This window comes from Streptomyces sp. NPDC094032 (assembly GCF_040303965.1).
In the GTDB taxonomy this organism is placed as follows: domain Bacteria; phylum Actinomycetota; class Actinomycetes; order Streptomycetales; family Streptomycetaceae; genus Streptomyces.
In genome coordinates this window covers 224121-279906 of record NZ_JBEOUE010000008.1, presented here as the reverse complement: position 1 = coordinate 279906, position 55786 = coordinate 224121, and the positions used below count along the sequence as shown (strand labels likewise).

The 55786-nt window shown below is 72.8% G+C and carries 50 protein-coding genes (2 of these 50 only partly in view); 28 read left to right on the top strand and 22 right to left on the bottom strand.

All coding sequences use genetic code 11. The features are described 5' to 3' along the window. Positions 1-294, top strand: the 3' portion of a protein-coding gene (locus ABTZ54_RS15065; protein ID WP_351662348.1) for a LysM peptidoglycan-binding domain-containing protein. Its footprint begins 222 nt before the window's first position; 294 of the gene's 516 nt are visible here — the last part of the coding sequence; its start codon lies off the left edge, out of view; it ends in the stop codon at positions 292-294. Here ABTZ54_RS15065 and ABTZ54_RS15060 read toward each other — a convergent pair. The 5 genes from ABTZ54_RS15060 to ABTZ54_RS15040 all read right to left on the bottom strand — a co-directional run bounded on the left by ABTZ54_RS15060 (position 291) and on the right by ABTZ54_RS15040 (position 6220). Next, positions 291-878 (bottom strand): TetR/AcrR family transcriptional regulator, encoded by a 588-nt coding sequence (locus tag ABTZ54_RS15060; protein ID WP_351662345.1) that lies wholly within the window; start codon positions 876-878, stop codon positions 291-293. The two genes, ABTZ54_RS15065 and ABTZ54_RS15060, sit on opposite strands and share 4 nt — an antisense overlap. 98 nt (positions 879-976) lie before the next feature. Then, positions 977-2491, bottom strand: a complete 1515-nt coding sequence (locus ABTZ54_RS15055) for an MFS transporter (protein WP_351662343.1) — start codon at positions 2489-2491, stop codon at positions 977-979. Positions 2492-2559: 68 nt separating this feature from the next. Then, positions 2560-3237 carry an ATP-binding cassette domain-containing protein gene (locus tag ABTZ54_RS15050; protein ID WP_351662340.1) on the bottom strand — a complete coding sequence of 226 codons (678 nt, stop codon included), beginning with the start codon at positions 3235-3237 and terminating at the stop codon, positions 2560-2562. Next, positions 3234-5801, bottom strand: a complete 2568-nt coding sequence (locus ABTZ54_RS15045) for an ABC transporter permease subunit (protein ID WP_351662337.1) — start codon at positions 5799-5801, stop codon at positions 3234-3236. Before ABTZ54_RS15045 ends, ABTZ54_RS15050 begins: the two co-directional genes overlap by 4 nt. Beyond that, positions 5789-6220 carry a hypothetical protein gene (locus ABTZ54_RS15040; protein ID WP_351662334.1) on the bottom strand — a complete coding sequence of 144 codons (432 nt, stop codon included), beginning with the start codon at positions 6218-6220 and terminating at the stop codon, positions 5789-5791. The genes ABTZ54_RS15045 and ABTZ54_RS15040 overlap by 13 nt, the downstream gene beginning before the upstream one ends. Before the next feature lie 101 nt (positions 6221-6321). On the opposite strand from ABTZ54_RS15040, the gene ABTZ54_RS15035 reads away from it, so the two are divergent. From ABTZ54_RS15035 to ABTZ54_RS15025, 3 genes are all read left to right on the top strand, one after another. After that, positions 6322-6807: an MTB12 C-terminal domain-containing protein gene (locus tag ABTZ54_RS15035; RefSeq protein ID WP_351662331.1), complete on the top strand. Its 486-nt coding sequence runs from the start codon at positions 6322-6324 to the stop codon at positions 6805-6807. Next, entirely contained in the window at positions 6785-8131 is a 1347-nt protein-coding gene (locus ABTZ54_RS15030; RefSeq protein ID WP_351662328.1) for an ABC transporter substrate-binding protein, read from the top strand. Before ABTZ54_RS15035 ends, ABTZ54_RS15030 begins: the two co-directional genes overlap by 23 nt. A gap of 71 nt (positions 8132-8202) precedes the next feature. Next, positions 8203-9486: a glycosyltransferase gene (locus ABTZ54_RS15025; RefSeq protein ID WP_351662325.1), complete on the top strand. Its 1284-nt coding sequence runs from the start codon at positions 8203-8205 to the stop codon at positions 9484-9486. Between the two features lie 25 nt (positions 9487-9511). On the opposite strand, the gene ctaD is transcribed toward ABTZ54_RS15025, so the two are convergent. Further along, positions 9512-11224 carry an aa3-type cytochrome oxidase subunit I gene (gene ctaD / locus ABTZ54_RS15020; RefSeq protein WP_351662322.1) on the bottom strand — a complete coding sequence of 571 codons (1713 nt, stop codon included), beginning with the start codon at positions 11222-11224 and terminating at the stop codon, positions 9512-9514. A gap of 286 nt (positions 11225-11510) precedes the next feature. On the opposite strand from ctaD, the gene ABTZ54_RS15015 reads away from it, so the two are divergent. Further along, positions 11511-11702: an I78 family peptidase inhibitor gene (locus ABTZ54_RS15015; RefSeq protein ID WP_351662319.1), complete on the top strand. Its 192-nt coding sequence runs from the start codon at positions 11511-11513 to the stop codon at positions 11700-11702. Between the two features lie 89 nt (positions 11703-11791). Here the strand turns inward: ABTZ54_RS15015 and ABTZ54_RS15010 are convergent, their stop codons facing one another. Next, entirely contained in the window at positions 11792-12796 is a 1005-nt protein-coding gene (locus ABTZ54_RS15010) for a phosphatase PAP2 family protein (protein WP_351662316.1), read from the bottom strand. A gap of 414 nt (positions 12797-13210) precedes the next feature. Here ABTZ54_RS15010 and ABTZ54_RS15005 point away from each other — a divergent pair, with 414 nt between their 5' ends. Beyond that, positions 13211-14908 (top strand): MFS transporter, encoded by a 1698-nt coding sequence (locus ABTZ54_RS15005; RefSeq protein ID WP_351662313.1) that lies wholly within the window; start codon positions 13211-13213, stop codon positions 14906-14908. 39 nt (positions 14909-14947) lie between these two features. On the opposite strand, the gene ABTZ54_RS15000 is transcribed toward ABTZ54_RS15005, so the two are convergent. Continuing rightward, entirely contained in the window at positions 14948-15385 is a 438-nt protein-coding gene (locus tag ABTZ54_RS15000) for a cell division protein SepF (RefSeq protein ID WP_351662311.1), read from the bottom strand. 287 nt (positions 15386-15672) lie between these two features. Between ABTZ54_RS15000 and ABTZ54_RS14995 the strand changes: the two genes are divergently transcribed. After that, positions 15673-16914, top strand: coding sequence for a DUF5685 family protein (locus tag ABTZ54_RS14995; RefSeq protein WP_351662308.1), 1242 nt, complete (start codon positions 15673-15675; stop codon positions 16912-16914). Between the two features lie 42 nt (positions 16915-16956). Here the strand turns inward: ABTZ54_RS14995 and ABTZ54_RS14990 are convergent, their stop codons facing one another. Together ABTZ54_RS14990 and ABTZ54_RS14985 are read right to left on the bottom strand one after the other, a co-directional pair. Beyond that, a complete protein-coding gene (locus ABTZ54_RS14990; RefSeq protein WP_351662306.1) occupies positions 16957-17940 on the bottom strand; it encodes an ABC transporter substrate-binding protein in 984 nt (327 codons plus the stop codon). Beyond that, positions 17937-18416, bottom strand: coding sequence for a GNAT family N-acetyltransferase (locus ABTZ54_RS14985; protein ID WP_351662303.1), 480 nt, complete (start codon positions 18414-18416; stop codon positions 17937-17939). The genes ABTZ54_RS14990 and ABTZ54_RS14985 overlap by 4 nt, the downstream gene beginning before the upstream one ends. Before the next feature lie 429 nt (positions 18417-18845). Between ABTZ54_RS14985 and ABTZ54_RS14980 the strand changes: the two genes are divergently transcribed. The 8 genes from ABTZ54_RS14980 to ABTZ54_RS14945 all read left to right on the top strand — a co-directional run bounded on the left by ABTZ54_RS14980 (position 18846) and on the right by ABTZ54_RS14945 (position 27356). Beyond that, a complete protein-coding gene (locus tag ABTZ54_RS14980; protein WP_351662300.1) occupies positions 18846-19694 on the top strand; it encodes an amino acid ABC transporter permease in 849 nt (282 codons plus the stop codon). Continuing rightward, positions 19691-21565: an FAD/NAD(P)-binding protein gene (locus ABTZ54_RS14975; protein ID WP_351662298.1), complete on the top strand. Its 1875-nt coding sequence runs from the start codon at positions 19691-19693 to the stop codon at positions 21563-21565. Before ABTZ54_RS14980 ends, ABTZ54_RS14975 begins: the two co-directional genes overlap by 4 nt. Before the next feature lie 74 nt (positions 21566-21639). After that, positions 21640-22536: an amino acid ABC transporter permease gene (locus tag ABTZ54_RS14970; protein WP_351662295.1), complete on the top strand. Its 897-nt coding sequence runs from the start codon at positions 21640-21642 to the stop codon at positions 22534-22536. Next, a complete protein-coding gene (locus ABTZ54_RS14965) occupies positions 22533-23318 on the top strand; it encodes an amino acid ABC transporter ATP-binding protein (RefSeq protein WP_351662292.1) in 786 nt (261 codons plus the stop codon). The genes ABTZ54_RS14970 and ABTZ54_RS14965 overlap by 4 nt, the downstream gene beginning before the upstream one ends. A gap of 48 nt (positions 23319-23366) precedes the next feature. Beyond that, a complete protein-coding gene (locus ABTZ54_RS14960; RefSeq protein WP_351662289.1) occupies positions 23367-24350 on the top strand; it encodes an ABC transporter substrate-binding protein in 984 nt (327 codons plus the stop codon). 24 nt (positions 24351-24374) lie between these two features. Then, positions 24375-25181 carry a DUF1684 domain-containing protein gene (locus ABTZ54_RS14955; RefSeq protein WP_351662287.1) on the top strand — a complete coding sequence of 269 codons (807 nt, stop codon included), beginning with the start codon at positions 24375-24377 and terminating at the stop codon, positions 25179-25181. A gap of 212 nt (positions 25182-25393) precedes the next feature. Continuing rightward, on the top strand, positions 25394-26260 hold the full coding sequence (locus tag ABTZ54_RS14950) for a S1 family peptidase (RefSeq protein WP_351662284.1): 867 nt from the start codon (positions 25394-25396) through the stop codon (positions 26258-26260). Positions 26261-26456: 196 nt separating this feature from the next. Beyond that, entirely contained in the window at positions 26457-27356 is a 900-nt protein-coding gene (locus ABTZ54_RS14945; RefSeq protein ID WP_351662281.1) for a S1 family peptidase, read from the top strand. Here ABTZ54_RS14945 and ABTZ54_RS14940 read toward each other — a convergent pair. Further along, positions 27343-27597 carry a histone H3 family protein gene (locus ABTZ54_RS14940; RefSeq protein WP_351662278.1) on the bottom strand — a complete coding sequence of 85 codons (255 nt, stop codon included), beginning with the start codon at positions 27595-27597 and terminating at the stop codon, positions 27343-27345. The genes ABTZ54_RS14945 and ABTZ54_RS14940 overlap by 14 nt on opposite strands. A 226-nt stretch (positions 27598-27823) precedes the next feature. Between ABTZ54_RS14940 and adhE the strand changes: the two genes are divergently transcribed. Further along, positions 27824-30418 carry a bifunctional acetaldehyde-CoA/alcohol dehydrogenase gene (gene adhE / locus ABTZ54_RS14935; protein WP_351662275.1) on the top strand — a complete coding sequence of 865 codons (2595 nt, stop codon included), beginning with the start codon at positions 27824-27826 and terminating at the stop codon, positions 30416-30418. A 71-nt stretch (positions 30419-30489) separates the two neighbouring features. Here adhE and ABTZ54_RS14930 read toward each other — a convergent pair whose 3' ends face one another. Continuing rightward, positions 30490-31527 (bottom strand): ABC-2 transporter permease, encoded by a 1038-nt coding sequence (locus ABTZ54_RS14930; protein WP_351662272.1) that lies wholly within the window; start codon positions 31525-31527, stop codon positions 30490-30492. A 141-nt stretch (positions 31528-31668) separates the two neighbouring features. Between ABTZ54_RS14930 and ABTZ54_RS14925 the strand changes: the two genes are divergently transcribed. Both ABTZ54_RS14925 and ABTZ54_RS14920 read left to right on the top strand, forming a co-directional pair. Beyond that, positions 31669-35121 carry a DNA polymerase III subunit alpha gene (locus ABTZ54_RS14925; protein WP_351662269.1) on the top strand — a complete coding sequence of 1151 codons (3453 nt, stop codon included), beginning with the start codon at positions 31669-31671 and terminating at the stop codon, positions 35119-35121. Continuing rightward, positions 35118-36077 carry a DNA polymerase Y family protein gene (locus tag ABTZ54_RS14920; protein ID WP_351662266.1) on the top strand — a complete coding sequence of 320 codons (960 nt, stop codon included), beginning with the start codon at positions 35118-35120 and terminating at the stop codon, positions 36075-36077. Before ABTZ54_RS14925 ends, ABTZ54_RS14920 begins: the two co-directional genes overlap by 4 nt. A gap of 25 nt (positions 36078-36102) precedes the next feature. Here ABTZ54_RS14920 and ABTZ54_RS14915 read toward each other — a convergent pair whose 3' ends face one another. Together ABTZ54_RS14915 and ABTZ54_RS14910 are read right to left on the bottom strand one after the other, a co-directional pair. Continuing rightward, a complete protein-coding gene (locus ABTZ54_RS14915) occupies positions 36103-38544 on the bottom strand; it encodes a proprotein convertase P-domain-containing protein (RefSeq protein WP_351662263.1) in 2442 nt (813 codons plus the stop codon). A 90-nt stretch (positions 38545-38634) separates the two neighbouring features. Further along, positions 38635-40242, bottom strand: a complete 1608-nt coding sequence (locus ABTZ54_RS14910) for a phospholipase A2 (RefSeq protein ID WP_351662260.1) — start codon at positions 40240-40242, stop codon at positions 38635-38637. A 292-nt stretch (positions 40243-40534) separates the two neighbouring features. On the opposite strand from ABTZ54_RS14910, the gene ABTZ54_RS14905 reads away from it, so the two are divergent. Together ABTZ54_RS14905 and ABTZ54_RS14900 are read left to right on the top strand one after the other, a co-directional pair. Beyond that, positions 40535-41101: a hypothetical protein gene (locus ABTZ54_RS14905; protein ID WP_351662257.1), complete on the top strand. Its 567-nt coding sequence runs from the start codon at positions 40535-40537 to the stop codon at positions 41099-41101. 256 nt (positions 41102-41357) lie between these two features. Continuing rightward, on the top strand, positions 41358-42254 hold the full coding sequence (locus ABTZ54_RS14900) for an esterase/lipase family protein (protein ID WP_351662254.1): 897 nt from the start codon (positions 41358-41360) through the stop codon (positions 42252-42254). Here ABTZ54_RS14900 and ABTZ54_RS14895 read toward each other — a convergent pair. Together ABTZ54_RS14895 and ABTZ54_RS14890 are read right to left on the bottom strand one after the other, a co-directional pair. Next, the gene (locus tag ABTZ54_RS14895) at positions 42251-43225 is read right to left on the bottom strand and encodes a lytic polysaccharide monooxygenase auxiliary activity family 9 protein (protein ID WP_351662251.1); all 975 of its coding nucleotides are present in this window, start codon (positions 43223-43225) and stop codon (positions 42251-42253) included. The two genes, ABTZ54_RS14900 and ABTZ54_RS14895, sit on opposite strands and share 4 nt — an antisense overlap. 149 nt (positions 43226-43374) lie before the next feature. Then, a complete protein-coding gene (locus ABTZ54_RS14890) occupies positions 43375-44049 on the bottom strand; it encodes a response regulator (protein WP_351662248.1) in 675 nt (224 codons plus the stop codon). A gap of 146 nt (positions 44050-44195) precedes the next feature. On the opposite strand from ABTZ54_RS14890, the gene ABTZ54_RS14885 reads away from it, so the two are divergent. The 5 genes from ABTZ54_RS14885 (at position 44196) to ABTZ54_RS14865 (ending at position 48241) form a co-directional block, all read left to right on the top strand. Then, entirely contained in the window at positions 44196-45179 is a 984-nt protein-coding gene (locus ABTZ54_RS14885; RefSeq protein ID WP_351662245.1) for a Bug family tripartite tricarboxylate transporter substrate binding protein, read from the top strand. Further along, entirely contained in the window at positions 45176-45715 is a 540-nt protein-coding gene (locus ABTZ54_RS14880) for a tripartite tricarboxylate transporter TctB family protein (protein WP_351662242.1), read from the top strand. Before ABTZ54_RS14885 ends, ABTZ54_RS14880 begins: the two co-directional genes overlap by 4 nt. Positions 45716-45718: 3 nt before the next feature. After that, complete coding sequence (locus tag ABTZ54_RS14875) at positions 45719-47215, top strand: tripartite tricarboxylate transporter permease (RefSeq protein ID WP_351662199.1); 1497 nt, start codon at positions 45719-45721, stop codon at positions 47213-47215. A 41-nt stretch (positions 47216-47256) separates the two neighbouring features. Next, positions 47257-47739 (top strand): GNAT family N-acetyltransferase, encoded by a 483-nt coding sequence (locus ABTZ54_RS14870; RefSeq protein ID WP_351662383.1) that lies wholly within the window; start codon positions 47257-47259, stop codon positions 47737-47739. Between the two features lie 91 nt (positions 47740-47830). Then, the gene (locus ABTZ54_RS14865) at positions 47831-48241 is read left to right on the top strand and encodes a DUF6299 family protein (RefSeq protein WP_351662196.1); all 411 of its coding nucleotides are present in this window, start codon (positions 47831-47833) and stop codon (positions 48239-48241) included. Between the two features lie 23 nt (positions 48242-48264). Here ABTZ54_RS14865 and ABTZ54_RS14860 read toward each other — a convergent pair whose 3' ends face one another. Together ABTZ54_RS14860 and ABTZ54_RS14855 are read right to left on the bottom strand one after the other, a co-directional pair. Continuing rightward, positions 48265-48759 (bottom strand): ribonuclease FAU-1 family protein, encoded by a 495-nt coding sequence (locus tag ABTZ54_RS14860; protein ID WP_351662193.1) that lies wholly within the window; start codon positions 48757-48759, stop codon positions 48265-48267. Further along, positions 48740-49669, bottom strand: a complete 930-nt coding sequence (locus tag ABTZ54_RS14855; RefSeq protein ID WP_351662190.1) for a GNAT family N-acetyltransferase — start codon at positions 49667-49669, stop codon at positions 48740-48742. Before ABTZ54_RS14855 ends, ABTZ54_RS14860 begins: the two co-directional genes overlap by 20 nt. A gap of 74 nt (positions 49670-49743) precedes the next feature. Here ABTZ54_RS14855 and ABTZ54_RS14850 point away from each other — a divergent pair, with 74 nt between their 5' ends. Further along, positions 49744-50118 carry a GntR family transcriptional regulator gene (locus ABTZ54_RS14850; RefSeq protein WP_351662182.1) on the top strand — a complete coding sequence of 125 codons (375 nt, stop codon included), beginning with the start codon at positions 49744-49746 and terminating at the stop codon, positions 50116-50118. A 120-nt stretch (positions 50119-50238) separates the two neighbouring features. Here ABTZ54_RS14850 and ABTZ54_RS14845 read toward each other — a convergent pair whose 3' ends face one another. Further along, on the bottom strand, positions 50239-51396 hold the full coding sequence (locus ABTZ54_RS14845) for a DUF5925 domain-containing protein (protein ID WP_502997249.1): 1158 nt from the start codon (positions 51394-51396) through the stop codon (positions 50239-50241). Between the two features lie 199 nt (positions 51397-51595). Between ABTZ54_RS14845 and ABTZ54_RS14840 the strand changes: the two genes are divergently transcribed. Further along, entirely contained in the window at positions 51596-52405 is an 810-nt protein-coding gene (locus ABTZ54_RS14840; RefSeq protein ID WP_351662178.1) for an SGNH/GDSL hydrolase family protein, read from the top strand. Here the strand turns inward: ABTZ54_RS14840 and ABTZ54_RS14835 are convergent. Beyond that, positions 52389-54050 (bottom strand): serine/threonine-protein kinase, encoded by a 1662-nt coding sequence (locus ABTZ54_RS14835; protein WP_351662176.1) that lies wholly within the window; start codon positions 54048-54050, stop codon positions 52389-52391. The genes ABTZ54_RS14840 and ABTZ54_RS14835 overlap by 17 nt on opposite strands. A 276-nt stretch (positions 54051-54326) precedes the next feature. Between ABTZ54_RS14835 and ABTZ54_RS14830 the strand changes: the two genes are divergently transcribed. Beyond that, positions 54327-54593, top strand: a complete 267-nt coding sequence (locus ABTZ54_RS14830; protein WP_351662174.1) for a hypothetical protein — start codon at positions 54327-54329, stop codon at positions 54591-54593. Positions 54594-54773: 180 nt separating this feature from the next. Here the strand turns inward: ABTZ54_RS14830 and ABTZ54_RS14825 are convergent, their stop codons facing one another. Both ABTZ54_RS14825 and ABTZ54_RS14820 read right to left on the bottom strand, forming a co-directional pair. Next, positions 54774-55550, bottom strand: a complete 777-nt coding sequence (locus ABTZ54_RS14825; protein ID WP_351662171.1) for an ABC transporter permease — start codon at positions 55548-55550, stop codon at positions 54774-54776. Then, a protein-coding gene (locus ABTZ54_RS14820) for an ATP-binding cassette domain-containing protein (protein WP_351662168.1) crosses the window boundary here: on the bottom strand, positions 55547-55786 show its end. It continues 717 nt past the right edge of the window; only the last 240 of its 957 coding nucleotides appear in the window; its start codon lies off the right edge, out of view; it ends in the stop codon at positions 55547-55549. The genes ABTZ54_RS14825 and ABTZ54_RS14820 overlap by 4 nt, the downstream gene beginning before the upstream one ends.

The window sequence follows — 55786 nt, the reverse complement described above, 5'->3', positions numbered from 1 at the left end:
GACTTCGGCGGCCTGCGGTACGCCCGGCGGGCCGACCTCGCGACCCGCGCCCAGCAGATCACCGTCGCCGAGGACGTCCTGCGGGTCCAGGGCTGGGGCGCCTGGCCGGTCTGCTCCAAGCGGTACGGGCTGAGCGGCCGCGCCCATGTCGTCCAGGCCGGCGACACCCTCAGCAGGGTCGCCCGCCGCTTCTCCGTACGGGGCGGCTGGGAGGCGCTGTACGCCGCGAACCGCGCGGCGGTCGGTCCGGACCCGGACCGGCTGATGGTGGGGACGCTGCTGCGGCTTCCCTAGGGCGTGGCGTCGGGGTCCTGCGCGGGCCGCGGTTCGAGGAGCCGGCGCAGCATCGGGCCCGACAGACGGAGCACGTCCTCCAGGTCCGCGTCGGCGAGGTAGGGCATCCTCAGCATCTCCCGCTGGACCGCGATCCCGAACATCACCGCCGACAGCAGGGCCGCCCGCAGCCGCGCGTCCGGTCCCTCCATCGCCTCGGCCAGCGGGTCCACGGCGCCGGTGGTGGTCTTCTCACGGAGGAGCTGTGCGGCCTCCTCGTTGGTCATCGCGGAGCGGAGCAGGGCGAACATCGGGTCGTTCCGGGGCCCGGCGAAGTCGGCGAGCATGGCGCGGAGGTACTCCTCGCCCTGCCGGTCGTCCACCCTCAGCTCGGCCGCGTCGAACGACGCCTGCCAGTCCACCGCCTCGCGGAACAGCTGCTGCTTGGTGCCGAAGTACTTGATGACGGAGGACTTGTCGCACTCCGCGGCGGCCGCGATGCCCCGGATCGTGGCGCGCTCGTACCCCTGCCGGCCGAACTCCTGACGGGCCGCCTCCAGGATGCGCCTGCGGGTCCGCTCGCCCTTGGTCTCCTTCTCCGGCATGGCGGTGCTCCTTGATTCCAGAGTGACCGGGGACGTGAGCGATCGTACGCGGACGGCCGGACCGGGGATCACCCCTCCGGTCCGGCCGTCCTCGCATGTCAGCCCATGTGTACGGGAGCCGGCCCGTCGGCCGTCCCGGGCTCGGGGCGCTTGGCGTTCACGGCGAGGCCGACGACCACGATCCCCGCGATCATCAGGACGGCCGAGCCCACGAGGGCCGCGGTGTAGCCCTCGGTCAGCGCGCTCGCGGCGCGGGCGAGGAGGCTGGTGTCGCCGGTCGCCAGCGCCTGGTAGTAGGCGCCGTCCGCGTGGGCGAGCGTGTCGTCGGCCTTGGCCGTCGAGACCGTGGCCAGGACGGCGAGACCGATGGCCCCGCCGATCTGCTGGGCCGTGTTGAGCAGCGCCGAGGCGATACCGGCGTCCTCGTGGCCGACGCCGGAGACCGCGCCGAGGGTGACGGGGAGGAAGGACGTGCCCAGACCGACCGCCGTGATGAACATCGCCGGCATGAGGTGCGCCCAGTAGGAGGAGTCGGGGGTCAGCGAGCCCAGCCACAGCATGCCCGCGGCGGCGAGGACCAGACCGGGGACGGTCAGCGCGCGCGGAGCGAACTTCGCCACCAGCTTCGAGCCCATGCCCGTCGCCATGCCCATTCCTATGCTGAACGGGATGTAGGCGAGACCCGTCCGCATGGCGTTGTAGCCGAGGACCTGCTGCATGAAGAGCGACAGGAAGTAGAACATCGCGAACATGCCCGCGCCGATGAACAGCATCGTCGCGTACGAGCCCGCGCGGTTGCGGTCGGCGAGCAGGCGCAGCGGCAGCATCGGCGCCGAGACCTTGGTCTGGAGGACGACGAAGACGACCAGGAGGACGGCGGCGGTGCCGAAGAACGCGAGGGTGCCGCCCTCGGTCCAGCCGTGTTCGCCGCCCCGCGTGATGGCGTAGACGAGGGAGACCAGGCCGGCGGTTCCGGTCACCGCGCCGGGGACGTCGAGCCGCCCGCGCACCCGCTCGCCCTCGGCGAGGACCTTCGTGCCGAACAGGACGGCGAGGCCGATCGGGACGTTCACGAAGAACACCCAGCGCCAGTCGAGGTACTCGGTGAGCAGCCCGCCGAGCAGCAGTCCGACGGTCGCGCCGACGCCGGACATGGCGGCGTACACGCCCATCGCCTTGTTCCGGGGAGCGCCCTCCGGGAACGTCGTGGCGATCAGTGACAGCGCGGTCGGGGCGGCCACCGCCGCCCCGACGCCCTGGAGGACGCGCGCCGCGATCAGCAGCTCCGAGCTGGTCGCGAAGCCGCCGAGCAGCGAGGCGAGGGTGAAGACGGCGATGCCGATACGGAAGACCTTGCGGCGCCCGAAGAGGTCACCGGTCTTTCCGCCGAGCAGCAGGAGGCCGCCGAAGGCCAGGACGTAGGAGTTGACGACCCAGGCGAGCCCGGAGGCCGAGATGTCCAGGTCCTCCTTGAGGCTCGGCAGCGCGATGTTGGTGATCGTGCCGTCGAGCACGACCATCAGCTGGGCCGAGGCGATGACGACGAGGGCCAGGCCCAGGTGGCGTCCGGGTGCGGGGGGTGCCGCGGTGGATGTTGCGGTGGGTGACGACATGGGGACCAATCCAGAAAAGTGTACAAGCGGTGCGTTTTTCGGCTCGCACAACCTAACACCTTCCGGATTCATTCCCCCGAGGGGTATGTGGGGCGGGGTGGCGTCGGGATCTCGCCGGCGGCGGCGAGGGAGCCGCGCCGCAGCTCGTACGCGACGGAGCCCGGCGGCAGCCCGTGCGGGATCCGCTGCTCGGCCAGGACGACGGCCGCGCCGCCGGGGCGGGCGAGGGCGGCGAGCAGCGCGTACGTACGGGCGGCCACCGCCCGCGACAGGCCGAGCGCCGGCTCGTCGACCAGCACCACGCGGGCGTCCGACAGCACGGCGCGGACGAGCGCGAGCATCCGGCGCTCGCCGCCGGACAGGGTGCCGGCGCGGTGCGCGAGCAGCGGTGTCAGTTCCGGGTACGCGGCGAGGGCCTCGTCCTGGCGGCCGGGCGCCGCGAGGTCCAGGTTCTCCGCGACGGTGAGGGTCGCGTAGACGGCCCGCAGGTCCGGTACGAAGCACAGGCCGCGGCGGGCGCGCGCGTGGGCGGGCAGCCGGGTGACGTCGGTGCCGCGCCACTCCACCCGCCCCGCCGCGAGCGGCACCGTCCCGGCGAGGGCGCGCAGCGCGGAGCTGCGGCCGGCGCCGTTGCGGCCCAGGAGGACGGTGACCGTGGCGGCGGGCAGCGGCAGGTCGAGGCCGTGCAGGGCCTCCAGGGGGCCGTAGCGGACCCGGGCGGCGCGCAGGGCGATCTCGACGCTCATGACACGATCCGGCCGCCTTCCATCGTGTGGACGGTACGGGCGATGCCGGCGACGAGGTCCGGGTCGTGCTCGACGACCAGCACGGTCAGGCCGTCGGCGGCCAGGGCTTCGAGGATCCGGGCGAGGGTCGCGGTCTCTGTGGTGTCCAGGCCCGCGGCGGGCTCGTCGAGCAGCAGGGTGTGCGGCCGGCCCGCCAGCGCCCGGGCCAGCTCGACCCGGCGCAGCGTCCCGGTCGGCAGCCCGGCCGCCGCGCGGTGCCGCACCGGTCCCGCGAGCCCGACGAGCCGCAGGGCCTGCTCCACCGCGCCCGGGGTGGTCCTGCCGCTCTGCTCGGCGCCGACCCGGACGTTCTCCTCGACGGTGAGGGACGGGAACACGGCGAGCCGCTGGAAGGTCCGGCCGATGCCCAGGCGGGCGCGGGTGTGGGCGGGGCGCGCGGTGATGTCGGCCCCGGCGAGGGTGACCCGGCCCGCGGTGGGCCGCAGGGTCCCCGCGAGACAGTCGAACAGGGTGCTCTTGCCGGCGCCATTGGGGCCGACGAGGGCGGTGATGCGGGCGGGGTGGAGGGTGAGGGTGACGGTGTGGAGGGCGGTGAGGCCGCCGGGGTAGGTGAGGGTGAGGTGGTGGGCCTGGAGGGTGGGGGGTCCGGCCGCGGGCCGGTGGGGGGTGGGGGTGGCCGGCCCGGCTGCGGGCCGGTGGGGGTGCGCCCGGCCTTCGGCCGGGCTGGGGTTCCCACCCGCACCACCCGTTCTGTGGGTGGGCAGAGGTGCGGGTCCTCCCGTGGGGGGTGCCGCGCCGTCGGCGGCAGCGGGGGGTGTGCGTACCCCCCTCCCCAGCCCGGCCAGCAGTGGTGGCACCCGGCCTACCAGCATCGCCAGGATGCCGATCGATGCCGCTGCCACGCCCGCGTGGGTGGCGGTGAGGAGGGCGGCGGCCAGGAGGGGGGTGAGGAGGGTGTCGGCGCCCAGGGTTAGGACGGCGGCGAACCAGAGGAGGCCTTGGAGGGGGTCGTACGCGTCGGGGTCGAAGGTGCGCTGGCCCATGGTCAGGAGGCCGCCGCCCAGGGCCGCCAGGGCCGCGCCCAGGGTGAAGGAGAGGAGTTTGAGGGCGGAGACGCGGACGCCCGCCGCCTCCGCGCCGGGCTCGTGGTCGCGCAGGGCGGCGAGGGCGCGGCCCGTGCGGCCTCGGCGCAGGGCCGCCACCAGGAGGAGGGAGGCGGTGAGGAGGGCGAGTTCCAGGGTGTAGTACGCGCGGTCGTCCGCGAAGGCGGCCGGGCGGGAGACCGTCAGGCCCGCCGTGGCGTAGGGCTGGGTCAGGACGAAGCGGCTGACCGCCACGCCGACCGCCAGCGTGGCCAGCGCCAGCGCCAGGCCGTGGCGGCGGATCGCGGGCCAGCCGGTCAGCAGGCCCAGCGGCGCCACGCACAGCACCGCCGCCCCCAGCGCCACCAGCTCCGGGAGCCCGGCCGCCGCAAGCAGGGCCGTGAAGAGCGCGCCCAGGCCCGCGTACGCCGTCTGGCCCAGCGCGATCTGCCCGGCCCGGCCCGAGACGACGACCAGCGAGAGGAGGATGACGGCGAGGGCCGGGACCTGGACCGAGGTCGTGAGGTCGGTGCCGCCGAAGCCCAGCGGCAGGAGCATCAGGATGCCCGCCGTCAGCCACAGGCCCGGCGGGACGCGGCCCGCGGTCGTCGTCGGCGGCAGCGTGTCCCCGCCGCCCACGCCCGGCAGCACCAGCGCCGCGACGAGCAGCGCCACCACGAAGAGGTTCGCCCCCACCGCCTGGACCAGCGGCCCCGCCCACCCCTCCGGGTGCAGCCGGGTGAGCTGGGCCTGGGCCACGCCCAGCGCGAGCCCGGTCAGCACCGCCACCGGCAGGCTCCGCATCCGGGCCACCACCGCGACCGCGATCACCTCGACCACCAGCAGCGGCATCCCGTACGGGTCGAGCCGCACGTACGGCGCGAGGAGCACCCCGGTGAGGCCCGCCGTGAACGAGCCGAAGGCCCAGCCCGCCGCCGACACCCGGTCCGCGGCGATGCCGGAGACCATCGCGAGCGGCCGGTTGTCCACGACCGCCCGCAGCTCCCGGCCGAAGCGGGTCCACCGGGTCACCGCCCCCACCAGGCAGGCCAGCGCCACCACCGCCGCCAGTTGCGCCCACGGGTCGTCGCCGAGCAGCACCGGCGCGTCCGAGCGGGCGCCGGTGCCCCAGACCAGCGCCGCCACGCCGACGAGCAGGACGAAGACGCCGATCGAGGCCACCAGGGTCTGCGCCGGGTTCGCGCCCGCCAGCGCGAGCGGCCGGAAGACCGCGCGGTCAAGCACGAGACCGATGGCCGGTGCCACGAGGAGCAGGGTGAACGCGGTGGCCGAGGGGAGCGGCCAGGACCACTCCACCACCAGCTGGCGCAGCACGTACGCGCAGATCATCGCGACCGCGCCGTGCGCCAGGTTCAGGACGCCGGTCGCCCGGTAGGTGACGATCAGGCCGATGCCGGTGAGCGCCGCCGCGCTGCCGACCGCCAGGCCGGCGAGCGTCAGGTCGTACGTCAGCGAGGCCACGGCTCACACACCGGACAGGGGTCCAGCTCCGCGTCCCCCACCGGCACCGCCTCCGGCCGCGCCGCCACCAGCGGGCAGTCGGGGCGGTGGGCGAGCGTCCCGCCGGGGACGCGGAGCGGGGGGCCGGTCGAGGAGGGAGGGGGAGGGGAAGGGGGAGAGGGAGGGGCGTCGGGGGCGGGGGTGTGTGGGCGGGCGGGTGCGGCGCGGGTCCCCGCCGCCAGCAGGACCGCTCCCGCGACGATCAGCGCCGCTCCCGGCACCGTGCACGAGGCGAGATACGGCAGCTGCCGTTCCGCGAAGCGTTCGCCCGAGATGCCGTACCAGCCGAGCGCGCACAGCACCGCGCCCCCGGCGGCCGCCGCGAGTCCGCCCCACAGCAGGATCCGGGGTGTCGACGTCGGCACGGGCTTCTCCCTCATCCTCCATCTTCTTCGTCCGCTTTCTTGCACTATGCCCCTATCCGGCACACCCTGGAATCATCAGGCCGCCCGGCCTGGACGGACATCCGGTGGTGAGCCAGATGGTTCTCGGACGACGTGCCGCGACCCTCGCGGCCGCCGCGACGCTGCTGCTGACCCCCGCCCTCGTGGGCTGCTCGGACAGCGGCTCCAGCACCGGCACCAGCGCCACCACCGCCCAGGCGAGCGGACCCGCCGACCCGGTCGCCGCCAAGGCGCAGATCGCCAAGAACTGGACGGCCTTCTTCGACCCGAAGACCCCGCCGACCGAGAGGATCAAGCTCCTGGAGAACGGCGAGAAGATGGCGCCCGTGCTCGGGGCGTTCGCCGCTGACAAGACCGCGGGCATGGCCTCCGCGAAGGTCACGGCCATCGCGTTCACCTCGCCCACCGGCGCCGACGTCACCTACGACCTGCTCGTCGGCGGCAGCCCCGCCCTGCCCGGCGCCAAGGGCACCTCCGTCCTGCAGAACAACACCTGGAAGGTCTCCGTGAAGACCCTCTGCGGCCTGGTCCAGCTCAGCGGTGCGCAGGTTCCCGGCTGCTGACGCGGCCCCGCTCGCCGCCCGAGCCGTCCGCGCCGCCACCGTCCTCCTCGCCCTCCTGCTGGCCGGCTGCGGCAGCCGGCTTCCGGAACACGACTTCGAGACGCGGCCCACCGCCAACCCCCCCTCCGACGGTGGGTCGCTCCGCGTCGGCGTCATCACCAGCGCCACCAGCCCGGTCGGCGGCGAGACCTTCACCGGCCCCCGCGACGGCGCCCGCGCCTACTTCGACGCCCTCAACGCGCGCGGCGGCATCGACGGCCGCAAGGTCGAGGTGGTCACCTGCGACGACGGCGGCAGCGGCGTCGGCAACAACGCGTGCGTGCACGAGCTGATCGACGAGAAGAAGGTCTTCGCCCTGGTCGCCACCACCGCCCTGGACTACGCGGGCGCCCCACTGGTCTCCCGGGCCGGCGTCCCCGACATCGGCGGCCAGCCGCTGACCCCCGCCTACGACACCTATCCGCACCTGTACGGGATCTACGGCAGCTCCGCCCCGCGCACCGGCCGGGCCCCCGGCTGGAACGGCGTGCTGTACGGCGGCACCGAGGTCTACCGCTGGTTCCGGCAGCACCTGGGCGCCCGTACCGCCGCCGTCGTCTCCTACAACCAGGCCGCCTCCGCCTCGTACGCCCGGCTGATCGCCGAAGGGCTGCGCGCCGAGGGCTACCGGGTCGTCGACGAACAGGTCGACTTCGCGCTGCCCAACTTCCGCGCGGTCGCGGCCGATCTGCGGGCGCAGCGCGCCGACCTCGTCCTCGACGCCCTGGACACCCACGGCAACGCCCGGCTGTGCGAGGCGATGGAGGCGCTCGGCGTCCATGTCGCCGCCAAGGTCACCAACGTGCAGAACTGGTCCTCCACCGTGCCACGCGACTACGCGGGCGCGCCCGGCTGCCGCGCCGTGCTCTATGTGACCGGCTCCAGTCGCAACTACGACGACACGGCCGACGCAGCCGACACGGCCGACACAGCCGGGACCGCCGGGCAGCCCGCCGTACGGGAGTTCCGGGCGGCGATGGGGAACCGGCCGCTCTCCCAGTGGCAGCTGGAGGGCTGGGCCGCCGCCATGTGGTTCACGGACGCCGCGAAGTCCTGCGGGAAGCACCTGACCCGGGCGTGCGTCGAGGAGTTCATGAACCGGCCGGAGCCGTACACCGCGCGGGGGCTGCTGCTGCCCGTACGGTTCGAGCACCTCGCGCGGCCGCCGAGCACGCGCCGCACCTGTCTGTCCGTGGCCCGGTGGCAGGACGGGCGCGGCTGGGTGTCGCAGGGCGAGATGGACACCGACTGCGCCACGTTGCCCCAACTCCCGTACCGGCCGTGAACGACGCCTTCGCCGGGCGCACAGTACAGTCGCCCCGACCACGCACTAGACCGGGGGGACCGGTAAGCGTCATGCGCATCTCTTTCCTGCTCCACAACGGCTATCACATCGGCGGCACGATCCGGACGACCTTCACCCTCGCCGCCGAGCTGGCGGAACGTCACGAGGTCGAGATCGTCTCGGTGTTCCGCCACCGTGACGAGCCGATCCTCGGCGTTCCCGCCGGAGTGACCCTGCGTCACCTCGTCGACCTGCGGAAGAACAGCCCGGGTTACGACGGCGGGCACCCCGACTTCCGGCGTCCCGCCCGGGTCTTCCCGAGGGGCGACGGGCGCTGGAAGCAGTACAGCGCGCTCACCGACGCCCGGATCGGCGCCCACCTGGCCTCGGTCGAGGCGGACGTGGTGGTCGCCACCCGCCCCGGCCTCAACGTGCAGCTGGCCCGGCAGGCCCCGCGCGGACCGGTCCTGGTCGGCCAGGAGCACCTGATCCTCGACGGGCACAGCTACCGGCTGCGCCGTGACATCGCCCACGAGTACGCGCTCCTGGACGCCGTCACCACCGTCACCGAGGCCGACGCCCGCTCCTACCGGGCGCTCGCCCTGCCCGGCGTCCGCGTCGACGCCGTGCCCAACAGCGTGCCCGCGCCGGACGTGCCGCCGGCCGACCCCGCCGCGAAGATCGTCGTGGCGGCCGGCCGGCTCACCCCGGTCAAGCGCTACGACCTGCTGATCGACGCCTTCGCCGATGTGGCCGCGGCCCGCCCCGACTGGAAGCTGCGCATCTACGGCACCGGCGACGCCTCCGACAACCTGAAGAAGACGCTGGCCCGGCAGATCGAGCGGCGCTCCCTCGGCGGGCATGTCTTCCTCATGGGCACCGCGCACCCGATGGAGCCGGAGTGGGCCAAGGGCTCGCTCGCCGCCGTCACCTCCCGGCGCGAGTCCTTCGGCATGACCATCGTCGAGGCGATGCGCTGCGGCCTCCCGGTCGTCTCCACCGACTGCCCGCACGGCCCCGGCGAGATCATCGAGGACGGCGTCGACGGCCGGCTCGTCCCGGTCGACGACACCGCGGCGGTCGCCTCGGCCCTGCTCGCCCTCATCAACGACGACGAGGGCCGGGCCCGCGCGGCGAAGGCGGCCCTCGTCGCGTCCGAGCGCTTCGACCCGGTCCGGATCGCGGCCCGCCACGAGACGATCTGGGCCGAACTGGCCGCCGGGGCCGCCGCCCGCCCCCGCGCCCGGAGCCACGGGCGTGGCAGTGCGGCCGTCCACCGCGCGGTCGGCACGGTCCTCGACGCCGTCTACGCGGCGAAGGCGAAGGCGGGCGTGCTGGTCCGCCGCTTCCGCTGACCCGAGGCCGGACCGGGCCGGCTCCTCAGAGCTCCGTCCCCCCGCGCTCCCGCCCGGCCGGCCGGCGCTCCGGCGGCGGGCCGGCCAGCCGCATCCGCTCGTACGCGGCGAACTCCGGGTGGTGCAGGTCGAAGGCGGGGGCCTCGGAGCGGATCCGGGGCACCGCGACGAAGTTGTGGCGGGGCGGCGGGCAGGACGTCGCCCACTCCAGCGAGCGGCCGAACCCCCAGGGGTCGTCGACGTCGACCTTCTCCCCGTACCGCCAGGTGCGCCACACGTTGTAGAGGAACGGCAGGGTGGAGGCGCCCAGCAGGAAGGCGCCGATGGTCGAGACCGTGTTGAGGGCGGTGAAGCCGTCGGCTTCGAGGTAGTCGGCGTACCGCCGGGGCATGCCCTCGGCGCCGAGCCAGTGCTGGACGAGGAACGTCGTGTGGAAGCCGACGAAGAGCGTCCAGAAGTGCATCTTCCCCAGCCGCTCGTCGAGCATCCGCCCGGTGAACTTGGGCCACCAGAAGTAGAAGCCCGCGAAGGTCGCGAAGGCGACCGTGCCGAACACGGTGTAGTGGAAGTGGGCGACCACGAAGTACGAGTCGGTGACGGCGAAGTCCATCGGCGGCGAGGCGAGGATCACCCCGGTGAGCCCGCCGAACAGGAACGACACCAGGAAGCCGGTGGCCCACAGCATCGGCGTCTCGAAGGAGAGCGAGCCGCCCAGCATGGTGCCGGTCCAGTTGAAGAACTTCACCCCGGTGGGCACCGCGATCAGGAAGGACAGCAGCGAGAAGAAGGGCAGCAGCACCGCACCGGTCGCGAACATGTGGTGCGCCCACACGACCACCGACAGGCCGGTGATGGTCATCGTGGCGGCCACCAGGGTCGTGTAGCCGAAGATCGGCTTGCGGGAGAAGACCGGGACGATCTCGCTGATGATGCCGAAGAACGGCAGCGCGATGATGTACACCTCGGGGTGCCCGAAGAACCAGAACAGGTGCTGCCACAGCAGCGCGCCGCCGTTCTCCGGCTGGAAGACCAGCGCGCCGAGCCGCCGGTCGGCCTCCAGGACGAGCAGGGCGGCGGCGAGCACCGGGAAGGCCATGAGCACCAGGATCGTGGTGAAGAGGATGTTCCAGGTGAAGATCGGCATCCGGAACATGGTCATGCCCGGCGCCCGCATCCCGATGATGGTCGCCAGGAAGTTCACCGAGGTCAGGATCGTGCCGAAGCCGGAGAGCGCGAGCCCCATGATCCACAGGTCGACGCCGACGCCCGGCGACCGCAGCAGGCTGTTCAGCGGCGCGTAGGCCGTCCACCCGAAGGCGGCGGGGCCGCCGGGCGTGAAGGCGGAGCCGAGCACCATCAGGCCGCCGAAGAGGAACAGCCAGTACGAGAACATGTTGAGCCGCGGGAAGGCGACGTCGGGCGCGCCGATCTGCAGCGGCACCAGCTCGTTGGCGAAGCCCGCGAAGGTCGGGGTCGCGAAGAGCAGCAGCATGATCGTGCCGTGCAGGGTGAAGGCCTGGTTGAACTCCAGGTTCGTCACCAGCTGGAGTCCGGGCCTGGCCAGCTCGGCCCGCATCACCATCGCGAGGGCCCCGGCGATCAGGAAGAAGACGAACGAGGTCACCAGATACAGGTGGCCGATCTTCTTGTGGTCGGTGGTGGTGATCCAGTCGACCAGGACCCGGCCATGCCGCTGGCGTGCGGATTCGGCGGTTCCGGCCGAGGTCTCGGTAACCATCCCTGGATGATGCTCCGCACCGAACGGGATCCGGGGGAGGCGGACCGTCGGGTCGTCCGGTCGGCGGACGATGTGTGCGCGGTGCGCGGAAATCGTGAAAGCCGCGCATGTGGGCCGATGCCCGGGAATTCCCGGCGGAGGGGAGCAGTACCCGAATTCCGGAGAAGGGTCGGGAATTACCGGAGTGGCGGCCGGAAACCACCCGTACGAACGATCGCGTCCCTGTCAAACATATGTCGAGAACCTGTGACACAAGCGTGACCGGCAAGGGGCTAACGTGAGCTGTATGACACCCGAACACGCACCCGAAACGTATGTGGGGCTCGCCGCCGACCGCGCCGAGCGCCTCGCCCGGAACAGGGGCTGGCGCGTCGTCCGGTGCCTGCCGCCGGGCTCGATCGTGACCATGGAGTACCTGGCCGGGCGCATCAACTTCGAGGTCGAGGACGAGGTCGTCACCCGGGCCTGGCTCGGCTGACGTCCCGAGGGACACGACACGGGGGACATGACAGGTGGGGCCCCGGCCGATCCCGGCCGGGGCCCCACCTGTCATGTCGTGCCGACGGCTCAGCCGCCGGTGGCCGGCCGCGAGTGCGGCGGGCGGCGGGCGCCGGCCGGACCGACCGGGCCGCGCTCCGAACGCACCGCGTGATGGGCGCGCGGCGGGGCGAGCGGCGGGCCCTGAAGACCTGTCGCGCGGCCCGAGGCCGCCCGTCCCGAACCGGCGCCGACCTTCTCCCGGGCCGGCTCCTCGGCCCCCGTCGGGCGCTGCGGGAAGAGTCCCGGCACCGCTCCGCCGCCCGCCACGGGCAGCGAGGGGACCAGCCGCCGACGGGCCCGCAGCTGCTCGCGCAGCCGGTCCCGCAGCCCCAGGATCCAGGCCTCGGCCACCGCGATCACCGGCTCGCACCAGGGCAGCGCGAGCAGGATGAGCAGGCCGGCGGCCCAGCCCAGCAGCACGTCGCTGAGCCAGTGGGTGCCGAGGTAGACGGTGGTCAGGCCGACCCCGAGGGCGACCACGGCCGAGAGGGCCGACAGATAGCGGCGGGCCCTCGGCGTGGTCGCCAGATAGGCCAGGATGCCCCAGGTCACGACCGCGTTCGCGGTGTGCCCGGACGGGAATATATCGCCGCCGGCGAAGAGCTCGGCCGAGCCGACCTGCGTCGCGTAGTGGGGGCCGAGGCGGCCGAGTCCGAGCTTGACCGCGCCGACGGTCACGTTGAGGAGGAGCAGCGCGGCGCCGAGGGAGAGCAGCGGTCGCAGCGTGTGCTGACGCCAGGAGCGCCAGCCCAGCCAGGCCGCCACCATGACGGCCGTGGGGCCGCGCTGGCCGAGGACGACGTAGTAGTCGAGGAAGGCGTGCAGCTCCGGCCACTGCTGATAGGGCCGGAACAGCATGATCTTCCAGTCGAGGGTCACCAGCCAGGTCGACAGGAGTACGGCGACGACGATGGCCAGATAGAACGCCAACGTCCCGCCGAAGAGGGCGAGACGCGTGCGGGTCATCCGCGGGACCTCTATCTTCGGCGGTTCCGGCTCCCGGTCCAGCCGGGCAAAGATGTCGGTACGCACCCAATCGACGTTACAGGGAGTGAGTAGCGACCTTGGTCGTTCCGGTCCCTTCGTGATGACGATGTGATGTGGAGTTGCTCTCAGCCGGGCGTTTGTTCCCGTCGTCCGTCGGAAAATCCGATGACCTTCTGCCCTATTGCCGCCCGGGCGTTTCCGGAAGTCTGTTTGAGGCGCCGGAGAATGCCGGATCAATTGGCGGAACGACTCTCCGCACCGAATTCCACGCGACGCGCGGCGCGGGCCGAGTGGTGTACGCCACACCCCGCGGCCCGCCGGGGTGAGAGCTGCGCCACGCGCTCGGGCCTTGAACTCGCGTACGCTGACGGCTCACTCGCCCGTCGATGCCGGGCCGCCCCGGGGCCAGCCCCCGGCAGGTGCCCGCCGAGCGCGAGGGCTTCACTGGGAGGTACGTACATGACGCGGACGAACACGGCCGGAGCGCGGCTCCGAACCGCTGCCGGCGGCGCCAACCGCTGGGTCGTCCTCGTCGTCCTCTGTGTGAGCCTGCTGCTCGTCGCGCTCGACTCGACGGTGCTGCACGTCGCCGTCCCCTCGCTCACCGAGGACCTGAACCCCAGCTCCACCGCGCTGCTGTGGATCGTCGACGCCTATCCGCTGATCTGCGCCTCGCTGCTGATCCTCTTCGGCACGCTCGGCGACCGGGTCGGCCGCAGACGGGTGCTGCTCCTCGGATACGCGCTGTTCGGCGTCGCCTCCGCGGTCGCCGCGCTCGCCACCACCCCCGAGGTCCTGATCGGCGCCCGCGCCCTGCTCGGGGTCGGCGGCGCGATGATCATGCCCGCCACGCTCTCGATCCTCCGCGCGGTCTTCCCCGACCGGCGCGAGCGGGCCACCGCCATCGGCATCTGGACGGCGGTCGCCGCCGTCGGCGCCGCCACCGGTCCGGTGCTCGGCGGCTTCCTGGTCGAGCACTACTGGTGGGGCTCGGTCTTCCTGATCAACATCCCGCTGATGATGATCATCCTGCCGCTCGGCCGCTGGCTGCTGCCCGAGTCCAAGGGCGGCTCCGACGGGCCCTGGGACGTGCTCGGCGCCCTCATGGCCACCGCCGGTGTGCTCGGCGCGGTCCTCGGGGTCAAGCGGCTCGGCGCCGGCGACCCCCCGTTCACCCTGGCCACCGCGGGCCCGCTGCTGCTCGGCGGCGCGCTGCTCGTCCTCTTCGTACGGCGCCAGAAGCGGCGCGCCCACCCGCTGATCGACATGCGGCTGTTCTCCCGGCCGGCCTTCACCACCTCGGTCGGCTGCATCGTCCTTGGCATGCTGGCCCTGGTCGGCCTGGAGCTGATCGCCGTCCAGTACCTCCAGCTGGTCCTCGGGCTCAGCCCCCTGGAGACCGGCCTTCGGCTGCTGCCGCTGACCTTCGCCGCCATGGCCGCGGGCGCCACCGGCTCGTACACGCTGCGCAGGCTCGGGCCGCGCCGGATGGTCGGCTGGGGCTTCGTGCTGACCGCCGCCGCCGTGCTGCTGCTCACCCTCATGGGGCAGCACGACCGGCCGCTGCTGCTCACCGTCGGCTTCGTGCTGCTCGGTTTCGGGCTCCAGACCACGCTCTTCTCGGCGTACGAGTCGATGCTCAGCGAGGCGCCGCCGGAGAGCGCCGGCGGGGCCGCGGCGATCGGCGAGACCTCGTACCAGCTCGGCGCGGGCATGGGTATCGCGCTGCTCGGCAGTGTCATGAACGCGGCCTACGCGCCCGGTCTGAGCGGGCTGCCCGGCGTGCCGGAGGCCGCGACGAGGGCCGCCGCGAACTCGCTCGGCGAGGCCTACCAGGTGGCCGAGCGGCTCGGCGGTCCCGCGGGGACGGCGCTGCACCAGGCGGCCCGGCACGCCTTTGTGAACGGCCTGCACGTGACCCTGTTCGTGAGCGCCGGGCTGTTGCTGATGGGGGCGCTGATGGCGCTGCGGCTGCCGAGGGTGATGGAGTGCACCGTGGACCCGGAGCTCGTCGCGGACGCGGAGGCCGTCGGGGGCGCGAAACAGCTGGAGCGGGTGGAACAGGCGGAGCGGGTGGAGCCGGCGGACGGTGCTTCCAAGGTGCCCGGCAGCCGGGGGCCCGCGGAGCCGGCCGGCTCGGCCCGGCCCCGGTCCTGAGTCAGGACCGGGCCGGAGGTGAGCCGAGCCCCGGCAGGGTCAGCTCTGGTTGAAGAAACCGTCCTGCGAACGCCCGGCGGACTCGCCGCTGACGATCCGGGTGTCGGCCGGGGTCAGCAGGAAGACCCGGGTGGCCACCCGCTCGATCGAGCCGCGCAGGCCGAAGGCGAGACCGGCGGCGAAGTCGACCACGCGCTTGGCGTCGTTCGGCTCCATCGCGGTCAGGTTCACGATCACCGGGACGCCGTCCCGGAACAGCTCGCCGATGCCCCGGGCGTCCCGGAACCCGTCGGGCGAGACGGTGGCGATCCGACGGCCCCGGTCCTGCGCCGTGTCGGTCGCCACCCGCACCCGCGGGTCCGTCACCCAGGCGTCGCTGCCGTTCTCGGCACCGTCGGCGTACTCGTCGTCGTAGTAACGCTCGTCGTTGTCCTCGACGAGTCCCAGCCAGGCACTCGCCTTGCGCACCGATCCCATGGACGCCTCCTTTCAGCGCGGTCACTTGTGGTTCCGCAATCCCTATCGTCGTCCATGATGCGGATCGCGCGCCAAGTGGATAGTCGGCGCGCAGGGGATTCGTGACGGTACTGGTGCAGAACGTGAGGTTCGAAAACTGGCGATTCGTCAGGGATCTTGCGGTATGCCGGGGCTGACAGGGGGTCGGCCGGGGGCGCGCAACTTAAAATATGAATGTCGGGCCGGAAGGGTGACGACAAGGGCGTACGGGTGAACCGACACGCCCGGCCGCCACGGGGGAGAATGTCTTGTTCGGAATCGTCAGACCCTGCACGCACCGCCTCACCGAGGGGCTCAAGACCGAGTGGATGGCCCATCTCTGCGGCCTCTGCCTGGCACTTCGCTCCGACCACGGGCAGCTCGCCCGGGTGGTCACCAACTACGACGGCCTGATCGTCTCGGTCCTGACGGAGGCTCAGACCGGCGCCACCGCGGCCGGCCGCCGCACCGCGGGACCCTGCCCGCTCCGGGCCATGCGGACCGCGCCCGTCGCCCGGGGCGAGGGCGCCCGGCTCGCCGCCGCCGTCTCCCTCGTGCTGGCCTCCGCGAAGGTCCGCGACCACGTCGCCGACCGGGACGGCCTGTTGGCCCGCCGGCCCGTGGCCGCCGCGGCGCGCCGGGTCGCCCGCTCCTGGGACCGGGCGGGCGCCCGCACCGGCCGGGCGCTCGGCTTCGACACCGCCGTCCTGGTCGACGCCGTCGACCGGCAGACCGGCATCGAGGCGCTCGCCGGGCCCGGCACCCCGCTGCTCGTCGTCACCGAGCCGACCGAGACGGCGACCGCCGCCGCCTTCGCGCACACCGCCGTCCTCGCCGGCCGCCCCGGCAACGCCGCGCCGCTCGCCGAGGCCGGGCGCCTCTTCGGACGGCTCGCCCATCTCCTCGACGCCGTCGAGGACCAGGCCGCCGACGCCGCCGCCGGATCCTGGAACCCGCTCACCGCGACCGGCACCTCCCGCGCGGAGGCCCGCAGGCTCGCCGACGACGCGCTGCACGGCATCCGCCTCGCGCTGAAGGACGCCGAGTTCGCCGACGGACGGCTCGCCCACGTCCTGCTCGCCCACGAGCTGCGCACCTCCGTCGACCGGGCCTTCGGCACCACGAGCTGCGCCCACGGCGCGCCGGAGCCGGGGCAGCCGTACGGGCAGCCGGTGCCGGGGAACCCGTACGCACAGGCCGGCCCGTACGGACCGGGCGACCCGCTCGCCAAGCCGGGCGGCCCCGGCGGGCCGGGCGGGATGCCGCCCTTCCCCGGCGGTGGCGGCGGGGGCGGCGGCCCGCACAAGCCCGAGCCGCGCGGCTTCCTCGCCGGGTGCGCCGCCTTCACCTGGCTGTTCTGCACCTGCCAGATCTGCTGCGCCGAGAAGTACGAGGGCCCCTGGTCCCGCAAGAAGCGCGAGGGCTGCTGCCACCAGTGCGACTGCACGGGCTGCGACTGCGGCGGCTGTGACGGCTGCGACTGCTGCTGCTGTCCCTGCGACGGCTGCTGACGGGCCGTCGGGCCCCGGTGCGGCGGGGCCCGACGGCGCGCCTCACTTCGTCGGCGCCGGGATCTCCGGCGGCGAGATCCGTGACTCTGCGATGCCCGAGGCCGAGACGCCCCACTTCCTCAGGATCCGGTCGTAGGTCCCGTCCGCCTTCAGGCCGTTCACCGCGGCCTGGAAGGCGGGCGTGAGCGCCGAGCCCTTCTTGAAGGCGAAGCCGACGTCGAGGCGCCGGTACTCGTTGAGGAACTTGGTGCCCGGCTGCTGGGTCACCGCGTACCGGATGCCGTTGATGGTGCTCATCAGCACGTCGCTGCGGCCCTGCTGGAGCGCCATCCAGCTCGCGGACGTCTCGGAGAAGACGTTCACCTCGTACGGCTCCTTGCCGGCCTGCGCGCACCGGTCCTTGTTCTTCTCCAGGGTCCGCTCGAAGGTGGTGCCGGCGCCGGTGGCCACCTTGAGGCCGCAGAGCTGCGTGAGGTCCGTGATGTCCGTCAGCTTGGAGTCCGCGCGGGTCGCGAAGCCCTGCCCGTCGTTGATGTACGTGACGAAGTCGATCGTCTTGCGCCGCTCCTCCGTCACGCCGAAGTTGCCCATGCCGATGTCGTACTTGCCGCTGTCGAGGGCCGGCAGGATCGCCTCGAACCCGGTGGTCTCGGTCTTCACCTCCAGACCCAGCGCCTTGGCCACGGCCTGCGAGAAGTCGGCGTCCAGGCCGACGACGGTCCTGCCGTCCGGCAGATAGGCCGAGCTGGGCGGTGTGCCCACCGAGGTGGCGAGGGTCAGACGGCCCCGCTGTCTCACGTCGGCCGGCAGCAGCTTCGCCGCGGCCTCGTTCTTCTTCACCCCCGCCGCCACGTCCTCCTTCGGGAGCGCGCCCTGCGCGCCGCCCTTCCCCGTCGCCCCGGCGGGGGCCGCCACCGGCTCCCCGGTGCCGCAGGCCGTGAGCGCCAGGCCGGCCGCGGCGGTCAGGGCGAGCAGGGCGGTGGTGCGCTTCGTCCGTGTGCGGCGCTGGGTGCGTGTGGTGCTCATGGCTTCGGGGTCTCCAAGTACTTCTCGAACGGCAGCGGCCCGATGGACTCGGGGTCGGCGGCGACGTCGAAGAGCGGGCGGTATCCGGTCGCCAGGTAGAGGCCCTTGGCCTCGGGCTGGCGCGGACCGGTGGTCAGGTAGATCCGGGTGTAGCCGCGGTCGGCGGCCTCGCGTTCCAGGACGGTCAGGACCCGGCGGGCGAGACCGCGCCTGCGGTGCGCCGAGTGGGTCCAGATCCGCTTCAGTTCGGCGGTGTGCTCGTCGTACTGGCGGTAGGCGCCGCCCGCGACGGGCCGCCCCTGCTCCAGGAGCAGCAGGAACGCGCCCCCCGGCGGGGCGAACTCCTCCGCCGGATAGCGGCTCAGATCGTCCGAGGAGCCGTACCGGGTCATGTACTCGTACGCCAGCTCGTCGAGGAGCGGGCGTGCCAACGGGTCGGTGGTCGTGGTCCGGTGCACGGACAACGCGAAGGTCATGGGTGTCCTAGGAGGAATTTCCTACGGAACAGGTAGGGAAAAAGGCGAAAGGCGGGGCAGGACGAGGGGAGTCGAGCTCAGGCACTCACGGACGTGCGGAGGTGAAGGCGCCGCGGGACAACAGCACGCGGACAGGGCGAAGCAGGGGGTCGGCTCAACAGGAAGAGGACCACACACGACCGAAGTCGATGTGGGAGCGCGTGACCAGCCACTGCTGCGGATTCATGGCCCAAGTGGAACAGGCATCCGTTTCCCCGTCAACCGTGATGAGACGAACGGCTCACACTCCGGACGGACTTGACAGCACTCCGTGCCCGCCGACTACGTTGAAGAGGCGGACCGTGCTGAGGGGCTCGGGTCCGCGGCTCACCGCGCGTGAAGGCGCACTCCCGTGTTCGATCCGTCTCTGGCATCCACGGAGCCTTCGCCATGTCCGCGATCCTCACCGAAAAACCCGTCACGGCCCCGCCCGACGAACCGGCCCTCCGCATCGTCCCCGCCCGCCGCACCGGCCAGTGGACCGCCGCCGCCGCGGTCGTCGTCCTCGTCGCGCTCGGCCTCGTCTCCGTCGCCACCAACCGCGCCTTCCAATGGGACGTGGTCGGCGCCTACTTCACCTCCACGTCCGTGCTGCGCGGCCTCGGCCTCACCCTGTGGCTCACCGCCCTCGTGATGGCGCTCGGCTTCGCCCTCGGCACCCTGCTCGCCGTCCTGCGGCTCTCCGGCAACCCCGTGCTGCGCGCGGTGAGCTGGGGATACGTCTGGTTCTTCCGGTCCACGCCGATCCTGGTCCAGCTGCTGTTCTGGTTCAACATCGGCGCGCTCTACCCGACGATCCTCGGCATCCACACGGTCAACCTCCTCGGCCCCGTCTCCGTCGCCGTCATCGGCCTCACCCTCCACGAGGCCGCCTACGCCGCCGAGGTCGTCCGGGGCGGGATCCTCTCCGTCGACCGGGGCCAGATCGAGGCCGCCCAGTCGCTCGGCCTCGGCCGCGGCCGCCGGCTCACCCGGATCGTGCTGCCGCAGGCCATGCGCGCCATCGTGCCGCCCGCCGGGAACATGCTGATCGGCACCCTCAAGGGCACCTCGATCGTCTCCGTCATCGCCGTGCAGGACCTGCTCTACTCCGTCCAGCTCGTCTACCACGCCACCTACCAGGTCATCCCGATGCTCCTGGTCGCCACCCTCTGGTACGTCCTGGTCACCTCCGTCCTCAGCGTCGGACAGCACTACGTCGAGCGGCACTACGCCCGTGGCACGGGGGGTGCCCGATGAGCCGCCCGCACGGCGAACGCCGCTCGCTCGTCGTCGTCGGCGCCGGGCCCCGGGGCACCGGCTTCCTCGAACGGCTCGCCGCCAACCTCCCCGAGCTGTACGGGGACCGGCCCCTGGACCTGCACCTCGTCGACCCGCACCCGGCCGGCGGCGGCCGGATCTGGCGCACCTCCCAGTCCCCGCTGCTCTGGATGAACTCCCAGGCCGAGGACGTCACCATGTTCACCGACGAGACCGTCACCATCGAGGGACCGGTACGCCCCGGACCCACCCTCGCCGAATGGGCCGGCCTCGACGGCCGCACCTTCCCCAGCCGCCCCCAGCAGGGCGCCTACCTGCGCTGGGTCTACGAACGCGCCCGCGCCGCGCTCCCGGCCGGCGTCACCGTCCACGAGCACCCCACCACCGCGCTGCGCGTCACCGGACCCCGCGACGGCCGGCAGCGGGTCTGGCTGGACGGCCACGCCGTGCCGCTCACCGCCGACCTGGTCGTCCTCGCCCTCGGCCACCTCGACGCCCACCCCGACCGACACCAGCGCGAGCTCGCCGACTTCGCGGACCGGCACGGCCTCGTCCACCTGCCGCCCGACTTCACCGCCGACACCGACCTGTCCGCGCTGCCCGCCGGGGAACCCGTCCTGGTACGGGGCTTCGGCCTCGCCTTCGTCGACCTCATGGTGCTGCTCACCGAGGGGCGGGGCGGCAGCTACGAGGAGGCCGAAGGCTCGGACCGGCTCGTCTACCGGCCGTCCGGCCGCGAGCCGGTGCTCCACGTCGGATCGCGGCGGGGCGTCCCGTACCACTCCAAGATCGGTTACGAGCTCGACGGCGAAGGCCCGCCGCTGCCGCGCTTCTTCGGCCCCGCCGAGGTCGACGCGCTGCTCGCCGCGCCCGGCCCCCCGGACTTCCGCAGGGACGTCTGGCCGCTCGTCGACAAGGAGCTCGGCTGGGCCCACTACCACCGCCTGTTCGCCGCGCACCCCGAGCGGACCGCCGTCGCCTGGGCCGACTTCGAGGAGAAGTACACGGCCGCCGCCCCCCGGTCCGCCGAACTCGACGCGCTGGTCGCCGCCGCCGTGCCCGACCCGGCCGACCGGCTCGACCTGGACGCCCTCGACCACCCGCTGGCCGGGGTGCGCTACCGCTCCGCCGATGCCCTCCAGGACGGGCTGCGCGGATACATAGCCGGCGACCTCGACCGCCGCCACGACCCCGCCCACAGCCCGGACCTGGCCGTCTTCGGCGCCGTGCTCTCCGTCTACGGGCAGTTGCTGCGCCTCGGCGACATCGGCGACCCGGGCAACTGGTGGCACGGCTTCTTCAGCTACCTCGCCTCCGGCCCGCCCGGCCCCCGGCTGCGGCAACTGCTCGCCCTCTCCGACGCCGGGATCGTCCGCTTCCTCGGCGCGGACGTCACCCTCACCACCGACGAGGAGCGGGGCGTCTTCCGCGCCTCCTCCGTCAGCCTGCCGGGGGAGTGGACCGAGGCCCGCGCCCTGGTCGAGGCCCGGCTGCCCGACCCCACCCTGGAGCGCACCGGCAGCCCGCTGCTGCGCGCCCTGTACGAGGACGGCGCCCGGGCCACCGACGCCGGGCTGCTCGCCGTCGACCCGGACGACGGGCGCGTCCTCGGGCGCGACGGACGGCCGCACCCGCGCCACTTCGCGCTCGGCCCGCACACCACCGCCCGGGCCGGCGGCGCCTTCACCCGGCCGCGCACCGGGGGCTTCGCCTTCCGGCAGAACGACCGGACCGCCCGCACCGCGCTCGCGCTGCTGCGCGACCTGTCCTGTACGGAGCCGGAGCCGGAGCCGGTGCCCGCGCCGGTGCCCGCGCCGGTGCCCGCGCCGGTGCCGGTGACCGCGCGCTGAGCGTGCCCTCCGCCCGTACTCCGCCCGTACTCCTCCCGTACTCCGCCCTCCTTCCTCCGTACCGAGGTACCCCCATGTCTCTTACCAGTGATCCACCCGTCCACGCGCCGCCCCGACCGGCCGACGCGGCCGACGCCGGGGACCCCGCCGTCCTCAAGGTGGTGCCCGTGCGGCACCCCTGGCGCTGGGTCGCGGTCGTCGCCACCGCCGTCGTCCTCGCCCAGTTCCTCAACGGCCTGATCACCAACCCCGGCTGGGAGTGGGACGTCTTCGCCCAGTTCTTCGCCGCCGACGCCATCCTCAGGGCCGTCTGGGTCACCCTCCAGCTGACCTTCTACGGCACCGCCCTCGGCTTCGCCCTCGGCATCGTGCTCGCCTTCATGCGCCTGTCCGCGAGCCCCTTCCTCAAGGCGGTCGCCTTCGGCTACATCTGGGCCTTCCGCTCGATCCCGCTCATCGTCCAGCTGCTCTTCTGGTTCAACCTGGCCTACCTCTACAAGGAGCTCAGCTTCGGCGTCCCGTTCGGGCCGAGCTTCTTCTCCTTCGACACCATGGGCCTGGTCGGCGCGATGAGCGCCGCCGTCCTCGGCCTGGCGCTGCACCAGGCGGCGTACGCGGCGGAGATCGTCCGCGGCGGGGTGCTCGCCGTCGACGGCGGCCAACTGGAGGCGGCGGCCTCGCTCGGCATCCCCCGGCTGCGCCAACTGCGGCGGATCGTGCTGCCGCAGGCCATGCGCTCGATCCTGCCCAACGCCGCCAACGAGATCATCTCGCTCTTCAAGGGCACCTCGATCGTCTCCGTGATGGCGATCGGCGAGCTCTTCTACCAGGTGCAGGTCGTCTACGGCCGCAACGGGCGGGTCGTCCCGCTCCTGATGGTCGCCACCGCCTGGTACATCCTGCTCACCACGGCGCTCTCCATCGTCCAGCACTACGTCGAACGTCACTACGCGAAGGGGAGCACCCGATGAGCACCGCCGCACCCGAGACCGCCGACACCAAGGTCCGGATCCGTTCCGTACGCAAGAGCTTCGGCGCCCTGGAGGTCCTGCGCGGCATCGACCTCGACGTCCGTCCCGGCGAGGTCACCGTCGTCCTCGGGCCTTCCGGCTCCGGCAAGTCCACGCTGCTGCGGACCATCAACCACCTGGAGAAGGTCGACAGCGGCTCCATCAGCGTCGACGGCACCCTGGTCGGCTACCGCCGCTCCGGCGACAAGCTCTACGAGCTGCGCGAGCGCGAGATCCTCAGGCAGCGCACCCGGATCGGCTTCGTCTTCCAGAACTTCCACCTCTTCCCGCACCTCACCGTCCTGGAGAACATCGTCGAGGCGCCGGTCTCCGCCCTCAAACGGCCCCGCAAGGAGGCCGAGGCGGCCGCCCTCGCGCTGCTCGACCGGGTCGGGCTCGCCGACAAGGCCCGGTCCTATCCCAAGCAGCTCTCCGGCGGGCAGCAGCAGCGGGTCGCCATCGCCCGCGCGCTCGCCCTCGAACCGAGCCTGCTCCTCTTCGACGAGCCGACCTCCGCGCTCGACCCGGAGCTGGTCGGCGAGGTGCTCGACGTCATCAAGGACCTGGCCGCCTCCGGCACCACCATGATCGTCGTCACCCATGAGATCGGTTTCGCCCGTGAGGTCGCCGACACGGTCGTCTTCATGGACGAGGGCCGGATCGTCGAACAGGGCCCGCCGGCCGAGGTGCTGGAGAACCCCCGGCACGAACGCACCCGCGCCTTCCTCTCCAAGGTCCTCTGACCGCCCGTATCGCCCCCTTCTCTCCCCCTCGACACCAGGAGTCCCGTCATGTCCGTATGCCGCCGTCCGCTCGCCGTCGCGCTCGCCTCGCTCGCCGCCCTCGCCACGCTCACCGCCTGCGGTGCCGGTGACGCCGCCACCGACCAGGTCGTGCCCAAGGGCCAGAAGGGCGCGGACAGCTCGATCAACCTCGGCCCGGACCAGAAGCGCGTCCACACCGCCAAGGTGGACGCCATCGCCGCCAAGCTGCCCGAGGCCGTACGCAAGCGGGGCACGCTCTCGCTGGGCGTCTCCACCGGCAGCGCCCCGCCGCTCGGCTTCTACGCCACCGACGACAGAACGCTCATCGGGGTCGAGATCGACCTCGCCACCCTGGTCGCCGACACCCTCGGCGTGAAGCCCGAGTTCGACGCGGTCTCCTGGGAGAACCTCTTCGTCGGCCTGGACAGCGGCAAGTTCGACGGCGTCTTCTCCAACGTCACCGTGACCGAGGAGCGCAAGGACAAGTACGACTTCGCCACCTACCGCCTGGACGACCTGGCCTTCGAGGCGAAGAAGGGCTCCGGCTGGAAGGTGAAGGGCCCGGCCGACGTGGCGGGCAAGTCCATCGCGGTCGGCTCCGGCACCAACCAGGAGAAGATCCTGGTCGACTGGAGCAAGGAGAACGAGCAGGCGGGCCGCAAGCCGGTCGACATCAAGTACTTCCAGAACGTCTCCGACTACTACCTGGCCCTCCAGTCCGGCCGCATCGACGCCTACCTCGGGCCCAACCCGAGCGCCGCCTACCACGTGGCCGCCGCCGGGCAGACCGAGATCGTCGGCAAGTTCTCCGGCGCGGGCGCGGGCCTCCAGGGCAAGATCGCCGCCACCACCAAGAAGGACAGCGGCCTGGTCGCCGCGTACGCCGCCGCGCTCGACCACGTCATCCAGAACGGCACCTACGCGCAGGTCCTCAAGCGCTGGGGGCTGAGCAGCGAGGCCGTGTCCGCCTCGGAGATCAACCCGCCCGGCCTGCCCCGGACCAAGAACTGACCCGGTATGGAAAGGTTTCCCACCATGAGCACGGACACATCGCAGGACTCGCAGGACTCGCAGGACTGGCAGCACTGGCACGAGAAGCGCGAGGCGGCGGTCGCCTCGACCTACGGACCGCTCTCGCTGACGGGGACGTACTGGCTCTCGGACTTCCCGGAGGGGCGAATTCCGGCCGTTCCCGGTGAGTGGCGGGCCGAGGGCGACGAGGTGGTGCTGACCGCGGGCGCCGAGGACGCCGTCACCGTGGACGGCAAGCCGCTGATCGGCGACGTCCGGCTCACCGCCGACCACGGCCCGATCCACGAGTCCCGGGCCGAGTCGGCCGGCCGCCGGCTCGTCGTGCTGCGCCGCGAGGGGGAGTGGGCGGTACGGGACTTCGACCCCGAGTCGGAGGCGCGGCGCTCCTTCCGGGGCATCGAGGCCACCCCGTACGACGAGCGGTGGGTGCGGCCGGGCGTGTTCCGCCCGTACGCCGAGGACCGCCATGTGCGGGTGGAGAACGCGGACGGCAAGGAGCGCGGTCTCGGTCTCGCCGGCGAGCTGGTCTTCGACCTGGACGGCGCCGAGCGCAGCCTCCAGGTGGCCGTGGAGGAGGACGGCACGCTCTGGGCGGTCTTCGCGGACGCCACCAGCGGGCGGGACAGCTACCGCTTCCGTTTTCTGCGCCCGCCCGCCCCGGCGGCGGACGGCTCGGTGACGGTGGACCTCAACCGGGCACTGCTGCCGCCGTGCGCCTTCGCCGCCCACTTCATCTGCCCCTTCCCGCCGCCGGGGAACACGCTGGACACGGCGGTCGCGGCGGGGGAGCGGCGGCTGATCGGGGGCTGACCGGGACCTGATCCCGGCCTGGCCGGGACGGACGGGCGGTACGCGGGGCTGGTGCTCCGGGTGCCGCCCGTCCGTGCGTGAGCTCGTGCGCGCGGTCTTGTGCGGACGGGCGGGTGGGGCCACCATCGGCGCGGGACCTGACAGGGACACGTCACCCGTCGGTCTCCGGGCCCGCCACCCCCGGGCCCTCCCGCTCCCCCCGAAGGAGACCCGTGAGGAGATCTACGCGTATCACCCCCCGCCGGCTGCTCACCCTCACGGCGGCCCTCGCCGCCGTCACCGCCCTCGCCCTGCCCGGCGCCCAGGCCGCCCCCACCCCCGGTCCGGCCGGAGCCGCGGCCCTCGCGCGGGCCGACGCCGCCGTCCTCAGGGCCGATGTCGGCGGCACCGCCTGGTACGTCGACCAGGCTTCCGGGCGCCTCGTCGTCACCGCCGACTCCACCGTCTCCGAGGCCGGCCTGGCGAAGATCCGCAGCTCCGCCGGGGCCGACGCCGGAGCGCTGCGCATCGAGCGCACCCCCGGAGTCCTCACGCCCCTGCTCGGCGCGGGCGACGCCATCTATGGCGGCGGCTACCGCTGCTCGCTCGGCTTCAACGTGGTCAGCGGCGGCACGTACTACTTCCTCACCGCCGGGCACTGCGGCAACGCGGTGAGCACGTGGTACACCAACTCCGCGCAGTCCACCCTGATCGGCGCCACCGTGGGCTCCAGCTTCCCCGGCAACGACTACGCCCTGGTCCGCTACGACAACACCGGGCTCAGTCACCCCGGCGGCTTCACCGCGGCCGACGCGTACGTGGGCGAGTCCGTCAAGCGCTCCGGCTCCACCACCGGCACCCGGAGCGGCAGGGTCACCGGTCTCAACGCCACCGTCCGTTACTCCTCCGGCGGCACGGTGAAGGGGCTCATCCAGACCGACGTCTGCGCCGAGCCCGGCGATTCGGGCGGTGCGATGTACGACGGCACCAAGGCGCTCGGCCTCACCTCCGGCGGCAGCGGCAACTGCTCGACCGGCGGGACCACGTTCTTCCAGCCGGTGCCCGAGGCGCTCGCCAAGTACGGGGTGAGCCTGTACTGACCCGAGGCTCCCGCCCTCCTTGGAGTCCCCCAACTCCCTTGATGCGCAAGTAAGTTGAAGGCTGCACGGCCGAAATGAGCCCTTGCGGCGGGAAGCCGTGCGGCCCGAGACTCCCCCACAGCGCCGGCCCCTGGCCGCGCCTCACGGGTCCGACACCCCACTGCGGACCCCCGATTCCCCTCTGGAGGAACGAGAAGTGAGGACCAAGCGCACCACCCCCACGAGAAACATCCGGATGCTCGCCGTCGCGACCGGCCTCGCCGCCGCCGCGGCGTTCGCCGTCCCCTCCGCGAACGCCGACTCCGCCGCCCAGCCGGGCGCCTTCAGCGCCACCCAGCTCACCGCCGCGGGCGACGCCGTCCTCGCGGCCGACGTCGCGGGCACCGCCTGGCGCGTCGACCCGGCCACGAAGACGGTGGTCGTCACCGCCGACTCCACCGTCTCGCAGGCCGACATAGCCAGGATCAAGAGCAAGGCCGGAGCCAACAAGGGCGCGCTGCGCATCGAGCGCACCGCGGGCAGGTTCAACAAGCTGATCTCCGGCGGCGACGCCATCTACGCGAGCAGCTGGCGCTGCTCGCTCGGCTTCAACGTCAAGGACAGCGCGGGCAACTACTACTTCCTCACCGCCGGCCACTGCACCGACGGCGCGGGCACCTGGTGGTCCGACTCCGCGCACAGCACCGTCCTCGGCACCACCGCCGGGTCCAGCTTCCCGACCAACGACTACGGCATCGTGCGCTACACCAACGCCTCGGTGGTCAAGTCCGGCTCGGTCGGCAACGTCGACATCACCAGCGCCGCCAACGCCACCGTCGGCATGTCCGTCACCCGTCGCGGCTCCACCACCGGCATCCACAGCGGCACGGTCACCGGTCTCAACGCCACCGTGAACTACGGCGGCGGCGACATCGTCTACGGCATGATCCAGACCAACGTCTGCGCCGAGCCCGGCGACTCCGGCGGCCCGCTCTACTCCGGCAGCCGCGCCATCGGCCTCACCTCGGGCGGCAGCGGCAACTGCTCGTCCGGCGGCACCACGTTCTTCCAGCCGGTGACGGAGGCACTGAGCGCCTACGGGGTCAGCGTCTTCTAGCCGCCCCCTGGCCCTCACCGGCCCGCGCGGAGCACCATGGGCACACGCTGGGCCCCCGGCCGCACACCGGCCGGGGGCCTTCCGCGACCACGGGCAGCGCGTACTGCGCGGCGAAGTGACCGGCCTCCGAGACGCGCAGCGCCTCCCGGTAGGTGCGCGGCAGGACGGGGGTTCCCGAGGGGTTTCCCCATTCCTCGGCCACCAGGAGGCGGCCGTCGTCGGTGCGCACTGGATTTCCCATGGGCGTGGAGCTTAACGGGGGACTTTCTTGTGAAAGTTTTCACAAGCTCGCAAGGGACTTGCGGCCCGGGGTGTCTTAGCAGGTCACGCAGGGTTTGACGGGTTGTCGATCGATCTTGAAAGGACTTCCGTCCCGATCGCCGGGGTCTTTTTCGGACCCTTTTCGGTCATCTTCGGGTGTCGAATGGAGTCAGCGAAATAAAGGGATCGACAAAGGAGTACCTGCCATGGAGGCCAAGGAGATGGTGGACGGACTCGTCCAGGCGGCCCTCGCCGCCCTCGACCGGTTCGAGACCCTCGACCAGGAGCAGGTCGACCACATCGTGAAGAAGGCTTCGCTCGCCGCGCTGAGCGCCCACGGTGAGCTCGCCCGGCTCGCCGTCGAGGAGACCGGCCGCGGGCTCTTCGAGGACAAGGCCGTCAAGAACCTCTTCGCCTGCGAGCACGTCACCCACTCGATGGCCGGCCTGAAGACCGCCGGCGTCATCCGCCGCGACGAGCTGAACGGCATCACCGAGATCGCCGAGCCCGTCGGCGTCGTCTGCGCGATGACCCCGGTCACCAACCCGACCTCGACCACGATCTTCAAGGCGCTGATCGCGCTGAAGACCCGTAACCCCATCGTCTTCGCCTTCCACCCCTCCGCGCAGAAGTGCTCGGCCGAGGCCGCCCGGATCGTGCGCGACGCCGCCGTCGCGGCCGGCGCGCCCGCCGACTGCGTGCAGTGGATCGAGGAGCCGTCGATGGCGGCCACCGGCGAACTGATGAACCACGAGGGCGTCTCCACCATCCTCGCCACCGGCGGCAACGCGATGGTCAGGGCCGCCTACTCGTGCGGCAAGCCCGCCCTCGGCGTCGGCGCCGGCAACGTGCCCGCCTATGTCGCCAAGGACGCCAAGCTGCAGCGCGCGATCCACGACATCGTGCTCTCCAAGGCCTTCGACAACGGCATGATCTGCGCCTCCGAGCAGGCCGTCGTGCTCGACCAGGAGGTCTACGAGCAGGGCATCGCCGAGTTCGAGCGGCTCGGCGCCTACGTCGTCAGCGCCGCCGAGAAGACCAAGCTGGAGGAGTACGTCTTCGGCACCACCGCCTACGCCACCAACTGCGGCGGCGCCAAGCTCAACGCGGCGGTCGTCGGCAAGTCCCCGCGGTGGATCGCCGAGCAGGCCGGCTTCGAGGTCCCGGAGGACACCTCCATCCTCCTCGCCGAGTGCGCCGAGGTCGGCGAGAGCGAGCCGCTCACCCGCGAGAAGCTCTCCCCGATCCTGGCCGCCCTCAAGGCCGACTCCACCGAGCACGGCCTCGACCTGGCCGCCCGCATGGTCGAGTTCCACGGCCTCGGGCACAGCGCCGCCATCCACACCGAGGACGAGGCGCTGGCCGAGGAGTTCGGCAAGCGGGTCAAGGCGATCCGGGTCATCGTCAACGCCCCCTCCACCTTCGGCGGCATCGGCGACGTCTACAACGCCTTCCTCCCCTCCCTCACCCTCGGCTGCGGCTCGTACGGACACAACTCCGTGTCCAACAACGTCACCGCGGTCAACCTGATCAACGTCAAGCGGATCGGACGGCGCAACACCAACATGCAGTGGTACAAGATCCCGCCGAAGATCTACTTCGAGCGCAACGCCATCCGCTACCTCGGCGAGATGGAGGACGTCCGCAGGGTCACCATCGTGACCGACAAGACCATGGGCGCCATCGGCTTCGTCCAGAAGGTCACCGACATCCTCAACGGGCGCGCCGAGCCGGTGACCATCCAGGTCATCGACAACGTCGAGCCCAACCCGGAGCTCGCCACCGTCCGGGCCGGCGCCGCCGCCATGCGCGACTTCGGGCCGGACACCATCGTGGCCCTCGGCGGCGGTTCGCCGATGGACGCGGCCAAGATCATGTGGCTGATGTACGAGCGGCCCGAGGTCGAGTTCGCGGACACGAAGGAGAAGTTCTTCGACATCCGCAAGCGCGCCTACCGCTTCCCGAAGCTGGGCGAGAAGGCGAAGCTGGTCGCCATCCCGACCACCTCGGGCACGGGCAGCGAGGTCACCCCGTTCGCGGTCATCTCCGACCCCGAGGCGGCGCAGAAGTACCCGCTCGCGGACTACGCGCTCACCCCGGACGTGGCCATCGTCGACCCGATGCTCCCGCTGAACCTCCCGCCGACGGTGACCGCCGACTCCGGCTTCGACGCCCTGACCCACGCCACCGAGGCGTACGTCTCGGCCTACGCCAACGACTTCACCGACGGCCAGTGCCTCCAGGCCATCAAGCTGATCTTCGAGAACCTGGAGACCTGCGTGAAGGAGGGCGGCAAGGCGCCCGAGGCCCGCGAGAAGATGCACAACGCGTCCACCATCGCCGGCATGGCCTTCGCCAACGCCTTCCTCGGCCTGGTGCACGCCATGGCCCACACCCTGGGCAACACCTTCCACGTGGCCCACGGGCGCACCAACGCCCTGCTCCTTCCCCACGTGATCCGGCACAACGGCACCGTGACCCACAAGGCCGTGCCGTGGCCGAAGGCCGAGGTCTACCGCGCCCCCGAGCGCTTCCAGGAGATCGCCCGGACGCTCGGTCTGCCGGCCGCGACCCCGGAGGAGGGCGTGGAGTCCTACGCCCGCGCCGTCGAGGAGCTGCGCGCCAAGTGCGGCATCCCGGCCTCCTTCCAGGAGGAGGGCGTCGACGAGGCGGCCTTCCTTGAGGCCCTGCCCCAGCAGGCGATGAACGCCTACGCCGACCAGTGCGCGCCCGCCAACCCGCGGATGCCGATGATCGACGACATGAAGGCGCTGATGACCCGGGCGTACTACGGCAAGTAGTCCCCCCCCGGTACAGAGAAGGCCCCCGCCTGTCGGCGGGGGCCTTCCGCGTGCGTTCCCGTGTCTCGCTCCTACGCCTTGGTCTCGCCCAGCTCCGCCGCGATCGGCTCCGTCTCCGGCTGCCGCTTCAGCGAGGACATCAGCAGGGTGACGGCCGCGCCGACCACCGCCCAGGCCGACAGGACCAGCATCGAGGCGGTCATGTCGTTGCCCTTGAAGTACGCGATCGAGCGCGCCGCCCAGGTGCCCGCGCCCGGTGGCAGGGCGGGCCCGATCGCCTTCCAGAACGGGGGCAGCATCGGGAGCGGGAAGGCGCCGCCCGCGCTCGGGTTGCCCGCGACGACGACCAGCAGGATCGCGAGGCCGATGCCGACGATCCCGAAGACGGACTGGAGGGCGAGGGTGGCGGCGCCGACGGAGAAGACCACCAGGGTGCCGAGCCCCCACAGGGCGGCGACGCTGCCGGGCAGGGCGTTCAGGATCGGGCCGACGATGATCGCGCCGCCGAGGCCGCCGAGCAGCGAGTAGACCGCGAGCGCGCCGAGCCGGATGATCGCCCGGTGCGGGTTGGCCGGCCGCGACCCGGCGCTGATCGCCAGGATCGCGGCGCAGATGTAGCCGCCGACGCACCAGCCGACGACCAGGTAGAAGGCGGAGAGGCCGTCGAAGTCGCCCGGGGAGGCCGGGGCCACGTCGACGGTCCGCACCGTACGGCCCTGGGCGCCCTCGATGGTCGTGAACATCTTCTCCAGGGTGGAGGAGAGCACGGTGCCGCCGCCGGAGGCGACGAGCAGGGTGTCCGTCCGGCCGACCGGGTCGACGATCAGGGCGCCGTCGATGTCCCGGTTCAGGATCTGGTCCCGGGCCGCGTCCGCGCTCGCGACCGCCCGCGGGTCCAGCGGATCGCCGGGCAGCTTCTCCAGGCGTTCCACCAGGGGGCCGGTGACCGGCTGCGGGGCGACCACGCCGAAGGGGACGTCGGTCGGCTTGGGATGGTGCAGGGCCCCGACGTACGAGGCGATGAACAGCAGCTGGAGGGCGAGGACACCGACGACCAGCAGGGCTGCTCGGGGGGTGACGGCGCTCTTCAGTTCGTCGACGAGGCTCATGCCCCCCAGATTCGACGGCGGGCGGTGTTCGCGCAGGTGGGAGGGGCCCGAACGGGTTATCGTACGGACGTTCGAAAATGAGCTACGCTGGGACCGAGGGGGTGGGAACGTACGTACGAATTCGATGCGGAGGTGTGGCGCATGCCGGGGTTCACGCATCTGCACACCGCGTCGGGCTTCTCCCTGCGCTACGGCGCCTCCCACCCCGCCCGCCTGGCCGAACGGGCCGCGGAGCGGGGCATGGACGCCCTCGCCCTGACCGACCGCGACACCCTCTCCGGCACCGTCCGCTTCGCCAAGGCGTGCGAGAAGGAGGGCATCCGTCCCCTGTTCGGCGTGGACCTCGCCCACGAGGCCCCCGACCCCCGCGAGCCCGCCCCCGCCGACCGGGGAGCCGCCCGCAGGGTGCCCGTCCGGGGCGGCGCCTTCGTCGACGAGTCCGCGCCCCGCGCCCTCTTCCTCGCCCGCTCCCGCACCGGCTGGGCCGCCCTCTGCGCCATGGTCACCGCCGCCCACGCCGGGGGAGGGGAGCGCCCCCTGCTGCCCGCCGCCGCCCTGCGCGAGGACGGGCTCTTCGTGCTGCTCGGGCCCGCCTCCGAGGTCGGGCGCGCCCTCGCCGCCGGCCGCCCCGACCGGGCCGCCCGGCTGCTCGCGCCCTGGCGGGAGCGGTACGGGGACGCCCTGTGCCTGGAGGTCGTCCCGCACGGGCGCCCCGGCACCGGGCCCGGCTCGCTGCGGCTCGCCGCCCGTACCCTCGGCTTCGCCGCCGAGCAGGGCGTCCGGCCCGTGCTCGGCAACGAGGTGCGCTACGCCGACCCCGGCCAGGGCCCCGTCGCCGACGTCCTCGACTCCGCTCGCCGGCTCGTCCCCGTCGACCCCCGGGGCGCCGGGCTCGACAGCGGCGAGGCCTGGCTCAAGGACGCCGGCGCCATGCTGGCCGCCGCCGAGCGCACCGTCGAGGCCGCGGGCTTCCGCCGCGAGGCCGCCCACCGGCTCCTGGAGCACACCGCGGACGTCGCCGCCGCCTGTCTGGTCGACCCCGAGGACGACCTCGGCATGGGCTCCGCCCACTTCCCCGAGCCGCGCCTGGTCGGCGCCGCCCACCGCACCGCCCAGCGCGTGCTCGCCTCCCGGGCCGCCGCCGGCATGGTCCTGAAGGGGTACGAGAAGCGGCCCGGGTACTGGGAGCGGATGCACCGGGAGCTGGACGTCATCGCCCACCACGGCTTCGCCACGTACTTCCTGACGGTTGCTCAGGTCGTCGACGACGTACGGGGGATGGGCATCCGGGTGGCCGCCCGGGGCTCCGGCGCCGGCTCCCTCGTCAACCATCTCCTCGGCATCGCCCACGCCGACCCGGTCGAGCACGGCCTGCTGATGGAGCGCTTCCTTTCCAAACGCCGCACCGCCCTGCCCGACATCGACATCGACGTGGAGTCCGCCCGCCGCCTGGAGGTCTACCGGGCGATCCTCGGCCGCTTCGGCGCCGAACGGGTCGCCACCGTCGCCATGCCCGAGACCTACCGGGTCCGCCACGCCGTACGGGACGTCGGCGCCGCCCTGTCCATGGACCCGGCCGACATCGACCGGATCGCCAAGGCCTTCCCGCACATCCGCGCCCGGGACGCCCGCGCCGCCCTGGAGGAACTGCCCGAGCTGCGCGAGCTCAAGGCCGAACTCCAGGGGCGCAAGCGCTTCTGGGAGCTCGTCGAGGCGCTCGACGCGCTGCCCCGGGGCATCGCCATGCACCCCTGCGGAGTACTCCTCTCGGACGCCTCGCTGCTCACCCGTACCCCCGTGACGCCCACCAGCGGCGAGGGGTTCCCGATGGCCCAGTTCGACAAGGAGGACGTCGAGGACCTCGGCCTGCTCAAACTCGACGTCCTCGGGGTGCGGATGCAGTCCGCCATGGCGCACGCCGTCGCCGAGATCGGGCGCGCCACCGGCACCCGCCCGGACCTCGACACCGTCCCGCCCGGCGACCCCGACACGTACCGGCTGATCCGCTCCACCGAGACCCTGGGCTGCTTCCAGATCGAGTCGCCCGGCCAGCGCGACCTGGTGGGCCGGCTCCAGCCGGAGACCTTCCACGACCTCGTCGTCGACATCTCGCTCTTCCGGCCGGGCCCGGTCGCCGCCGACATGGTCCGCCCCTTCATCGAGGCCCGGCACGGCCGCGCGCCCGTCCGCTACCCGCACCCCGACCTGGAGGGGACGCTGAAGGAGACCCACGGCGTCGTCGTCTTCCACGAGCAGATCATCGAGATCGTGAGCATCATGACCGGCTGCGGCCGCGACGAGGCCGACCAGGTGCGCCGCGGGCTCTCGCACCCCGAGTCGCAGGGGCGGATCAGGATCTGGTTCGCCGAGCGGGCCGGACACCGGGGGTACGCCCCCGAGGTGGTCGCCCGCACCTGGGAGATCGTCGAGGCCTTCGGCTCGTACGGCTTCTGCAAGGCGCACGCGGTGGCCTTCGCCGTGCCGACCTACCAGTCGGCCTGGCTCAAGGCCCACCACCCGGCCGCCTTCTACGCCGGGCTGCTCACCCACGACCCCGGCATGTACCCGAAGCGGCTGCTGCTCGCGGACGCCCGGCGGCGCGGGGTGCCCGTGCTGCCGCTGGACGTGAACCGGTCCGCGGTCGCCCACCGTATCGAACTGGTGTCCGAGGAGCCGGTGGTGTGGGGCCTCCGGCTCGGCCTCGCCGACGTCCACGGCATCAGCGAGGCCGAGGGCGCCCGAATAGAGAGCGGCCGCCCCTATGCCTCCCTGCTCGACTTCTGGGAGCGGGCCCGCCCGCGCAAACCCGTCGCCGAACGCCTCGCCCAGGTCGGCGCGCTCGACGCCTTCGGCGCCAACCGCCGCGACCTGCTCCTGCACCTGACCGAACTCCACCGCCTCCAGCGCGGCACCGCCTCCTACGGCGGACAGCTCCCGCTCGCCCAGGGCAACAGGACCGCCCCCGTCGGCCTGCCCGACCTCGACGCGTCCGAACGCCTCAGCGCCGAACTCGGCATCCTCGGCATGGACGCCTCCCGCCACCTCATGGACGACCACCGGACCTTCCTGCGCGAACTCGGCGTCGTCTCCGCCCAGCGGCTGCGCTCGGCCCCGCACGGCCAGACCGTCCTGGTCGCCGGCGCCAAGGCGGCCACCCAGACCCCGCCGATCCGCTCCGGCAAACGGGTCATCTTCAGCACCCTCGACGACGGCACCGGCCTGGTCGACCTCGCCTTCTTCGACGACTCCCACGAACGCTGCGCCCACACCGTCTTCCACTCCTGGCTGCTGCTCGTCCGGGGCGTGGTGCAGCGCCGCGGCCCGCGCAGCCTCAGCGTGGTCGGCTCCGCCGCCTGGAACCTCGCCGAACTGGCCGAACTACGGGCGAGCGGCGGCCTGCCGGCGGTCGGGGAGCGCCTGTCCGAGCAGCCGCGCGAGCCCGCCCCCGACGGCACCGCCGAGGACACCGGCCGCCGCATCACGATGTCCACCGGCTACGAGATGAACCCCTGGGCCGACCTCCGGCCCGCCGGGGAGGGCGCCGCGACACCGGCGCGGAAACTGTGGCACAGCAGCCCGGGGAGCGCCGGATGATCCTCTGCGTACGGTTCCGTCTCGATCCCACGGGAGAGGTGCTGCTGCCCCGACTCGTCGACCTGCTCACGGAGTTCACCCCGGTCGTCGAGGCGGCCCCGCCCGGCGAGGCGCTCGCCGACGTGCGCGGCGCGGCGCGCTACTTCGGCTGGAGCCCGGCCGAACTCGCCTCCGTGATCCGGGTCAGGGCGCTCGCCCTGTACGGGGTGGACTGCGTCATCGGCGCCGGGCCCAACCCGATGCTGGCCCGGATGGCCGCCCGCGAGGCCCGGCCCGGCGTCACCCTCGTCGTCGAGGACCCGGCGGACTTCCTGCGGGACCGCCCGGTCGTCGCGCTCGACGGCGTCGGCCGCGCCACCGCCCGTACCCTCTGCGGCTACGGCCTCGACTCGGTCGGCCGGGTCGCCGACGCGCCGCTCGCCGTGCTCCAGCGGCTCGTCGGCGCGAAGACCGGCCGCGACCTGTGGGAACGGGCCCGGGGCATCGACCGCACCCCCGTCGTCCCCGGCGAGCTCTCCCGCTCGCTCGCCGCCGAACGCGCCTTCCCGCACGACGAACTGGCCCCCGCCGAGCACCGCAGGGCGCTCCTCTCGCTCACCGAGGAGCTGGGCGCCCGGATGCGGACGGAGGGCCAGGTCTGCCGCTCCCTGACGGTCACCGTGCGGTACGCCGACCGCAGCACGTCCGCCAGGACCCGCACCCTGCGCGAACCGACCGCGCACTCGGCGGCGCTCACCGCCCTCGCGTACGCGGTCCACGCCTCCTTCGGCCTCCAGCGCGCCCGGGTACGGGGCATCGCCCTGCGCGCCGAGGGCCTGGGTCCCGCCGAGGCGGCCGCGCGCCAGCTGACCTTCGATCCGGCGGACGACAAGGCCCGCCGGATCGAGGCGGTGGCGGACCGGGCGCGGGCCAGGTACGGCCCGCGCGCGGTGCTGCCCGGCTCGCTCGCGGCCTGAGAAGCCCCTCAGGACTTCACAGGCTTCAGAAGACGAGGCTCCAGTTGTTCAGGGTGCCGGAGTTGCCCGCGGTGGCGTCGTCGATCCGCAGCTTCCAGATGCCCTCGACGGGCGAGGCGCCGGGGTGGACGGTGAAGATCTGCCGCAGGTTGCCACCGGGCTGGCCGCCCGCCGACTTCAGCGGGTACACGGCCCCGTCGGGCGCGACCAGGTCCAGCTTGAGGTCGCCGACCCGCTGGTGGGTGAGGTCCACGTAGACGCGCACGGCGCCCGGCGCGTTCCCGGGCAGCCCGAGCGACCAGCCGTCCTCCAGCTCACTGGCCGACTCGACGGTGCCGGTGGCCGGGATCGCGGCGGGCGTCTGGTTCTCGTACGAGAGGAAGCCGACCGACCAGTGCTTGAGCGTGCCGGTGTTGCCGGTCACGGCGTCCCGCGTCCGCAGCGTCCAGGTGCCGTCCGCCGGGGAGTCGCTCGCGTCCACCGAGTAGATGTAGTCGGTGGAGCCGCTGCCCCAGAGGGAGCCGGCCGGCGCCAGCGTGTAGGACTTGCCGCCGGGGGAGACCAGGCTGAGCTCCAGGTCCTCCCGGCGCTGGTGGTCCAGGTCGACGTACACCTGGGTCGCGGTCGAGGCGTTGCCGCCGAAGCCGGACACGGTGGCGGTGGAGTCGACGCTGCCCAGGTCGGGGACGGCGGCCGTGCCCGGTGCGGAGGAGGCGGCCGGGAAGTGCAGCGTCCAGAAGAGCATGGTGCCCTCCCAGGTGCCGTAACCGTTCTCCACGCGCAGCTTCCACTGACCGGCGGCGGGCGAGGCGCTGGCGTCGATCATGCGCAGCGAGCCGATCGGACCGGCCACCATGGGGGAGCTCAGCTCCTCGCTGAGGGCCCGGGGCGTGGCCGAGGTCTCCAGGCGGTACGACTTGCCGTCGGGGGCGATCAGGTCGACGGTCAGGTTGTTGAAGCCGACGCCGTCGACGGAGTACTCCACCTGGAGGTCGGCGGGCGCGTTGCCCGGCAGCGTGGTGGTGAGCGGCACCGTGGTGACCGAGCCGCTGCCCCGGCCCGGGATGAGGTAGTCCCGGGTGTCGGTGACCGTCGACGGGCGCGGCTTCGCGGCCGGCTCCGGCAGCGCGTCGGCCCGCACCAGGGCGACGGCCTGGTCCAGCTGGATCCGCGGGGTGGTGCCCTCGGTGTACGTGACGGCCTTGCCGGTGCTCGCCAGCGCCTGGATCAGCGTGCCGAGCGGCGCCTGCGGGGCCGCCTTGCGCAGCACGGCGAGGGCGCCCGCGACATGCGGGGTGGCCATCGACGAGCCGTTCTTCGTGGCGTACGCGTTGCCCGGGACGGAGGAGACCACGCCGTGGCCGGGGGCGAAGAGGTCCACCAGCGGGCCGCGGTTGGTGTAGGCGGCGAGCTGGTCGGCGTCGGTGGTGGCGCCGACGGTCACCGCGTTGGGCACGCAGCCGGGGGAGTTGACGGCGTTGGTGTAGGCGTTGTTGCCGGCCGCGACGACCGTCGCCACACCCGCGTTGAACAGGTTGTCGATGATGGCCTTGCGCGCGTCGGTCGTGCACGCGCTGGTGTAACGGCCGCCGCCCAGGCTCATGTTGGCGGCGATGACCGGCTTGCCGGCCTGCTTGAGGGCGTACACCTTCTCCAGGCCCGCGAGCTGGTCGCTGGTGAAGCTCAGCACGCAGGGCGCCTGGGCGCCGCAGTACTCGGCGCTGGTGAACTTGGAGAACACCTGGATCGCGTAGATCTCGGCGCCGGGCGCGACACCCTGCCGGGGCGCCCCGGTGAGGTCCTTGCCGTTGCCCGCGGCGATGCCGGCGACATGGGTGCCGTGCGAGCAGGCCGCGCCCAGGGTGGCGCAGGGGCCGCTCTCGCTGTCGGCGCTGCCCGGGCCCTCCTGCTCGTCGGTGCCGTTGGGGCACAGCGAGGTGGCGCCGGAGGTGGCGTCGGTGGTGGAGAAGCAGGCCTGCTGGGTGACCCGGCCGCCGAGGAACGGGTGGTTCTGGGCGACGCCGGTGTCCAGGACGGCGATGGCGCTGCCGGAGCCGTCCCAGCCGGACACGGTGGTCTTGTCGGCGCCGATCAGCGTGGTCGTCTCGTTCAGGGAGGGCGGCACGGGGACGTCCTCGGTGACGCTGACGACCCCCGGTATGCCGGACAGCGTGTCCAGGCCGGCCGCGTCCACGCGCAGGGTCTTCACCGGGACCTGGCTGAAGGTGTGCAGGGTCTCGCCCGCGCTCGCGGTGGAGGCCAGATCGGCGCGGGAGGCGGTGACGACGTTGACCCGCACCTCCTTGCCGCCGGTCACCTCGGCGTACAGGGCGGGGTCGACCGGGTCGACGGTGCCGACCGGGTCGGGGTCCTCCAGGGGGGCGGCCAGCGCGGTCTGCGCGGGCAGGGCGCCGAGCGCCAGGGCCAGCACGGCCGTGGCGACCGTGGCGGGTATGCGGAGTCTCATCGTTCTCCATACGGGAAGAAGAAGGGGCCGGACGGCGGAGCGGTCCGCCGTCCGGCCCCTCGCGTTCGGGATGCCGGAAGTGGCCCCGCCTTACGTGGCGTTGGCGCCGTTCTTCGGATTGCCGTTGTTGACGCCCTTGCGGTAGGTCCAGGCGATGCCCCGGCACACGCTCTTCCACCGGTAGGCGGAGCAGGTGTAGTCGCGCAGCGTGGTGTAGAAGACGTCGTCCACGGCCGACTTCTTGCTGCGGTCGAGGTAGTAGCGGTAGCCCTTGTACGTGTTGCCGATCAGGCCGTAGCCGTAGTCGTGCATGTCGCAGGCGGTCCGGAAGTCGTAGCCCGAGGGGCGGTCAGGCGACTGGGTGCAGTGGTCGTGGTTGATGCCGACGACCCAGTAGCCGCTGGGCAGTTGCTTCCATTGCGGGTAGCGCCAGCCGTAGTGGGCCACCCACGCGGCGCAGCCGCTGCTGGTGTACCACATCCAGGACGTCGCGGTGCTGCAGTACCAGGGGTACGCGCTCGCGCCGCCGAGCTCACCGGTGATGTCGCTCGCCGGAGGCCCGATGGCGTTCGGGTCGTTGATGCCCGCCGCGCCTTCGAGGGTGGAGGCCTGCGCGGGACGCGCCGGACCGGTGGACTCGACGTCCGGGGCGGCCGACCCGGCCGGGAAGCTCAGGTCCCAGGAGCCGCTGGTGGCGGAGGAGACCGCCGAGACGCGGCCGGTGGAGTCGTAGGCGTAGGTCTTGTCCGCCGAGCTGCTCTCGACCGGGTTGGTGACCTCGCGCAGCAGACCGGAGCCGTCGTAGGTGTAGCTCGCCACCGTCTGCACGGTGGCGCCGGAGGTGACGGTGATCTCCTTGACGCGGCCCGCGTAGTCGCCGAGGCCCGCGCCGGCCGCCGTGGTGGCGGAGGCGTAGGAGACGGCGATGTGCTGCTCGGGCTCCTCGGCCGAGGCCGGCTCGACGATGGAGGAGACCCGGCCCTGCGCGTCGTAGCCGACGGAGGAGGTGCCGCTCGCCTTGTTGCCGACGCCGGTCACCCGCCAGGTGTCGGAGCCGGGCGCGGCCTGCTTCCAGGTGTACGTGGGCTTGAGGTCGGCGGCGGAGAGCGCGTTGCCGTTGGCGTCCACGGCGCGGTCGTCACCGGACTCGGTCGCCGCCAGGTCCACCCCGAGGGTCTCCACGATGGTGGTGACCATGTCCCCGGCCAGGTCGTCCCAGCGGGTGGTCTCGGTGAGCCTGGAGCCGTCGGCCGCGGCGTACTTGGAGATGCCGCCGCCGTCCGGGAAGGAGACGTTGTCGGTGAAGGCGTAGCGCGTGGCCTCGTTCACGCCGAGGTCGGTGACCACGACGGCGTCGCCCTGCTGCTGCAGCTTGCGGTTGGTGGTGCCGCCGAGGAACTCGGCCTCCCAGCTCGGGCCGAACACCCCGAGGTCGTTACGGGAGTCGGCGGCGCTCTCCGGCCGGGCGACGCCGTCCGCCTGGACGGTGACGCTGTGCCGGCGCCCGACGGAGCCGGCCACGGCGTCGGTCTCGGCGATCTGGAAGGAGCGGATGTCGTCGTAGTACAGGCCGGGGCCGATCGGCTGGATGCCCCCGGTGGCCTGGGGCTGTGCGATCGTGTCGGCCGTCGCGGTCTGCTGCGGGAGCAGCAGCGCCATGGAGAGTGCGGCTACGGCGGGGAGCGTTAATCTTCGCAAGGGTCCACCCTCGATAGATTTGAACGATCAACGAGAGCGCACCCTAGGTCGGCCGATCATGGGCTCACAACGGGGTAAGAGGTGGAGTCGCGAGCTCCGTTCTTTACGTGCGTGAAGAAGCCTCAACCATCCTTTTACCGAAGCCTTGTTGAACTGAGTACGGGTACTCATGCGTAGCTCCGGGACCGGTCCCGAGACTGGCCCCGTGAAGACAACTCGCCCTTCGGGCCCGCCTGTTGCCCTCCCCTTCGCATTCCGCCGCGCAACGGCCGCCGCCCTCACGGCCCTTGCGGTGCTGGCGCTCGCGGCCTGTGGCGCGGCGCGGCCGGCAGGTTCCGGAACGGCGTCCGGCACGCCCCGCGCGACGCCTCCCGCCCCGGACGCGGAGACGGCCTTCGCGCGGATGCTGGCCACCGTCGAGGCGCCGTGCGCGCCGGGCGATCCGGCCGGATCCTCGGAGCCGGGCGAGGGGGAGGCGCCGCGCACCCGTCCGACGGGGCCGCTGCCCGTGGAGCCGACCCCTCCGCCCGTCGACGGCGGCGCGCCCGGGGCGTCGAAGGCGGAGCTGGACGAGGCGGAGAAGTGCGGGGCGCGCCTGCACGCGGCACGCGTCGGCAAGGAGCTCGACGCGCTCGCCGACCCCACTCCCGCCCAGGTCAGAGCGGTGCTGAACCGGCTCGGCTACCCCGAAGGGCGCATCCACCGGCTGGCCCGCGAGGGCGGGTCGACCCGGTTCCTGCTGGACCTGCGTTTCATGGGCGGCCGGTTGGTGCTGAAGGGCAGCGCGACGGCCGGAAAGAGCGCGATCGAGCCCTTCGCTCTGTCGCCCGAGGAGCCGGTTACGAACGTGAAGAGCTGAGGCCGGAGAGGCTTCGGATGTGATCGACATCACACCTGAAGCCGCTCAATTTCGGTATCTATGCGGATAATCCGGCAGATGGATGCTCGTGTCGTGAGCCTTTGCATCCGATGATGACGCGTCAGTTTTTACTGACGCGTAACTTCCCAGTCGAGGCTACCGGTGCGTAGCTTGACGGGAACGCATCCCCACTTGTGGTCCGGACCGCAGGGCGTAGACGCATCCCCCTTCCCTTGAGCCGCAAGGAGATCGCCCGATGCTGCCCCGGACCTCCCGGATCCCCCGGATCCCCCGGCCCCCCTGGAAGCACGCCGTCAGAACGCTGGCCGTGCTCCTGCTGACCGCCGCCGCCACCCTCGCCCCCACCGCCGCCGCGCAGGCCGGCACGGCCCCCAGCCGGGGCTGGAACGACTTCTCCTGCAAGCCCTCCGCCGCGCACCCCCGCCCGGTCGTCCTCGTCCACGGCACCTTCGGCAACGCCGTCGACAACTGGCTCGGCCTGGCGCCGTACCTGGTCGACCGCGGGTACTGCGTCTTCTCGCTCGACTACGGGCAACTGCCCGGCGTGCCGCTCTTCCACGGCCTCGGCCCCGTCGACAAGTCCGCCGAACAGCTCGGCGCGTACGTCGACCGGGTGCTCGCCGCCACCGGCGCCCCGAAGGCCGACCTGGTCGGGCACTCGCAGGGCGGCATGATGCCCCGCTACTACCTGAAGTTCCTCGGCGGCGCGCAGAAGGTCAACGCGCTCGTCGGCATCGCCCCGGACAACCACGGCACGACGCTCGACGGCCTCACCAAGCTGCTGCCGTACTTCCCGGGCGCCGAGGACCTGCTGTCCGCGTCGACCCCGGGCCTCGCCGACCAGATCGCCGGCTCCGCGCTCCTGACCAGGCTGAACGCGGGCGGCGACACCGTGCCCGGCGTGCGGTACACGGTCATCGCCACCCGGTACGACGAGGTCGTCACCCCGTACCGCTCCGGCTTCCTCGACGGGCCGGACGTCAGCAACATCGTGCTCCAGGACCTGTGCGCCCTCGACCTGTCGGAGCACGTGGCGATCGGGACGGTGGACCGGGTCGTCATGCACGAGGTGAACAACGCCCTCGACCCGGCCCACGCGACCCCGACCACCTGCCTCTCCGCGATCGGCTAACGAGCCGCCCGCCGCCGGGCCGTCGCGAACAGCGCGACCGCCCCGACCCCCACGACGGCGACGCCGCCCACCGCGAGGTACGTGGTGGAGGCGTCGCTGCCGGTCTCGGCCAGCTCGACGGGGCCGGAGCCGGACGCGGTCCCGGAGTCGCTCCCGGTCCCGGACCCGACGGCGGAGGTAGCGGGCGCGGGCGAGTCGGGCGCAGGGGAGTCGGGCGCCTGGGACGCACCCTCCCCGCCATGCCCGGAATGCCCGCCCGCGGAGGGCGCGTCACTCGGAGCGGCGGCGGTCGGCGCGGGCGTCTCCGACGCCTCCGGCGTCCCCGGCGCCGTGCTGTCCGCCCCGAAGACGACGTCCGAGCAGGTGTAGAACGCCTCGGCGGAATCGGACCGCTGCCAGATCGAGTAGATCAGATGCCGCCCGGACTTCTTCGGCACCGTGCCCTTGAACACGTAGTCACCCTTGCTCATCCCCGGATTCGTCACCGTGGCGAACGGCTTGGCCTCCAGGTCGGACCACTTCAGCGGCTTGCCCGGGTCGTACCCGTCCTTCGTCACGTACAGCGCGAACGACCCCTTGTGCGGGGCGGTTCCCTTGTACCGGAACGTGTGCTCGCCCGACGTCATCCGGCTCGCCGGCCAGTCCGCCCGCGCGAGGTCGAGCCCCCGGTACTTCGCGTTGCCGGCGCTGCACAGCTTCCCGTCCGGAATGATCTGCCGGCTCCGCCCGCCCGCGTCCCCGATGTTCACCCCGTTCCAGTCGTACAGCGCCTGCGGCCCACCGGCCGCCACCGCCGCCTTGCACGCCGCCGACTTCGGACTCTCGGGCCCCTCCGCGTAACAGGCCGCGACCCGGCTCACCGGATCGGTCATCGACCCGTGCGCGAAGGCGGGCGCGGCACCGAGCCCGGCCAGCACCAGAACGGCGGACGCGGTGACGGCCGGGGCGACGGCCGTACGGAGAGAGGTCATGGGGGGACAACTCCTTCACGAGGGTGGGGCGTGGGGGGTTGCCCAGCAAACTAGCCCTCGGGAACGGGCGATCCGGGGCTTCGAGCGGCCGGGGAGCGATCCTTATGGTCGTGTTAAGGGGCTTCTAAGCGGGGCCACAGGCAGGGGAGTCACCCCAGCCGCCGGTACCGCCGCTCCGGCCGCCCCGTGCCCCCGTAGCGGAGGGTGATCTCGGCGCGGCCGGTCTCCGCGAAGTACTCCAGGTAGCGGCGGGCGCTGACGCGGGAGAGGGAGCCGGCCTCGGCGCACTCCGTGGCGGACAGGCCCTGCGGGTGGGCCCGCAGGATCGTGTCGACCAGCTCCGCGGTGTGGGCGGCCAGGCCCTTGGGGAGCTCGCGGGAGCCGCGCGGGCGGGTGCCGAAGATCTGGTCCACGTCCTCCTGGCGGGCCTCCGCGGCCGACAGCTCGTCGAGGCGGCTGCGCAGCGACGCCACATGGCGCAACTGCTCCTGGAGGGCGGCCTGGTTGAACGGCTTGATCAGGTAGTGCAGGGCCCCCGCGCGCAGCGCCGCCCGGATCGTGTCCACGTCCCGCGCGGCCGTGATGAACAGCGCGTCCGTCGCCATCCCCGCCGCCCGCAGCTCGCGCAGCACCGCGATCCCGTCCATGTCCGGCAGGAAGATGTCGAGCAGCAGCAGATCCGGCCGCAGCGCGTGCGCCGCGCGCAGCGCCTCGGCCCCGCCGTGGGCCACGCCCACGACGGAGAAGCCCGGCACCGCCGACACATAGCGGCAGTGCAGCTTGGCCACCATGAAGTCGTCGTCGACCACCAGCACCTTCGTCACGCCGACAACGTAGGGCGCGACCACAAGGACCACAACGTCCGTTGGTTGCGGAAGCGAGACAGCTTCTTAACGCGCAGGCAACATGTGGGCCACCTCACACCCCCGAAACCACCCCCAGACCCCCTACCTATCGAGAGGCGGCTCACGTGCGGCTCAGCACTCCCCTCGCCCTTTTCGGGGCGGCGCTGCTCGTGCTCGTGGGACCGCCGCTGCTCACCACCGGCAGCGGCTCCGACAACGGCACACAGATACCCGGCCTGCGTTTCATGGTCCCGAACACGCCGGGCGGCGGCTACGACATCACCGCCCGCACCGCGGCCAAGAACGCCGAGGAGGCCGGACTCACCACCGACATCGAGGTCTTCAACCTGCCCGGCGCGGGCGGCACCGTCGGCCTCACCCGGCTCGTCGGCGAACGCGGCAACGGCCGTCTCGCCATGTCCATGGGCCTCGGCGTCGTCGGAGCCGTCCACACCAACAAGACCCCGAGGACCCTCGCCGACACCACCCCGATCGCCCGGCTCACCATGGAGCAGGACATCGTCGTGGTCGGCAAGGACTCCCCGTACAAGACCATCCAGGACCTGCTCACCGCCTGGAAGAAGGACCCCGGCAAGCTGCCCGTCGGCGGCGGCTCCTCGCCCGGCGGCCCCGACCACCTCGCGCCCATGCTGATGGCGCAGGCCGCCGGCATCGCGCCGAAGGACGTCAACTACATCCCCTTCGACGGCGGCGGCGAGCTCCTCGCCTCCATCCTCGGCGAGAAGGTCGCCTTCGGCGTCTCCGGCGTCGGCGAGTACCTCGACCAGATCAAGGCCGGCGAACTGCGCCTGCTCGCCGTCACCGGCGCCGAGCGGGTCCCCGGACTCGACGCGCCGACCCTCCGCGAGGCCGGGCTCGACACCGAGTTCATCAACTGGCGCGGGATCGTCGCCCCGCCCGGCCTCTCCGACGCCGAACGCGACAAGCTGGTCGTCCTCGTCACCAAGCTGCACGAGTCCCCGCAGTGGCGCGAGTCCCTGAAGACCCACGGCTGGAACGACGCCTTCCTGCCCGGTGACAAGTTCGGCACCTTCCTCACCGAACAGGACCGCCGCGTCGCCTCCGTACTGAAGGAGCTGGGACTGTGACCACCGCGACCCCCGCCGACCCCGGCACCGGCACCGCCAAGCGCCCCTCCTGGCTGCGCGAGCACTCCGAACTCGGCGTCAGCCTCATCCTGCTGCTCCTCGGCGTCCTCGTCCTCACCGACGCCCTCACCATGCCCGTCGACATCGGCCAGCGCGGCCCCGTCGGCCCCCGCACCGTCCCCTTCGTCGTCGGCGGCGGGCTGCTCGTCATCGCCGCCCTCCTCGCCGTCGACGTCCTGCGCGGCGGCCGCGGCGAGGCCGAGGGCGGCGAGGACGTCGACCTGTCCGAGCCCAGCGACTGGCGCACCGTCCTCCTCCTCGCCGGCGTCTTCCTCGGCTTCGCCGTCCTCATCGGCCCGGCCGGCTTCCCCGTCGCCGGCGCCCTGCTCTTCTGGGGCGCGGCCTACGCCCTCGGCAGCCGCCATCTGCACCGCGACCCGCTGATCGCCGCCGGCCTCTCCCTGTTCACCTACGTCGTCTTCGACAAGCTGCTCGGCGTCCCGCTCCCCGGCGGCCCGCTGATGGGGGTGCTCTGACCCATGGACTCTCTGAACTCCCTGATCGACGGCTTCGGCACCGCGCTGACCCCCGTCAACCTCCTCTGGGCCGCCATCGGCGTCCTCCTCGGCACCGCCATCGGCGTGCTGCCCGGCATCGGCCCCGCCATGGCCGTCGCCCTGCTGCTCCCCGTGACGTACGGCCTGGAGCCCACCGGCGCGTTCATCATGTTCGCCGGCATCTACTACGGCGCCATGTTCGGCGGCTCCACCACCTCCATCCTGCTCAACACCCCCGGCGAGAGCGCGGCCGTCGTCGCCGCCATCGAAGGCAACCCGATGGCCAAGTCCGGCCGCGGCGCGCAGGCCCTCGCGGCGGCCGCCATCGGCCACTTCGCCGGCGGCATGACCGGCACCATCCTGCTGGTCCTCCTCGCCCCGACCGTCGCCGCCCTCGCCGTCGACATCGGCGCCCCCGACTACTTCGCCATCATGGTCCTCGCCTTCATCGCGGTGACCTCCGTCCTCGGCTCCTCCCGCATCCGCGGCCTCGCCTCGCTGCTCATCGGCCTCACCCTCGGCCTGGTCGGCCTCGACCAGATGACCGGCCAGCAGCGCCTCACCTTCGGCTCGCTCCAGCTCGCCGACGGCATCGACGTCGTCATCGTCGCGGTCGGCCTCTTCGCCATCGGCGAGGCCCTGTGGGTCGCCGCCCACCTGCGCCGCAGCACGGGCAAGCCGATCCCGGTCGGCCGCCCCTGGCTCGGCCGCGACGACGTGAAGCGCACCTGGAAGGCGTGGCTGCGCGGCCCGTTCATCGGCTTCCCGTTCGGCGCGATCCCGGCCGGCGGCGCCGAGATCCCGACCTTCCTGTCGTACGTGACGGAGAAGCGCCTCTCGAAGCACAAGCACGAGTTCGGCAAGGGCGCCATCGAGGGCGTCGCGGGCCCCGAGTCCGCCGCCTCCGCCTCCGCCGCCGGCACCCTCGTCTCCATGCTCACCCTGGGCCTGCCGACGACCGCCGTCGCCGCCGTGATGCTCGCCGCCTTCCAGCAGTACGGGATCCAGCCCGGGCCGCTCCTCTTCGAGCGCGAACCCGAGCTGGTCTGGGGCCTGATCGCCTCGCTCTTCGTCGGCATGGTGCTGCTCCTCGCGCTCAACCTGCCGCTCGCGCCGGTCTGGGCCAAGCTGCTGCGCATCCCCCGCCCGTACCTCTACGCCGGCATCCTGTTCTTCGCCGCCGTCGGCGCGTACGCGGTCGGCGGCGAGGCCCTCGACCTGGTGATCCTGCTGGTCATCGGCCTCATCGGCTTCGGCATGCGGCGCTACGGACTGCCCGTCCTGCCCGCCGTGATCGGGGTCATCCTCGGCCCGGCCGCCGAACAGCAGCTGCGCCGCGCCCTCCAGATCAGCGACGGCTCCCTCACCGGCCTGGTCAACACCCCGTTCTCGGTGACTGTGTACGCGGTGGTGCTGCTCCTGCTGGCCTGGCCGCTGGTGCGGAAGCTGATCAACCGCCGCCGTACTGTGGCGGCATGACGCATGACCGTGTGACGCATGACCGTAAGACGCGTGACCGAATGACGCAGGACGCGCCCCGCCCCGCCACCCCCACCGACGTGCCCGCCGTGAAGGCCGTGATCGACGCGGCCTTCCACCACTACATCGAGCGGATCGGTCTCGTACCGGCCCCGATGCGGGCGGACCACGCGGCGGACGTGGCGGCGGGGCGCGTCTTCGTCGCGGGCGCGCCCGTGACCGGTCTGGTCGTCGTGGTCCCGGAGCCGGACCACCTCTACCTCGACACGATCGCCGTCCACCCCGACGCGCAGGGCACCGGCCTCGGCCGCGTCCTGATGGGCTGGGTCGAGGACCGGGCGCGCGCCCTCGGCCTGCCCGAGGTGCGGCTGCTCACCAACGCGATGATGTGGGAGAACCAGAAGCTGTACGAGCGGTACGGCTACGAGGTCGTCGAACGGCGTCTTGACGGACCGTACGACCGTATTCACTACCGAAAGTCGGTGAGCGTCGACCCGACGCACAACTCGCCCCCGATGGGGTGAGTTTCAGCCAGCAGGTGGCGTGATCCGATATCCCTTGGCGGCAGCTTCATCCCCCACCCCATGCCCCACGCCCCCGAAGGGACCCCCACCCATGCGCGCTCGCCTAGCCGTCGCCGCCGGCGCCCTGCTCGCCCTCACCGCCACCACCGCCCACGCCGGACCCGCCGACGCCGTCACCGTCGACCCACAGGGCACGATCGCCGCCGACGGCAGCGTCACCCTCTCCGGCGCCTACCGCTGCGCCGACGACAGCGCGGGCCCCGTCTTCGTCAGCTCCACCCTCGTCCAGGGCGAGCACTCCGCCGGAATCGGCGGCACCCAGGCCGTCTGCGACGGCCGGCTCCACCCATGGACCAACAGCGCCGTAGTGAAGGACCCCACCTACCGCCCCGGCAAGGCCCGGGTCGAAGCCACCCTGATGCAGCTCACCTCCGAGGACGAACTGGGCCTGCCACTGCCGGAGTTCCTGGTGGAACAGGACCAGGACATCACGCTGGTCTAGGGCGGGGGGCGGGGCGGGCGGTCCTAGCCCCGCCCGGCCAGCAGCTCCACCAGCCCGTCGCGGCCCAGCGCGTCCAGCTCGTCGAGGGCGCGCTCGGCCCGTACGGCTGCCTCCGGGTCGGTCGTGGTCAGGCCGCTCGCCGCGAACTCGTCCTCGTCGAGCCGCAGTACCTCGGCGCCGTCCGCCGACACCCACAGGTCCAGGTCCAGGTCCTCGACCACGAGCCCGGACCCGTCGGCGGCCACCACGGCCGGGCGGGTCACATCGCAGTACCAGCCCTTGAGCGTGCCCGCGCCGGACCGCACCTCCTTCACCGCGTACCAGCGGTCCCGCCAGTAGTGCTCGGTGAAGGCGTCGCCCGGCTCGAAGCGTACGAAGCCGAAGTCCCGTACGCCCTCGGCGGCCCAGGGCGCCCGGACGGTCAGCCGGACCCCGTCGTCGGCCAGCAGCTCGGCCGGGTAGCGGATCTTGGTCCGCCCCGCCTTCACCAGGGCGATCTCAACCCAGCGTGCGGACATGACGGAACTCCTTCGCGGCGACCTCGTACCCGAACCACTCGTTGATGGCCAGCATCGGCCCGTTCCCGGTGTCGTTGCCGGTGAAGGCCTCCGTGCAGCCCGCCGCCCGCGCGCGGTGCAGCGAGTGGTTCTTCACCAGCTTGGCGAGCCCCCGGCCCCGGAACTCCGGCGCCGTGCCCGTCATCCCCGACCCGTAGCGGCCGAGCCCGTCCGTCCTGGCCGCGGTGAACGCCGCCGGACGCCCGTCGACCAGCGCCACCGTGGTGAGCTCCCGGTCGAGCAGCGGGTGGTTCCAGGTGGACTCCAGCCAGTGCGCGTAGTCGGTCAGTTCGGCGCTCACATCACCCGGCTCGTCGGCCGTGGTCAGCGCGTCCAGCTCGAACAGCGGGCGCGGATCGGCGGCGAAGGCGGCCGCCGGACGCAGCTCGACACCGGCGGGGGCCTCCTGGAGCGGCGGCAGTTCCGCGGCGGCCAGGTCGAGGCGCAGGAAGTAGGCGGAGCGGCTGGCCGTGTACCCGTGCCGCCCGGCGAAGGCGCGGTTCGCGGGCTCGTCCAGGACCCAGCTGTAGAGGGTGGTCGCCCCCACCTCGGCCAGGTGCTCCTCGGCGGCCCGCAGCAGCAGCGCGCCGGCCCCGCGCCCCCGGTGCGCGGGGTGGACGAAGACGTTGACATCGCCGATGCCGGGCTCGGGCGACTCATGGGCGAGGGACACCTCCGCGGTGCCCACGATCTCCCCGTCGGCCTCGGCGACCAGCGGCCGGCGGCGGGCGTCGGGATGGGCGTGCGCCCAGTCGAAGGCCACCTGCGGGCCGGTGGCGAGCATGAAGGGCAGGGCGGCGCGCCGGACCCGGGCGAAGCCCTCGGCGTCCTCGGGGAGCCCGGGCCGTACATCGCGGACGATCACAGTCATGCTGCCGCACGCTATGCGGCGCCCGCGTCCGGCCGCCTCCCATTTTCCCGTCGGCCGGGTGCACAATCGGGCGGGTGACGCTTCGAATCAGCGTGGACCAGCACTCCACCGCCGCCCCGTACGAACAACTCCGCGCCCAGATCTCGGAGAGCGCCCGCTCGGGGGAGCTGCCCGTCGGCTACAAGCTCCCGACCGTGCGGGGCCTCGCGGAGGACCTCGGGCTCGCGGCGAACACGGTCGCCAAGGCGTACAAGGCCCTGGAGGCGGACGGCGTGATCGAGACCCGAGGCCGCAACGGCACCTTCATCGCCGCCGCCTCGGACGCGGCCTCCCGCCTCGCCGCCACGGCGGCGGCGGCCTACGCGACGGAGGCACTCCGCCTGGGGCTGACGAGGGAGGGAGCGAAGGCGGCGGTGGCCGAGGCGATCCGCGCGACGTACGACGACTGAGCGGTTACGGGCGGGGGCGGGGCCGCGCCCTCGCTAGGGGTACGGGCAGGGGACCGCGCCGTCGCCAGGGGTACGGGCACGGGTGCCGAGCCCTCGCCAAGGGCACGGGTACGGCCCCCGCTACAGATACAGCCCCGCGTCGGCCCCCCGCTGCTCCGGCATGCCCAGTGCCGAGGTCCCGCGCCGGAGCGCGTACAGCTCCGCCAGGGTCGAGCCCTCCCGCCCGACGCCCTCCTCGCGGCCCAGCCAGGCCACCGACTCGGCGCGGGTCAGCGGGCCGACCTCGATCCGGGCCAGGCAGCGGCCGGGGCGGACCACGGCGGGGTGGAGGCGCTCCAGGTCCTCGTTGGTGGTGACGCCGACGAGGACGTTGCGGCCCTGGCCGAGCAGGCCGTCCGTCAGATTGAGCAGCCGGGACAGGGCCTGGCCCGCCGTGTGCTTGGCCTCGCCGCGGATCAGCTCGTCGCAGTCCTCCAGGAGCAGCAGCCGCCAGCGCCCCTTCGCGGTGCCCTCGTCCTCGCCGATCGCGATGTCCATCAGATAGCCGACGTCGCTGAACAGGCGCTCCGGATCGAGCACGCAGTCGACCTGGCACCAGTCGCGCCAGGACCGCGCGAGGGTCCGCAGGGCGGAGGTCTTGCCCGTGCCGGGCGGTCCGTGGAGCAGCAGCAGCCGGCCGGTGATGTCCTCGGGGGTGACGGCCATCAGCCGGTCCATCGCCCCGGCCACCGGCGCCGTGTAGTTGGGCCGGATCTCCTCCCACGTGCCCGCGCCGATCTGCCGCGTGGTCCGGTGCGGGCCGCGCCGGGGCGACACGTACCAGAAGCCCATGGTCACGTTCTCGGGCTGCGGTTCGGGCTCGTCCTTGGCGCCGTCCGTCGCCTCCTTGAGCACCCGCTCGGCGAGCGAGGAGTCGGTCGCGGTGACCGTGACGTCCGCGCCCCGGTTCCAGCGGGAGACGAGCAGGGTCCAGCCCTCGCCCTCGGCGAGCAGCGCGCTGCGGTCGTCGTCCTTGGCGGCGCGCAGCAGCCTCGCGCCGCCGGGCAGCAGGGTGGCGTCGGGCTTCACCCGGTCCAGGGTGGTGCTCAGGGCGTGCGGCTGTTCCCCGGTCGCGAAGCGGCCGAGGAAGAGCGCGTCGACGACGTCCGACGGCGAGTCGCTGTCGTCGACGTTCAGCCGGATCGGCAGCGCCCCTTCGGGGGGCGTCCCGGCCGGTTCCCCCGCCACGCCCTGGCCTTCGTTGGCAGACATGGCGCCCATGATCCGGCAACCGGGCATTCCGCGCACGGGGTTTTGAACGGGACGTTCCGCGGGTCCGCAGGGGCCATCTCATGAGGCGTCGTCAGGTGGCTTGATCTTGCTGGTTTCTGAAAGTAACTCGGGGGTAATCGGCCACGAGTTTTGGCATGAACACTTCCAGCGCGCCCGATCCACTGCTACTACCTGGTAACGCAGAGATCCTGCTACAGGAGGTCCCATGAAACTGTCCCGTTTTACGGCTTTCTCTTCCTCGCTCCTGCTCGGTGCCGTCCTCGCCCTCACCGGGGCGGGAGCCGCGCAGGCCGCGGAGACCGCCGCAGTCGACTACGTGGCGCTCGGCGACTCGTACTCCTCGGGCGTCGGCTCCGGCAGCTACGACAGCGCGAGCGGCGACTGCAAGCGCTCCACGAAGGCCTACCCGGTCCTCTGGAAGAACGCGAACGCCCCCTCGTCCTTCGCGTTCACCGCTTGCTCGGGCGCCCGAACGGGTGATGTCACGGCCAATCAGCTGGGACCGCTCTCCACCGCCACCGACCTGGTCTCTCTCACGATCGGAGGCAACGACGCCGGTTTCGCGGACGTCATGACCACCTGCGTCCTCCAGTCCGAGGCGACCTGTATCAACCGCGTGAATCAGGCCAAGGCCTATGTCGACTCCACGCTGCCCGGAAACCTCGACTCGGTGTACACGGCGATCCGCAACAAGGCGCCCAACGCCCGTGTCGTGGTGCTCGGCTACCCGCGCTTCTACCAGCTCAGCGGCACCTGCGTGGCCGGCCTGAGCGAGAACGAGCGGCGCGCCATCAACGACGCGTCGGACTACCTCAACGCGGCCACCGCCAAGAGAGCCGCCAACCACGGCTTCGCCTACGCGAGCGTCGTCCCCGCCTTCACCGGCCACGAGATCTGCGCCTCCGGCACGGCCTGGCTGCACAGCGTGAACTGGCTCAACATCGGCGAGTCGTACCACCCGACCGCCGCGGGCCAGTCCGGCGGCTACCTGCCCAGCTTCAACGGCGCGGTGTAGCACCCGGCGCGGGCGCGCCGGCCGAACTCGTGGCCGGCGCACCCGTGGAAGTGGTGGCCCCGCCCGTCGGGGTCACCCCCTCGCACGTCACCGAGAAGGCGACCAGCTCCGACCGCGCGACGACCGGCGCGCGCACCTCCACCCGGATCCGGTCCTCCAGCGTCCCGTCCGGCCGGTACACCGCCTGGATCCGGTTCACCTGCCGCTCGGAAGGGCCGCCCGCGGGGAACTCCAGCGTCCGCCACTCGGTGTCCTGACCCTCGCCGCTCTCCGTGATCCAGCGGTACGACACCGAGGCGGGCGCCCCGCCCACCGTGAACGTCGCGGTGAAGGCGGGCGCCTGCTCCTGCGGCGGCGGGCAGGCACCCTGGTAACGCGCCCGCTCCGCCCGTACGGAGACCGCCACCGTGGCCGCCGACGGGCTCGCGGAGGTCGTCGGCGCAGTGGTGGGCGGCGTGCTGCTCGGCTCGATCGCCGTGGTCGCCGTTGTCGGCGCCTCCGTGACCGCCGCGCTCGTCGAGCCCGTCGTGCCCGTGGGGGCGGGCGGGGGAGTGGGCGGCTCGTGCCGCAGCAGCGCGTACGCCAGACCGCCGCCGACGAGCAGCAGCGCGGCGATCCCCGCGACCAGCGCCGTACGCCCGCGCCGCCGTTCCCCGTTCCCCGGGCCGGACTCCGGCCCGCCGGGCAGGGGCATCGGGGTGGTCCCGGGACCCGACGGTCCGTGGGGCCCGCCGGGCCCGCCGGACCCGAGGCCGCCGCCCCCGCCACCGGAATCGCCGGGAAGCGGCGCCGGAAAAGGCCCGTACGTCTCCGCCCGCGTCGCTCCCGCGCCCGGCCCGCCGCCCGCGCCGATCGCGCGCAGCCGCTCCTCCGCCTCCCGCGCGGACATCCGCCGCTCCGGGTCCTTCCGCAGCAGCCCCTCGATCACCGGGGCGAGCGGTCCCGCGTGCTCCGGCGGTTCGGGCTCCTCGTCCACGACCGCCCGCAGGGTGTCGAGCGCGGTGTCCCGCCGGAACGGCGAGGCGCCCTCGACGGCGGCGTACAGAAGGACTCCGAGCGACCAGAGGTCCGCCGCGAGCCCCGGCGTACGCCCCATCGCGCGTTCCGGCGCGAGGAATTCGGGGGAGCCGACGAGCTCGCCGGTCATGGTGAGCGGGGAGGTGCCCGCGACGGCCGCGATGCCGAAGTCGGTGAGCACCACCCGGCCGTCGTTGGCGAGCAGCACGTTGGCCGGCTTGACGTCCCGGTGCAGCACCCCCGCCTCGTGCGCGGCGCGCAGCGCGGCGAGCACGTCGGCGCCGACCTGGGCGGCCCGCCGGGTCGGCAGCGGGCCCTCGGCCTCCAGCGTCTCTGCGAGGGTGAGGCCGCGGACCAGCTCCATCACGATCCAGGGACGCCCGTCCTCGGTGACCACGTCGTACACGGTGACCGCGCTCCGGTGCGAGACCCGCGCGGCGGCCCACGCCTCGCGCTCCAGACGGGCGTAGAGCCGCTCCCGGTCCTCGGCCGGCAGCCCGGCCGGGGCGCGCACTTCCTTCACCGCCACCTCGCGCCCCAGGACTTCGTCCCTGGCGCGCCAGACGGTCCCCATCCCGCCCTCACCGAGCACGTCGAGAAGCCGGTACCGACCCGCGATCACCGTCATCCCTCCACGGTAGCCGAGCCGCGGCGGCTCCGGGTGGCGGAGATCACACCCGGTCGGACACACGCTGGTGGGGGCCCCGCGTGCAGGATGGTTCGTGACGGTTCGACAGGCGTTCGACCGCTGTCCAACTCACCCTGGAAGCAGACGGATTCGGACAGTGATCGTCAACCCCCGTACACATGCGGTGAATCCTGCGGCCGGAATACACGGGTGTCGTAGCGGGGCGATAGGGTTAACCTGCCCGGGCCGGGTGCCCTCGTACGGGTGGGGAGTGACATGGAACAGATAGCAATGCGCAGCAGGCCGCGTGTGCCTGCCATCACCTGCGGGAGCAGTGCGACCAGCTCGCGGCTCGACCGCCATCTCGCGGTGCTCGGCGGTCCCGCCGTGCCCCAGCGTGAAGCGGCCGAGGCGACGCTGCTGATGCGGGAGCTGACGGCGCGTGAGGTGCCGGTGCACGGTCACCGCAGCCGGAGCTCGCGGGTCTCGCTCTTCGCCCCGCTGCGCCGACTCCGCCGTTCCCTCTTCGGCAACCACGGCTGACACGCCGTCCGGACCGGGCTCCCGCGTACCCCGACGCATCGCTCCCGCCCGTTCCGCCCGGCCTTCGGTCCGCTTCCGACCGTTCGTTCCCGACGCCACGCCGGACGTGTCCCCGCCCGTCCGGCGCTCCATTCCGTCGGCGTCGGTGTCGTTCGGGGCCGGGTCTCGGCCCGTCGGGCCTCAGGTGCGGGCGTAGCGACGGACGGCCGCCGGCGCGCTGAGCGCGAGCAGCGCCAGTGACCACAGCAGCGCCCCGGCCACCGGGTGCGCCACCGGCCAGGCCGCGTCCGCCGGCACGGACGCGTTCCCGAACAGCTCCCGTACCGCCGTCGTCACGGCCGAGATGGGGTTCCACTCGGCGACGGTGCGCAGCAAGACCGGCATCCCGTCCGTCGGGATGTACGCGTTGGACAGCAGCGGCAGCATGAACGCGGCGCTGCCCAGCTGTCCCGCCGCCTCCTCGCTGCGCGAGGCGAGTCCGAGCAGGATGCCGACCCAGGTCGTGGCGAAGCGGAAGAGCAGCAGCAGCCCCACGGCGCCCAGCGCCTCCAGGGCCGTGCCCTCGATCCGCCAGCCCATCGCGAGGCCGACCAGGAGCAGCGGGACCATGCCCGCCGCGGTCGTGACCAGGTCCGCGAGCGCCTGCCCGAGCGGCACGGCGGCCCGGCTGATCGGCAGGGTGCGCAGCCGGTCCGTCACGCCCCGGTGGGTGTCCTGGGCGGCCTGGAACATGCCGTTCATCACGCCGTTGGCCGCCGTCGCCACCAGCAGGCCCGGCACCAGATAGGCCCGGTAGTCGGCGCCCGGCATGGCGAGCGCGCTGCCGAACACGTACCCGAAGAACAGCAGGAAGACGATCGGCATGGTCTGTGTCATGACCGTGAGCGCCGGGGCGTGCCGGACCCGCTGGAGGTGCCGGCCGAGGATCGCGGTGCCGTCGTGGACGAGGGAGCTCATGCGGTGGCCTCCTGGGGCTCGGGGCGGGGCGCGCGGCCGGTGAGGCGCAGGAACACCTCGTCGAGGGTGGGCGGGCGCAGCGAGGCGTCGACCAGGTGGATCCCGGCGGCGTCGGCCTCGCGCACGATCCGGGGCAGGGTGAGCGTGCGGTCCGTGGTGACCGCCCCGACGGCGTTCCGCTCGGCATCCAGGACCGGCACGGAGCCGGTGAGCCGGTCGAGCACCCCGGCGGCGGC

Excerpts from the sequence above, each read along its gene's own strand:
- ABTZ54_RS15060 (WP_351662345.1), bottom strand. The coding sequence starts at position 878 with ATGCCGGAGAAGGAGACCAAGGGCGAGCGGACCCGCAGGCGCATCCTG.
- ABTZ54_RS15055 (WP_351662343.1), bottom strand. The coding sequence starts at position 2,491 with ATGTCGTCACCCACCGCAACATCCACCGCGGCACCCCCCGCACCCGGA.
- ABTZ54_RS15050 (WP_351662340.1), bottom strand. The coding sequence starts at position 3,237 with ATGAGCGTCGAGATCGCCCTGCGCGCCGCCCGGGTCCGCTACGGCCCC.
- ABTZ54_RS15040 (WP_351662334.1), bottom strand. The coding sequence starts at position 6,220 with ATGAGGGAGAAGCCCGTGCCGACGTCGACACCCCGGATCCTGCTGTGG.
- ABTZ54_RS15035 (WP_351662331.1), top strand. The coding sequence starts at position 6,322 with ATGGTTCTCGGACGACGTGCCGCGACCCTCGCGGCCGCCGCGACGCTG.
- ABTZ54_RS15025 (WP_351662325.1), top strand. The coding sequence starts at position 8,203 with ATGCGCATCTCTTTCCTGCTCCACAACGGCTATCACATCGGCGGCACG.
- ctaD (WP_351662322.1), bottom strand. The coding sequence starts at position 11,224 with ATGGTTACCGAGACCTCGGCCGGAACCGCCGAATCCGCACGCCAGCGG.
- ABTZ54_RS15015 (WP_351662319.1), top strand. The coding sequence starts at position 11,511 with ATGACACCCGAACACGCACCCGAAACGTATGTGGGGCTCGCCGCCGAC.
- ABTZ54_RS15005 (WP_351662313.1), top strand. The coding sequence starts at position 13,211 with ATGACGCGGACGAACACGGCCGGAGCGCGGCTCCGAACCGCTGCCGGC.
- ABTZ54_RS15000 (WP_351662311.1), bottom strand. The coding sequence starts at position 15,385 with ATGGGATCGGTGCGCAAGGCGAGTGCCTGGCTGGGACTCGTCGAGGAC.
- ABTZ54_RS14990 (WP_351662306.1), bottom strand. The coding sequence starts at position 17,940 with ATGAGCACCACACGCACCCAGCGCCGCACACGGACGAAGCGCACCACC.
- ABTZ54_RS14985 (WP_351662303.1), bottom strand. The coding sequence starts at position 18,416 with ATGACCTTCGCGTTGTCCGTGCACCGGACCACGACCACCGACCCGTTG.
- ABTZ54_RS14980 (WP_351662300.1), top strand. The coding sequence starts at position 18,846 with ATGTCCGCGATCCTCACCGAAAAACCCGTCACGGCCCCGCCCGACGAA.
- ABTZ54_RS14975 (WP_351662298.1), top strand. The coding sequence starts at position 19,691 with ATGAGCCGCCCGCACGGCGAACGCCGCTCGCTCGTCGTCGTCGGCGCC.
- ABTZ54_RS14970 (WP_351662295.1), top strand. The coding sequence starts at position 21,640 with ATGTCTCTTACCAGTGATCCACCCGTCCACGCGCCGCCCCGACCGGCC.
- ABTZ54_RS14965 (WP_351662292.1), top strand. The coding sequence starts at position 22,533 with ATGAGCACCGCCGCACCCGAGACCGCCGACACCAAGGTCCGGATCCGT.
- ABTZ54_RS14960 (WP_351662289.1), top strand. The coding sequence starts at position 23,367 with ATGTCCGTATGCCGCCGTCCGCTCGCCGTCGCGCTCGCCTCGCTCGCC.
- ABTZ54_RS14955 (WP_351662287.1), top strand. The coding sequence starts at position 24,375 with ATGAGCACGGACACATCGCAGGACTCGCAGGACTCGCAGGACTGGCAG.
- ABTZ54_RS14940 (WP_351662278.1), bottom strand. The coding sequence starts at position 27,597 with ATGGGAAATCCAGTGCGCACCGACGACGGCCGCCTCCTGGTGGCCGAG.
- adhE (WP_351662275.1), top strand. The coding sequence starts at position 27,824 with ATGGAGGCCAAGGAGATGGTGGACGGACTCGTCCAGGCGGCCCTCGCC.
- ABTZ54_RS14930 (WP_351662272.1), bottom strand. The coding sequence starts at position 31,527 with ATGAGCCTCGTCGACGAACTGAAGAGCGCCGTCACCCCCCGAGCAGCC.
- ABTZ54_RS14925 (WP_351662269.1), top strand. The coding sequence starts at position 31,669 with ATGCCGGGGTTCACGCATCTGCACACCGCGTCGGGCTTCTCCCTGCGC.
- ABTZ54_RS14920 (WP_351662266.1), top strand. The coding sequence starts at position 35,118 with ATGATCCTCTGCGTACGGTTCCGTCTCGATCCCACGGGAGAGGTGCTG.
- ABTZ54_RS14915 (WP_351662263.1), bottom strand. The coding sequence starts at position 38,544 with ATGAGACTCCGCATACCCGCCACGGTCGCCACGGCCGTGCTGGCCCTG.
- ABTZ54_RS14900 (WP_351662254.1), top strand. The coding sequence starts at position 41,358 with ATGCTGCCCCGGACCTCCCGGATCCCCCGGATCCCCCGGCCCCCCTGG.
- ABTZ54_RS14895 (WP_351662251.1), bottom strand. The coding sequence starts at position 43,225 with ATGACCTCTCTCCGTACGGCCGTCGCCCCGGCCGTCACCGCGTCCGCC.
- ABTZ54_RS14875 (WP_351662199.1), top strand. The coding sequence starts at position 45,719 with ATGGACTCTCTGAACTCCCTGATCGACGGCTTCGGCACCGCGCTGACC.
- ABTZ54_RS14870 (WP_351662383.1), top strand. The coding sequence starts at position 47,257 with ATGACGCAGGACGCGCCCCGCCCCGCCACCCCCACCGACGTGCCCGCC.
- ABTZ54_RS14865 (WP_351662196.1), top strand. The coding sequence starts at position 47,831 with ATGCGCGCTCGCCTAGCCGTCGCCGCCGGCGCCCTGCTCGCCCTCACC.
- ABTZ54_RS14860 (WP_351662193.1), bottom strand. The coding sequence starts at position 48,759 with ATGTCCGCACGCTGGGTTGAGATCGCCCTGGTGAAGGCGGGGCGGACC.
- ABTZ54_RS14855 (WP_351662190.1), bottom strand. The coding sequence starts at position 49,669 with ATGACTGTGATCGTCCGCGATGTACGGCCCGGGCTCCCCGAGGACGCC.
- ABTZ54_RS14845 (WP_502997249.1), bottom strand. The coding sequence starts at position 51,396 with ATGCCCGGTTGCCGGATCATGGGCGCCATGTCTGCCAACGAAGGCCAG.
- ABTZ54_RS14840 (WP_351662178.1), top strand. The coding sequence starts at position 51,596 with ATGAAACTGTCCCGTTTTACGGCTTTCTCTTCCTCGCTCCTGCTCGGT.
- ABTZ54_RS14835 (WP_351662176.1), bottom strand. The coding sequence starts at position 54,050 with ATGACGGTGATCGCGGGTCGGTACCGGCTTCTCGACGTGCTCGGTGAG.
- ABTZ54_RS14830 (WP_351662174.1), top strand. The coding sequence starts at position 54,327 with ATGGAACAGATAGCAATGCGCAGCAGGCCGCGTGTGCCTGCCATCACC.
- ABTZ54_RS14825 (WP_351662171.1), bottom strand. The coding sequence starts at position 55,550 with ATGAGCTCCCTCGTCCACGACGGCACCGCGATCCTCGGCCGGCACCTC.